The sequence below is a fragment of the Flavobacterium sp. 2 genome, from assembly GCF_049949195.1.
Lineage (GTDB): Bacteria > Bacteroidota > Bacteroidia > Flavobacteriales > Flavobacteriaceae > Flavobacterium.
In genome coordinates, this window is the sequence record NZ_CP188206.1 from 865072 (window position 1) to 922742 (window position 57671).

The 57671-nt window shown below is 33.0% G+C and carries 42 protein-coding genes (2 of these 42 only partly in view); 27 read left to right on the top strand and 15 right to left on the bottom strand.

Annotated elements, in window-relative coordinates:
- On the bottom strand, positions 1-19 hold the 5' portion of the coding sequence (galA, locus tag ACNFIH_RS03570) for a beta-galactosidase GalA (RefSeq protein ID WP_426485527.1). 2807 nt of this gene lie to the left of the window's left edge; the window shows 19 of its 2826 coding nt (coding positions 1-19); the start codon lies at positions 17-19; its stop codon lies off the left edge, out of view.
- 210 nt (positions 20-229) lie between these two features.
- On the opposite strand from galA, the gene ACNFIH_RS03575 reads away from it, so the two are divergent.
- Complete coding sequence (locus tag ACNFIH_RS03575) at positions 230-613, top strand: hypothetical protein (RefSeq protein ID WP_426485528.1); 384 nt, start codon at positions 230-232, stop codon at positions 611-613.
- 254 nt (positions 614-867) lie between these two features.
- On the opposite strand, the gene ACNFIH_RS03580 is transcribed toward ACNFIH_RS03575, so the two are convergent.
- Positions 868-1359 carry a TlpA family protein disulfide reductase gene (locus ACNFIH_RS03580; protein WP_035644705.1) on the bottom strand — a complete coding sequence of 164 codons (492 nt, stop codon included), beginning with the start codon at positions 1357-1359 and terminating at the stop codon, positions 868-870.
- A gap of 115 nt (positions 1360-1474) precedes the next feature.
- A complete protein-coding gene (locus ACNFIH_RS03585) occupies positions 1475-2158 on the bottom strand; it encodes a S24 family peptidase (protein ID WP_426485529.1) in 684 nt (227 codons plus the stop codon).
- A 310-nt stretch (positions 2159-2468) separates the two neighbouring features.
- Here ACNFIH_RS03585 and ACNFIH_RS03590 point away from each other — a divergent pair, with 310 nt between their 5' ends.
- The 25 genes from ACNFIH_RS03590 (at position 2469) to ACNFIH_RS03710 (ending at position 39415) form a co-directional block, all read left to right on the top strand.
- Positions 2469-2606: a hypothetical protein gene (locus ACNFIH_RS03590; RefSeq protein WP_162847919.1), complete on the top strand. Its 138-nt coding sequence runs from the start codon at positions 2469-2471 to the stop codon at positions 2604-2606.
- On the top strand, positions 2599-2877 hold the full coding sequence (locus ACNFIH_RS03595; RefSeq protein WP_035644714.1) for a hypothetical protein: 279 nt from the start codon (positions 2599-2601) through the stop codon (positions 2875-2877). Before ACNFIH_RS03590 ends, ACNFIH_RS03595 begins: the two co-directional genes overlap by 8 nt.
- An 11-nt stretch (positions 2878-2888) precedes the next feature.
- Positions 2889-3602, top strand: coding sequence for a DUF3164 family protein (locus ACNFIH_RS03600; RefSeq protein WP_051951333.1), 714 nt, complete (start codon positions 2889-2891; stop codon positions 3600-3602).
- 119 nt (positions 3603-3721) lie between these two features.
- Entirely contained in the window at positions 3722-3922 is a 201-nt protein-coding gene (locus tag ACNFIH_RS03605) for a hypothetical protein (protein WP_035644716.1), read from the top strand.
- A 415-nt stretch (positions 3923-4337) separates the two neighbouring features.
- A complete protein-coding gene (locus ACNFIH_RS03610) occupies positions 4338-4583 on the top strand; it encodes a hypothetical protein (protein ID WP_035644718.1) in 246 nt (81 codons plus the stop codon).
- Between the two features lie 320 nt (positions 4584-4903).
- Positions 4904-5191 (top strand): hypothetical protein, encoded by a 288-nt coding sequence (locus tag ACNFIH_RS03615; RefSeq protein WP_426485530.1) that lies wholly within the window; start codon positions 4904-4906, stop codon positions 5189-5191.
- The gene (locus tag ACNFIH_RS03620; protein ID WP_426485531.1) at positions 5188-5640 is read left to right on the top strand and encodes a CHAP domain-containing protein; all 453 of its coding nucleotides are present in this window, start codon (positions 5188-5190) and stop codon (positions 5638-5640) included. Before ACNFIH_RS03615 ends, ACNFIH_RS03620 begins: the two co-directional genes overlap by 4 nt.
- Positions 5641-5667: 27 nt before the next feature.
- On the top strand, positions 5668-6168 hold the full coding sequence (locus ACNFIH_RS03625) for a hypothetical protein (RefSeq protein ID WP_426485532.1): 501 nt from the start codon (positions 5668-5670) through the stop codon (positions 6166-6168).
- 26 nt (positions 6169-6194) lie between these two features.
- The gene (locus ACNFIH_RS03630) at positions 6195-8381 is read left to right on the top strand and encodes a hypothetical protein (protein WP_426485533.1); all 2187 of its coding nucleotides are present in this window, start codon (positions 6195-6197) and stop codon (positions 8379-8381) included.
- Positions 8382-8383: 2 nt separating this feature from the next.
- The gene (locus ACNFIH_RS03635; RefSeq protein WP_426485534.1) at positions 8384-11512 is read left to right on the top strand and encodes a hypothetical protein; all 3129 of its coding nucleotides are present in this window, start codon (positions 8384-8386) and stop codon (positions 11510-11512) included.
- A gap of 4 nt (positions 11513-11516) precedes the next feature.
- Entirely contained in the window at positions 11517-12164 is a 648-nt protein-coding gene (locus tag ACNFIH_RS03640; protein WP_426485535.1) for a hypothetical protein, read from the top strand.
- Positions 12165-12584: 420 nt separating this feature from the next.
- A complete protein-coding gene (locus tag ACNFIH_RS03645; RefSeq protein WP_426485536.1) occupies positions 12585-13133 on the top strand; it encodes an REP-associated tyrosine transposase in 549 nt (182 codons plus the stop codon).
- A gap of 78 nt (positions 13134-13211) precedes the next feature.
- Positions 13212-13688, top strand: a complete 477-nt coding sequence (locus ACNFIH_RS03650) for a hypothetical protein (RefSeq protein ID WP_426485537.1) — start codon at positions 13212-13214, stop codon at positions 13686-13688.
- Between the two features lie 475 nt (positions 13689-14163).
- Entirely contained in the window at positions 14164-16170 is a 2007-nt protein-coding gene (locus ACNFIH_RS03655; RefSeq protein WP_426485538.1) for a hypothetical protein, read from the top strand.
- Between the two features lie 240 nt (positions 16171-16410).
- Positions 16411-17457 carry a hypothetical protein gene (locus ACNFIH_RS03660; protein WP_426485539.1) on the top strand — a complete coding sequence of 349 codons (1047 nt, stop codon included), beginning with the start codon at positions 16411-16413 and terminating at the stop codon, positions 17455-17457.
- A 461-nt stretch (positions 17458-17918) separates the two neighbouring features.
- Positions 17919-25349, top strand: a complete 7431-nt coding sequence (locus tag ACNFIH_RS03665; RefSeq protein ID WP_426485540.1) for a hypothetical protein — start codon at positions 17919-17921, stop codon at positions 25347-25349.
- Positions 25350-25364: 15 nt separating this feature from the next.
- Positions 25365-31211 carry a hypothetical protein gene (locus tag ACNFIH_RS03670; protein ID WP_426485541.1) on the top strand — a complete coding sequence of 1949 codons (5847 nt, stop codon included), beginning with the start codon at positions 25365-25367 and terminating at the stop codon, positions 31209-31211.
- A gap of 88 nt (positions 31212-31299) precedes the next feature.
- A complete protein-coding gene (locus tag ACNFIH_RS03675; RefSeq protein WP_426485542.1) occupies positions 31300-32457 on the top strand; it encodes a gp53-like domain-containing protein in 1158 nt (385 codons plus the stop codon).
- Between the two features lie 23 nt (positions 32458-32480).
- Positions 32481-32849, top strand: a complete 369-nt coding sequence (locus ACNFIH_RS03680; protein WP_426485543.1) for a tail fiber assembly protein — start codon at positions 32481-32483, stop codon at positions 32847-32849.
- A 65-nt stretch (positions 32850-32914) separates the two neighbouring features.
- Complete coding sequence (locus ACNFIH_RS03685) at positions 32915-34006, top strand: DUF5977 domain-containing protein (protein WP_426485544.1); 1092 nt, start codon at positions 32915-32917, stop codon at positions 34004-34006.
- Positions 34007-34047: 41 nt separating this feature from the next.
- On the top strand, positions 34048-34650 hold the full coding sequence (locus ACNFIH_RS03690) for a hypothetical protein (protein ID WP_426485545.1): 603 nt from the start codon (positions 34048-34050) through the stop codon (positions 34648-34650).
- Complete coding sequence (locus ACNFIH_RS03695; protein ID WP_426485546.1) at positions 34650-36086, top strand: LamG domain-containing protein; 1437 nt, start codon at positions 34650-34652, stop codon at positions 36084-36086. The genes ACNFIH_RS03690 and ACNFIH_RS03695 overlap by 1 nt, the downstream gene beginning before the upstream one ends.
- Before the next feature lie 57 nt (positions 36087-36143).
- The gene (locus ACNFIH_RS03700) at positions 36144-37745 is read left to right on the top strand and encodes a hypothetical protein (protein ID WP_426485547.1); all 1602 of its coding nucleotides are present in this window, start codon (positions 36144-36146) and stop codon (positions 37743-37745) included.
- Positions 37746-37998: 253 nt separating this feature from the next.
- A complete protein-coding gene (locus tag ACNFIH_RS03705) occupies positions 37999-38301 on the top strand; it encodes an ArsR/SmtB family transcription factor (protein ID WP_035644774.1) in 303 nt (100 codons plus the stop codon).
- Between the two features lie 7 nt (positions 38302-38308).
- Positions 38309-39415, top strand: a complete 1107-nt coding sequence (locus ACNFIH_RS03710) for an NADH:flavin oxidoreductase (protein WP_426485548.1) — start codon at positions 38309-38311, stop codon at positions 39413-39415.
- 228 nt (positions 39416-39643) lie between these two features.
- Here ACNFIH_RS03710 and ACNFIH_RS03715 read toward each other — a convergent pair whose 3' ends face one another.
- The 6 genes from ACNFIH_RS03715 to ACNFIH_RS03740 all read right to left on the bottom strand — a co-directional run bounded on the left by ACNFIH_RS03715 (position 39644) and on the right by ACNFIH_RS03740 (position 49334).
- Entirely contained in the window at positions 39644-40780 is a 1137-nt protein-coding gene (locus tag ACNFIH_RS03715) for an acyltransferase family protein (RefSeq protein WP_426485549.1), read from the bottom strand.
- 59 nt (positions 40781-40839) lie between these two features.
- A complete protein-coding gene (locus tag ACNFIH_RS03720; protein WP_426485550.1) occupies positions 40840-41487 on the bottom strand; it encodes a DUF1349 domain-containing protein in 648 nt (215 codons plus the stop codon).
- A 196-nt stretch (positions 41488-41683) separates the two neighbouring features.
- Positions 41684-43900 carry a glycoside hydrolase family 3 C-terminal domain-containing protein gene (locus tag ACNFIH_RS03725; RefSeq protein ID WP_426485551.1) on the bottom strand — a complete coding sequence of 739 codons (2217 nt, stop codon included), beginning with the start codon at positions 43898-43900 and terminating at the stop codon, positions 41684-41686.
- 208 nt (positions 43901-44108) lie between these two features.
- Positions 44109-45749 carry a DUF6377 domain-containing protein gene (locus tag ACNFIH_RS03730; RefSeq protein ID WP_426485552.1) on the bottom strand — a complete coding sequence of 547 codons (1641 nt, stop codon included), beginning with the start codon at positions 45747-45749 and terminating at the stop codon, positions 44109-44111.
- A gap of 124 nt (positions 45750-45873) precedes the next feature.
- Entirely contained in the window at positions 45874-48138 is a 2265-nt protein-coding gene (locus ACNFIH_RS03735; RefSeq protein ID WP_426485553.1) for an acyl-CoA dehydrogenase, read from the bottom strand.
- A gap of 278 nt (positions 48139-48416) precedes the next feature.
- The gene (locus ACNFIH_RS03740; RefSeq protein WP_426485554.1) at positions 48417-49334 is read right to left on the bottom strand and encodes an EamA family transporter; all 918 of its coding nucleotides are present in this window, start codon (positions 49332-49334) and stop codon (positions 48417-48419) included.
- A 98-nt stretch (positions 49335-49432) separates the two neighbouring features.
- Between ACNFIH_RS03740 and ACNFIH_RS03745 the strand changes: the two genes are divergently transcribed.
- Positions 49433-50854, top strand: coding sequence for a PLP-dependent aminotransferase family protein (locus tag ACNFIH_RS03745; protein WP_426485555.1), 1422 nt, complete (start codon positions 49433-49435; stop codon positions 50852-50854).
- Positions 50855-51076: 222 nt separating this feature from the next.
- Here ACNFIH_RS03745 and ACNFIH_RS03750 read toward each other — a convergent pair whose 3' ends face one another.
- From ACNFIH_RS03750 to aspA, 6 genes are all read right to left on the bottom strand, one after another.
- Positions 51077-52024, bottom strand: a complete 948-nt coding sequence (locus ACNFIH_RS03750) for a bestrophin family protein (protein WP_035644804.1) — start codon at positions 52022-52024, stop codon at positions 51077-51079.
- 138 nt (positions 52025-52162) lie between these two features.
- Entirely contained in the window at positions 52163-52885 is a 723-nt protein-coding gene (locus ACNFIH_RS03755) for a hypothetical protein (RefSeq protein ID WP_035644808.1), read from the bottom strand.
- A 77-nt stretch (positions 52886-52962) separates the two neighbouring features.
- A complete protein-coding gene (locus ACNFIH_RS03760; protein ID WP_426485556.1) occupies positions 52963-54366 on the bottom strand; it encodes a HAMP domain-containing sensor histidine kinase in 1404 nt (467 codons plus the stop codon).
- A gap of 1 nt (position 54367) precedes the next feature.
- On the bottom strand, positions 54368-55042 hold the full coding sequence (locus tag ACNFIH_RS03765) for a response regulator transcription factor (protein WP_426485557.1): 675 nt from the start codon (positions 55040-55042) through the stop codon (positions 54368-54370).
- Positions 55043-55298: 256 nt separating this feature from the next.
- The gene (locus ACNFIH_RS03770) at positions 55299-56570 is read right to left on the bottom strand and encodes a BamA/TamA family outer membrane protein (protein ID WP_426485558.1); all 1272 of its coding nucleotides are present in this window, start codon (positions 56568-56570) and stop codon (positions 55299-55301) included.
- A gap of 150 nt (positions 56571-56720) precedes the next feature.
- Positions 56721-57671: the 3' portion of an aspartate ammonia-lyase gene (gene aspA, locus ACNFIH_RS03775; protein WP_426485559.1), read on the bottom strand. 459 nt of this gene lie beyond the right edge of the window; the window shows 951 of its 1410 coding nt (coding positions 460-1410); the start codon falls outside the window, past its right edge; it ends in the stop codon at positions 56721-56723.

A 57671-nucleotide genomic window follows, 5' to 3' on the forward strand; every position in this document is an offset into this window, starting at 1 on the left:
TAAGACAAGAATTTCTCATGAAAATAGTTTGAGGATAGTTAGAAAATATAAAATTAGGCTTTTGAAGGTACTTAATTCAATAGTATTTTATCAAAATCATAAAGAATTATCCTGTTAGACCCCATAAAAAATGGCTACTAAAATTTAGAATCATTCTATTGGCTATACATTCTGAAATAATTTTCTTTTGGTGTAATTTTATACTAAAATAAAAAAAACAAAGATTACTATGAGTGTTATTAAAGATGAAAAAAAGCTTCTGAGCGTCATAAAACGTATCGATGAAAAGATCGATAGGAATAATGACCAAAAGATTCTTGCCTTTTTTGAATCTCTTGGATTAACTGAAAGAGAAGATGTTCCTAAGAATTTTCTGGACTGGGAAACGATTCTGATTGTCGTACCCGACCGCCACATTTCGCATGAACTGAAATATTATAAATTCTCTATATCAAGGCTCTTTTTTGTAACCAATCCGTATGCCGATAAAATTCATATTTATGATTTTGAGGAATGGAAAAATGTTACGCGAAACAAATCACAGTTTCAAATTAGAGAAATGATGAAAACGAGTTTTGGAGGCGTCAAAAAGGCAAATACAGAAAACGAATAATTAAAAAAGTCCCTAATGAGGGACTTTTTTTTTGTTTCAGGTTTCAGGTTTAAAGTTTCAAGTTGATATGCTTTGTGCATAATTTAACCGCAAAGAGCGCAATCCCGATAATTATCGGGAACGCAATGAACGCAAATTTTACCATATTTTAGGCACAACTTGAAACCTGAAACCTGAAACTTGAAACCTGAAACCTGAAACCTGAAACTTGAAACCTGAAACTTGAAACCTGAAACTTGAAACTTGAAACAAAATTATTTAGTCAATAAACCGTTAACCATATCCTCTAAAGCTTTTCCGTGAATGTTTTTAGCTAAAATAATTCCGTTTTTATCAATTAAAAAATTCAACGGTACAGATTGAAGCATATAAGCACTTACAACTGGTGAACTCCAGTATTTTAAGTCGCTTACGTTTGTCCAAGGCAATTTACCTTTTGCAATTGCGCCTGTCCATAATGGCTTTTTTGTGTCCATAGAAACACCATAAATAAATAATTTCTCTGGATAAGCGTTATGCAGTTTTAATAAGGCTGGTTGCTCTTTGATGCAAGGTCCGCACCAAGAAGCCCAAAAATCAACTAAAACTAAAGCCCCTCTAAATGAGGAAAGCGAAACGACATTTCCTTTTGTATCTGGAAGTTCAATTTCTGGAGCAATATCGCCAACATCAACACCTACAACCTGTGCTTTTGAACTGGTTATTACACAACATAAGAATCCTAGAACTAGTAAAGTTTTTTTCATAATTGATTAAGTTTATTTGTTTTTTTTGGGGCTGTTTGTCTGTAACAAATATAAATTTCTTTCATGAAACTTACCGCATTTCACAAAGTACTTTATATTTTTATTTTAATCATTCTTACATCATCGTATTAATACGAATACTTGCTTTTATAAGCGCCAAGGCAGAAATCTTAGAGACATGAATATCTTTTGGTTGGTGATGTGAATTCTGACTTACCAATTTCACATATTCCTGACCTTGATCCGATTTCTGAACATATTTTACTGTAATATACTCTTCCCAATCGTTCAGTTTTACGCTTAGAAGATACATTTCGCCAAAAAAGATATTTTCAAATTCTGTTTCTTTATACAAAATAATATCTCCAGATTTTAATAGCGGATACATACTATCTCCTGTTACAGAAATTGCTCCATCACATTTTGGAAGATTCGGAATTTTTATCGTGTCCAGAATTCTTTGTGGCTCACCACTACTAAACAACTCTCTTAAACCTGCAACTGCTTCCAAATCATACAACGGGATTTCCTGAGTAGCATGCAGTGAATCGGCAGTTTTTCTATCATTATTCATAATTACAATACTGGTATTTTCTTCCTTAATCATTGGCCCATTTCCTGTTAATAGCCACTCTGAATTTAGATCTGGATAGTAGTGTAATATTTTACACGCTTTGTCCGTTCCCATATTACTACTATTATCTAAAAACTTATTAGAAAAACCCAAATCATTACAAAACTTATACTTAGTAATCCCTTTATAATCAAGATATTCACGCACTCTTTCAGTTGACCCCATAAAAAGATGTATTATTTTACGTTAAAAATTTGTTTTAATGTATTATTTTACATTATATTTGCAAAGTAAAGAAAAATAAAATTGAAAAACAAGGGGTTAAGCCATAAAATATTGGATAAAGATAAAATCAAACAATTTTAAAACCATTACAATTAACTGATTACCAAATAACAAACTGATTAAAAGCATAAAATGAAAAATACTACCCTAAAACACAAAAAAGATGGTAAATACTACGAATCCAAAAAACAATATTTATAAAAGACATAAAAAACGGGAAATACCACTAAACCTTTTAATGTAAATCGAAATGAAAAAAAATCAAATCAAAGAAAAAATTCAGGAATTAGAGAATTGGCTGATTGAAAATCCAAACAGTTCCGAAAGAAGTTTAATCGAATCTGATATCAAAAAATTAAAAAATCAATTAGAAAAAAATCATGAGTAACACACAAATCGAAGAACGTATTGCAACATTATATCTGGCCCTTCAATATTGTTCTGAAAAAAGAAAAACTTTTACTGCCGGAGAAAGAATCTGCATTAACCAAGAACGTTTTCAGTGGATGCACATTCTGGATGATGAAACTGCTTCTCCCCGCCCCGTTTCTACAAGTATTGAAAACAAATTGAAAGAAGTTACGAAACTCGCGTTTCAAAATAATTTTAAACCGTATTACGGAGATCCATTTAAAGAAGAAATTTTATTAATCGCTTAAAAAACAACATTATGAATACTTCAACAGCAAACAATTTCAAAGCTATGGACTTATCTCAATTTTCTGCTCAACAATTAAAAGAAGCTTTAAATAAAATTGAAAGCAAAAAATTGGAAGAAAGAGATGCTTACAAAAAATTAGTAGCCGAAACGATTCCGAAAGCGCTTTCGAGACTACACGAAACATCTGAAATGATGAGAAATGCCAAAACTGAAACTTTTCAGTTATTTGAAACCATTTTGGATTTAAAAAATCAAGTTTATGGTTTTAAAGAAAAACAAATGTCGCATACATTTTCAAATGACAAGGAAGAAATTACAATTGGATATCGTATTAATGAAGGCTGGGACGATACCGTAACAATTGGAATTGAAAAAGTACAAAATTACATTTCATCACTTTCTACAAGCAAGGAGACGGCTTCGTTAGTTAAAATTGTTTTCAATCTCTTAAAAAAGGATGCAAAAGGAAATTTAAAAGGTTCCAGAGTTTTAGAACTTCAAAAACTGACAAAAGAATTCAACAATGAAGAATTTACAGATGGTGTTGAAATTATTGCATCTTCGTTTAAACCTGTACGTTCGAGCTGGTTTATTGAGGCGTGTAGAATTGATGAAAATGGCGTAAGAACCAATATTCCGTTGTCGATATCTTCTGTTGATTTTTTACAAGGATATGCTTTTAATTTCTTTAACCAACAAAACAAACAAAATCATGCAGCTTAGTACCATTCATTTATCGTTGCTTTTAGCTTTTCTATTGATTGCAACTAACTTGAAACCAATATTTTTATTTAGAGAATGGTTTTATTTCAAATTAAAAACAACTTTTAAACAATACCTAAATGAGCGTAAAAATAAAGCCAATTACAGATCATGAAAGCTACAAAGTAAACGAACATATTATCTTTAAAGACGGACTCGGAAACTGGAATTGCAGCAATGATTTATCTAAGAAAGAACGGCTTGCTTTTAATCAGTACGAAAGTATTGTCATTAAAAATCCGAGATTCAAAAAACATACAACAGCCACTTATAAAGGCTAAAAAGACCTTCTAACTTGTAGCCTAGAAGAAATACAAGTAAAAAAAATGGTTCCTGCTTCTTCTTCTTTCTGAAGAGAACCAGGAACCGGCAAAACGGGCGATTTCTGCCCTAATAAAATAACAGCCAAAACGCATTCTTTCTATTGGAATCCAAACCTTAAAAGGTTTTGAAAACAGGATTGTCATGCGGAGTTTGCTGACCTAAATTGTTAAATAAAATCTTTAACAATTACAACCTCAGAACGAGGTTCAATATAAAAATGGCATTAAGGAGTAAAACCTTTTATTTAAAATGATTAAATGGTTTTGGCTGTCTTAAATAGTATGTCATTACAGGATTTTATCCCTGAATAAATCTTCTTAAAACTTCGTTCTTCTTTTAAAACTTTTTCTATCACTCAAAATATTATCTCTCATGCCTATATCTTCAAACAGAAGTCTCGGAATTCAAAAAAATAAATTAATGCGTTACAAACTCATTAAAGAACTGTATCAAAAACACAAAACGGAAGACATTCCGACTACTGTTGTGTGGCGTAAATACGTCTATCCGGTTTACCCGATTTCCAGAACTACTTTGTATGAAATTCTCTGTACACCTATCACTTCTGAACTAAAAAAAATCGAAGAACTTATGAGCAATCAGCAAAGGCCTTCTTAATTCATATAAAAGAAAAAATCATTCTTTTTAAATCTTCAAAAACATCCTTTTTGTGATGCAAAGATGAAGCATTTACTTCATCCAAAACGACTTCTGTTCGCTTTCCTTACAACTCTGTAAAGCCCTAGAATACAAATGTTCGCAGACCTTGCATTCATTTTTTTCAGGGCTTTTTTCACCCAATCTTTGCAATCTCAAAAGGAAACAACCACACCTTAAAACCGGAAAAAAAATCTGGTTTTGCTTCCTTCAAAAAACAACATTCAGGTTGTCTTTTCAAAAACAATTTTAAACCTAACATTCAATTTCAAACACATTCAATGGAGCAGTTTTTATACCCCACTCTCACCGCATTCTTTGCCGCTTTTATTACCTGGCTTTTCTCAATGCGAAAATCACTGGCAGAAGATCGCGCAGCCGAACTTGACAATGCCGTAAGCGCTGTAAAATATTACCGTGATCTTCTGGACGACATTACAGCACGACTTACAGCAGCTACAGAAACGATCAAAAAAATGGAAATACAGCATAAAGAACTCATGCTGATCAACCAGCAATTGGTTGACGAACTACAAAAATTCAAACAATTAAACGGAAAAAGCTCATGACACTAGCGCAAAAAACGATCGAAATCGCAACGGCACAAATTGGTGTCGAAGAAATGCCAAGAAACAGCAACTCAGGTCCTGAAGTTGAAATTTATTTAAGAAGCGTCGGACTTGGAAAAGGATATGCCTGGTGCATGGCTTTTGTTTACTGGTGCACGCAGAATGCTTCACAGCAAATGAATGCTAAAAATCCTTTAAAGAAAACCGGCGGTGTTTTGGACCAATACAATTCAAGACCTCTTTTGGTAAAAAAAACACCTCAACCTGGAGACGTCTTCATTCTAGACTTTAATAACGGTACAGGTCACGCCGGATTTGTGGAGAAAATTGCTGGAAACACGATTTATACTATTGAAGGGAATACCAATGATTCTGGCGGACGCGAAGGCTATAAAGTAGCCAGAAGAAAACGTGATATAAAAAGCGTGAAAAGCTTTTTACGACTGTAAAACAAAAACTTATAAACCAATTTAATTATGACTAAAAAACTAAAATGTCTTGTTTTTTCTCTTTTCATTATTCTGATCATGATTTCATGCCGAAGTCCGAAACCGGTACAAAATGAAAACAAAACCCAGACTATTACCATTACCGAAACATTACACGATACCATCTTTAAAATCGCAAAAGACAGCAGTTCCTACCATGCGTTATTAGAATGCCTTAACGGAAAAGTAATCCTTAAAAATGTTATTCAGGCCGAACCAGGGCGTACATTAAAAAGCCCAAAGGTTCGACTTGATAACAATAAACTCCAAGTCGACTGCAACCTAAAAGAACAGGAACTCTACGCGCATTGGAAATCGAAACAGATTAAAGATGTCCAAGAGAAAACTATTACGATTACCAAGTTTGTCAACTATCTCACTTTTTGGCAAAAAGTGCAGATTTGGCTCGGAAGATTGCTACTTCTTGTGCTACTTTTTTTGATTGGAAGATTCGTTTACAAAATCTATAAACCGCTCTGGTTTAAATAAAAACTTTTATTAATAATACTTAAAATATGTCTGCAAAATCCCATTTTTTTATAGAGTCGGGAGGTTTTCCCGCGCAGTTGTCAGTCCAAGGTTTTGGGCCTCAATCTGAAACTGTTTTCAACCTGACTTCCAGATTTTCTTTAGGCGCTCCCAAAAAGGCCTATTCTATTTGCAAAGGAGTTGTTTTGGTTCAGCCTCAAACCGGTAATCCGGATAAAGTGAATCTAATTCTTCGTCCTTACAATCAGCCGTTTCCTGGATTGAATATCAAATATTTTGTTTACAGAGGTTTACAGAAAAGTGATTTTTTCACCAATGATGAATATCCTTTAGTTATCCCAAAAAGTAGTGCAACTTCTGATTTTATTAACAAGATAAACGACGATTTTAAAGCATTCTATGAAGGGCAAAAACAAGCTGATGGAACTCCTGTTGATATTCCTTTTAAAGCCGAATTTATAGCTTATGAAAAACCTGTAACCAATCCCGATCCAAATGATCTTGCTCTATTATTATCAACTCCGTTATCTGATTTCTTTTTTAAAGAATCGAAGTTTGAAACGAAAGATAATACTGAAGAAGAACAGCATCCTTTCGAACTTCCTCTAATTGATATTGGAGAATTATTAGGAAATTTTGCTCAAGGCGAATGCGGAATTGATGTCGTTCTAAATTACGGCGATTACAAACATGATTTTGACAATACTGAGTTTGCTTTTGATTTAGAATATGCCCGCAAACCTTTTGCTGAAATTAATGTAAATGGTGAAACTGATTTCATTAAGAAATTGCAGCGTGAGCAAAGTACCCAATTTATTGATATTGCGGCTTTTTATGGCTTGCATGTTGAAAATGGAGTTGTTACAGCAACTGCTTCCGGTGTGAAAACTGAGAAAAAAGGAACTGCAATTTTCAGTGATCTTCTAACTAATTTTTGGACCAAAAACAATTGGTACATCTACATTCAAAGTGACCGTAGCCGCAGTTATGACTTTTACGGAAACTATAAAATTGGTGAAGGCGCTGAAAACCTAAAAACTGGATTGTTGAAAGATACGGCAACAAATGAAGTTCCTATGACAGCTGTAACGTATGGCACTTCTGGATGGCCAGTTTTAATTAATACACAAAACCAAGCTAATACTGTTGTCACAAATAACTTGTACTTACAATTCCCAACAGACAACAATAACAACACCGCTTTTTACGGACAGCTTGCCAAAGTTGCCAATGCCCAAAAAGACAATTTTATTAATGCCGATGGTTTGCGATTACCTCTTGATGAAGAAGGAAATTACAGTACGTTGACCTCAACAGTGCAATTGACAACTCCAGCTGTGGCGGGCGAAAATATTGCTGCATTGAGTCTTTTGATTTACCAAGGAAAAGTCAATATGTACACGGCTGGAACAACATTCGATGAAAACGGGGATTTGGTTATTGTATCCAGACAAGCTAACTTTTTTGACAATGTTTTTAATTTAATAAAAGCCAGCCCATTATTGAATTTAGGCAGTGATAACAGTTACTCCAGAATGACTTCTGAAAAATTGAACCTTATCAATGAGTTTTACGATAAAAAACAGCAAGGAATTTCAATTGTACAAATGCTTTCAGTAAACGATATTATTGAAACCGGAATTGAAGAAACACCAACTGTTGCCCGTGTTACTTACCTAACAGAAGCTGTTGATGTTATGAACAATGCTGTTTCTGCCACCGGAAGCACAACGTCAACAACTAATACATCTGCTTCAGCAAGTGGCGTAGTTGGCAATAGCAAAACATACCAATTACCTGATCCTTACTATTACAATTTAAAGATGTTTACGGACAGTACTGAAACTATTACTGGATTGGAACTTAAAACTTTGGATGGCTCTACTCCTAATAAAATTATTTTGGGATTGACTAAAGAGGAAAATGATTCTATTAAGGCTTTGATCACAAATGAAACAAAAAATCCTCGTTTGTTTTTGATTGATCTATTTGAAGATGAAAATGAATTAATTTCTCCTGAAAATATTACATACCAGAAGTATAAAGTTGCGATTGTAGCAGAAAACATAGATGGCAAAACAAAATTATTTGAGCCAGAAAATGATGTTTTTGCTTATTCACTTGATCGCAATTACCATTTTAGTAAGAGTTATAGTGATTATGTTAAAGAATATAGAAGTGCAAATTCTTTAGAAATTAAATTAATTGAATAAATATGCAAGACAAAGCCGTAGTTTTATTAAAAGAAAATAGGATCGTGAAAATCAAAAATTTCACAGATCCGAAATTTTCAATGGATGGAAGAGTTATTGGTTTTTTATCAAATAATGGTGAAAACTATATTTATTGTGAAGAAATTAAATTAACTGATTTAGGATTAGATAACATAAAAGCTCTTTCTGAAGGTTATTACAATGAAAATTTATATTTAAATTTTAAAAATGAAAATTCTCAAGCCAATTTTTCAGCTTTAGTTATTTCATATTTTGATAGAAATTTTATTAATGCAACTGAAAATGACAAGATTCAAGTAAAAAAATTCAATTTTATTGCTCCATATAATGATGTTAAAAACCTTAAAACAAGAAATATATACGAATTAAATTATCGAAAAAATGAAAATTATTTTCAAGCCAATGGAGATTTGATCGAGCCTGAAAATTCGAATGATATAGTACCTGAAAATCTAAACTTATCTGAACACGCAAGAAAATTTTATTTTGCAAACATATATAATGCAATAGATACTAATGATACGTCACTCCAATTCAAAAAAGCTAAAATTATTGCAAGAATATCTATTAACATACACAATATATTAAACTTAATTTTTCCACTATTCAATGATGTTTCATTTGAAGAACTAAAAAATTCACAAATTAATTTTTGGGAAGGTAAAATTTTTACAATTTCAGAAGAAAATGTATTAAATGATTATTTGGAAAGGATTAGATCTTTTTACAAAATTGCATATGATAATAAATATAAATTACTGACTACAAACAAAGAAGAAAAACTTTTTATTCTTGCAATTGGTTTGTCAGAAAAGGCGCTTTCAATTTTTACACCAAAAAATAAAATAGAGTTATTAAGTAAAATTTACATTAAAAAATTAAAAAAAACAGATGAACAAGAAATCTATGAAAATTTAGTCCTCAAAATAATATCATCATTTAATGATACTGATAACCAATCTATAAATTTATTCTTAGAACAATTAACAACAGAAATTCCTGATTCAAACGAAAACAAAGTTTTATATCAATGCTTGTATGAAAGCATGAGTACTAGTTTTATAATAACTGAAGGAATTATATCTATTATAAATAAAGTGTTTGATACAGATTTCAAACCAACAAAAACAAAACAACAATTTGTACAAATAATTTATACTTTATGGTATTTGAGTAAATATAATCCATATGAGTTAGATGGTTCATACAAACAAAATACGATAGCATTAAGGTCATCATCAGATCTCGCAAGAATAACTAGTAATGTTAATACGAATAATTATACCTATAATTATACTAACTACATAGCTTTTGATCCTAAATATAAAACCTTCACATATGATGGAACTACTTTTAATGCTATAATAGATTTCAAACTAACACGTCCAGATGCTGCCCCTATAGTAATACCATATAGTACTCAAAAGTTTCTAAATATATTTTGGGATGACTTTACCTTTAAATTTAAAAAATCGAAAATAGAAGTTTATCAGCAATTAAAACCTGTTGTTACAACTTTAGATACTGTTACTCCTGATCCAGACGATTACATTACACTTCATAATCTTCAAGTTATCGATCAATTGTATGGGACATATGACATTTATCAACCAGTAACATTATTAAACACAAACATAGAATCTCGTTCTGCTCTTTCTTTTGAAAATGGAGAAAACATTAATCTAAATGGACAAAAAATAAATTCTTTAATTCCAATATTTGTGCTAGCTTTTTTAGATCAAGATTCTTCTAGAAGTAATACAGAAATTATGGTAGGTTACATCGTCGACGTCGTAACCACATTTGCTGGATTTGGTAATTTGACTAAATTAAAACATTTAAAATGGGCTTCTACTGGTTTATCAGGTGCTGAAGTTGCATTTTATAGTATTGATGGTATAAGAATTATAGTTGGAGGGGTCGAATTTTCTTCCGGTGTTTTAAGCTTTTTAGGAAACTTTATAGAATGCGATGAAAATGATAAGTTTTGTAACGGAGTCAAAATCTTTTTAAATTTATTACAATTAGCTTGTTTAACTGTTAATGCTGGAGATGGCATAACGTCCTTAGCAGCTAAAAGACAAGCTAGAAAATTAGCTGAAATTGCAAACAGTAATGGATCTAACCCAAACACTATTGATAACTTATCACAGGCTTTAGGAGGTACTGATGCTGCAAAAGAAACAGCCCATACTATTTTACAATTTGCAGATTCAGCATCTCAATTTCAAAGTTTAAATGCTATAGTTGATAGAGTAAGAGATTTATTAATTAATGCAAAGACTGGGCTTTTCAAAAAAGCTGAAGATTTAACAGGCAAGCTACAGTTTACTAAAAATCATTACAGTGTTGCAGATATGCTAGAAATAGTTGCGCATTTAAACACAAAAGCTGAAGTTTTTGGACCAGCATTTGAAAAGCTATCTTCTCACTTTTTATTTATTGGTTCAAAGACAGGCAAACTGATAAGCAAAGATAAAATGATAAGACATATTACATTTTTTTATGATGAAGTACTTAAAAGAGGATATCCTTCAGGTTTTAATAGAACAGACAAAATATTTCAAGTCTTTTGCGAAAAAACTCGAGCATATTTTAATCGTGAATTTCAATTTTGGGATGAAGACATTTTAGGGAGTGCAATTTATACACTAAAAAATGATCCAAAGTATATTCAACTTATAGATAAATACTGGATAAACTATAATTTCTCAAATAGAGTTGAGTTAATTGTACAAGGATCAGTTTTAAGAAAATATAAAAGTGGTGAAATATTAGAGCATCTAAATCCTAATGATTTTCCACTTGACAATCCAGGAGATTTTGAATTTGCATTGAGATTAAAACCAGATGATTTCGTAATTTTTACACATATAGCTCAAGCGTATGCGAAAGCCAGAAAAAATAGTTCTTTCAATTTTACAAAAGTGTCACAAAAGGGTTTTATAAAGTTAGATGGAATTAAGGATCTTTTAGGAGAAGATTTTATTAATGAATTACGTAAATCTATAGTTAATGATATTAACTTTGACGCACATGAAATTGATTTCGCAATAATAAAGGAAGGTGGACCTTATGATTTAGAACCTTTTTTAAATTTTAAATACTAAGATTATGAGTACAGTTATAAAATACACAAATGATAGTGGCAATTATATTACAGATCAACAAGTTTCTTTCTTACAATTCTACAATAAAGAATTTTTCATTAATGGTAATGAACTAAAATTAGTTGAAAAGTATGGTCCCCAAGGAAGGTCAAATAAAAACGTTGTTTTAAAAGGAGGCGAATATTATTTATCTCCAGATGAAGATTTACAACTAATAATAAATCAATACTCAACTACAGCTCCTTATTGGACATTTTGTTACAATAAACAAACAAACAATTATGGTGATGTTTATTGGGAATATCTTTTATACAAAAATGGAGAACTTGATGTTAAAGGACTACAGGTTTTTAACAATGAAAAATTATTGATTGCTTCATGTACAATTGATGTAGAAACAAATCAATTGAAAAATAGAAGAAAGTTTTTTTATGGAGATCTGAATTTTTATAAAAGGAATGAATATGAATCTCATTTTTTGAGTGTATCATATAATGAAAACAATGATGTAAGTGATATTTATATATATGATGATGATTACCAAAGTGTAAATGAATTTTTATCTTCAACTAATTCTATTCATTTCGATTGGTTAGGCAATACCTATTTCCATAGTTTTGAACCTATTTTGCCAACTACAATAATTGCATAATTTATAAGCTTTAATAGATAAGAAGCCCGCTCTACGAAGTGTTCGAAATTGCTGTGCGAAGTCTCCTCCGCTGGCGCGAGCATCCCCCTCGCTGGCGCGAGCGTCTCGCTCGTGAACGCAAAGTTCTCTTGTCCTGCTTAGATTTACAAAAAAATAAAACAACTCAAAGATTTTTTGTCTTTGAGTTGTTTTAAAACCTAAAATTTCCCCGCTGGCGCGAGCGTCTCGCTCGCGAACATAAAGTTTTTCTTATATTAGATCAAAAATAATAAATGAGCAGAAAATACAAATTTGGAGATAAAACTGGAGCTTACTTTATAAGTTTTGCTACAGTATACTGGATAGATGTTTTTACCCTGCTGGCGCGAGCGTTCCGCTCGTGAACGCAAAGTATTTCTTACATTAGCTCAAAAATAATAAATGAGCAGAAAATACAAATTTGGAGATAAAACTGGAGCATATTTTATAAGTTTTGTTACGGTTTACTGGATAGATGTTTTTACTAGAGAAGAGTATTTTGGGGGCATTGTAGAATCATTAGATTACTGCAGAAAGAACAAAGGAATGGAGATTTATGGCTACTGCATAATGCCGAGCCATATTCATTTAATTTTCAGATCTGAAAATGGAGACCTTTCTGGTCTGATAAGAGATTTCAAAGGTTTTACCTCTAGGAAAATGCTCAAAGCAATTGAAGAAAATCCACAAGAAAGCAGAAAAGAATGGATGGTGTGGATGTTTGAAAGAGCCGGAAAGAAAAACAGTAATGTAAAATTCAGACAATTTTGTCAACAAAACAACAAACCTATTGAAATCTGGTCTTTAAAAGTTTTTGAGCAAAAGTTAAACTATATTCATAATAACCCTCTTGAAACTGGTTTTGTAACTAATCCTGTAGATTGGAAATACAGCTCTGCTAGAAATTATGGAGATAACGATCAAACTGTTTTAGAAATTGATATTAATTGACTTTCCTGTGTGTGCACGAGCGAGACGCTCGCGCCAGCAGGGGAGAAATAGAAACAGCAATAGAAAATCTATAAATTTATGAATATACAATATTTAAAGAAATTACAAACGAATCCTTCATTGGAACTTAATAATTCTGGTTACTTTAGTTATATTAAAGGGATTTCAGAAATAGAAATTAAATCTTTAGAACAATTTTACAATAATGGAAATCCATTTCCTAAAGTTTTAAAAGAATTATTATTTCTCGCTGGAATTAATTGTTTTGTTTGTGATTATGGAATAAATAAAACACAGCAAGAATTACAAGAATGGGTTAGAGAAGATATGCTAGAAAACGAAAGAACAATTTCGAGACCATTTTATGCTTTTGATGTTTATGGAGGAAGTCAATTTTTGTTTATTTATTTAGATGAAGGTGATAATCCCGTAATTTACGAAGCCCACCCTTATAGCAATAATGATAACTGGATTAATCGTTTAAATAATTTAACAATAAAAAGTCTAGTCGATAATGGTATTGAACGAGTTAAAAGTGGTAAAAATCCTTTTTAAATACCCTACTGGTACAAGCGTCTTATTTGTGAACATAAAGTTAAACAACAACTCAAAGAAAAAAATCTTTGAGTTGTTTTAAAACCTAAAATTTCTTTCAAGAGAAAGGCATTCAACAAAACTCAAAAATCTTATCAACAAAACCCGATCACGCAGATTTATTTCAGCAACGATAGCGCGGATTTGCAATCCTTGTCCGCAAAGTGATTCCTTCAAAAACCCATACTAAAAAGTAAAATTTTTCCCTGTCTTGTCTTGGAATAGGTTTACAAAAACATAAAAAACAACTCAAAGACAAAAAATCTTTGAGTTGTTTTAAAACCTAAAATTCCTCTCAAGAGAAAGCCTTCAACAAAACTCAAAAATCTTATCAAAAAATCCAATTTGGAAAGTTAGACTTATAGCTTTCCCTACTCTCCTATTGTTTTTTTTAAAACTACGCTTCTTCCTTTTAAACCCAACAATCAATTAAAAAATGAGTACAGACCACAACAGAATAAAAGTGGCTGATTTAGAAAAAAATCAGCAAGACAAAATTCTAGTCACTGATGCAAATGGTGAATTAGAATTTCAAGATATAAAAAATATCAAATCAGAAAATTACAACGCTCTGGATTATACAGACGAAGGAAAAGCATTAGATGCCAGACAAGGAAAGGTTTTAAAAGATCTGATTGATACTAAAAGCGAAGACAAATCAAACAAAACAGATGATATTGAAGCCAATAAAGCATCTTCTGTAAAATATACATCGGCTAAAAGTGTGGTCGATTGGTTTAAAAGTTTTTTGTTTCCAAATGTATCTTCAAAAACGACAACATTAATCGATACCGATTTAATTTTAACTGGAGACAGTGAAGATTCATTTAAAACAAAAACTGGAACTTTTGCTCAATTAAAAGCAAATTTAAAATCATACTTTGATACTATTTACCAATCGGTTTTAGTTTCCGGATCAAATATTAAAACAGTAAATGGAACTTCTTTATTGGGCAGCGGAAATATAGCAACGCCTGACATGAATACGACAACTGCTCAAACAGTTTCGGGAGTTAAAACTTTCTTGAACTTAATGCTAGGTTTACGAAATGCTGCAAATACTTTTACCTCATTTATTACAAACGCTGCAACGGCTTCACGAACCTGGACTTTTCCTGATAAAAGCGGAACTGTTGCAATGACTTCGGATATTACTAGCGTAATAAATGCTGGAACAACTAATCGAATTCCAAAATATGTTGGTTCTACTGTTGTTGGAAATAGTAGGATTTTGGATGATGGAAGTTTTGTTGGCATTGGAGTATCTAATGCTCCTACAAAAGATTTAACACTTGGAAATCAAAGCACTAAAACATTGGGCATTGAGGATTCTGATTCATATACATCAGGTCGTGATTTTTCAGTTTCAGCTGGAAGAACAATAAACTTCCAGTTAACTTCAAATTTTATTGACTTAAACCAAACCTCAAGAGTATACCGAAAAGGTTATGCTGCTCCAAATGGCGATTATTTTATTCCCTCCAATATGACGATATATAAACAAACCGGTGGGACAGGAAATCTTATTGTACATGCAACTTTATCATACACTATAAATTCAATTGCCATTAGTGCAACAAATGATCTTTATGTTTCAACCACTAATGGGCTTTACAAACAAATTAATTCAACAGGAACATTTAATTTAGAAGCTGGTGTTACCAATCGGGCGTATTATGCAATGTCATTTCATCCAAGCGGACATTTGTATGCTGTATGTGCTTGCGGAGATACGGTTGGAAGCTCTTCAGAATACATATACAAAAGAATAAATAATAGTGGAAATTTTATTTCTGAGATTACTTCAGCAGGCAGATACAATGATGTAGCTTGCGCACCGAATGGTGATGTATATGTTTCTTTTTGGTCCGTTGGTCTACTAAAACAAACAGATGGGAGTGGCGCTTGGAGTACTGTTTATTCTACAAATAGTTTAGGTTCTGTTTGTGTCTTAGAAAATGGGACTATATATGCTTGCAATGTCTATCAAGGTATCGCTCCAAAATTTGCTATTTCTATTAATAATGGTTTTTCATTTAATACATCAACAGTCGATCTACCTTTTGGAACGAGTCTTTATTGTTACTTAAGTACAAACAAAAATAATGTTTATACCTACAAATGGTCAGGGTCAAGTGTGTTTTTTCAAAATAATGATGCTTTAGGTTTTGCAAACTTAGATGGAGGTGCATTCAAAATAAAATCAGGAACTGGAAAAGGAACTGGAAAAAGTCGTGTTGAATTTTACACAGGTCAAAAAACAGTTTCAGGAACCGACATGCAAGTTGAAACAATCCGAGTATATCTTGATGAAAATGGGTCTTTTGTATACCTCACACCTCCAAGTTATTCAAACGATGCAGACGCAGATGCAGACGCAAATCTTCCTTCAAAAGCTTTTTATAAAATAACAGGGAATCGAACACTCTTCCAAAAACCTTAAATATATAAAATCATAAATTTTCAAAATCAATTATTGGCTTTTCTAAAGTCAGACTTACCTCTTACCCTTCATTCTACAAAACTGTAAAATGAAAATCCTATTGTGACGCCACTAACACAATTTTTAAACAATAATTTTTTAGGTCATTTTTAATATCAACCTAAAATAATTACGGTTACCCCTTAAAATAACTGAATACAAGCCTGTAAATTTTATAAACCCGTAAATAATTAATTAAAAATGAGTACAAATTACAACAGAATTAAAGTGGCTGACTTAGAAACAAATGAGCCAAACAAAATTTTAAAAACCAATGCAAATGGTGAATTAGAGTTTAGCAATGTAATTGATAATAAACAACTAAAGCTTGCATCGGATTCCGAAACTCAAATCAATTATACAGTTGCTGAAGATGAAAAAGTTATCAGCCGTTTAAAATTATTTAATTGGTGGGAATGGCTTAAAGCACAAAGTCAAACTATTTCAGGAACTTGGAATTTTACTAATAAAGTCACATTGGCAGCTGGAAACACAGCAACACCATCACTGATTATACCAAATGGTACTTTAACTAATTTTCCTCAAAATGGAAGCATTGAACGTGATTCAAATGGTCAACTTTGGGAAACCCATAATGATGTTCGAGCAAGATTAGCAACTACTTCTGAGGTAATTCTAATTCCTTTTAAAGCATCTAATAATATTCAAACTAATATAACCGGAACCTTGTCGGCAACCGCACAATCAATTTCAAGCAGCACTATAGTTGGAAGTATTAAAAATTCTTCAGTATCAAGATTAAATCTTTCTAATGAAATTTATTTTTACTCCAATAATCCTTCTTTAGGAAATATTGACCCAATAGAAGCAAAAAGTGAAATTTATTTAAAAATTAACAATGGCCTTTTTTCATCGCATTTCAGTGGAATCTCGCCTACGAATCAGATTAAAATAATAGAATTTTCAGGATTAAATAATAACGGACTAAAAAATTATCAAAGCCCCTTTTTAACTGATATACAAAATTCTGACATTATGTTGGCTCAGTGGTCAAAAATACAGTTTACGACACAAAACATAAAGGATGGTGTTACAACAAACGGAGAAGCAACCTATTACTTACGTGATGCTTCCAACAGTAGAACGTTTGGAGTTTCTGAAGCTTCTTTCAGTTTTGTTATTGTTAATACAGTTACTTACGCAGATCCTACAAATAGTCAAGGAAAAAATATTTCAAAAATAATCCGTACAAATAACTACGCTATTTATCTAGAAACGATCAGATAAAAATATTGTCTTTAGAATATTTGAAAATTTAAGTCAAAAAGAAACTATAAACTAGGTTCTTTTTGACTTAATAAATCGTCTTAAAAACAGCATACACCGTACCTGAAACTCAATAATTAATTTCTCTAATTCTCTTATCGCTTTTTCTTCAAAACCTAGACCACTTCATCCATTCTCTTTACAACTTTGTAAAGTCCCAGAACATCAATGTTAAACTGCTAAGCAGCTCTTTTTTAAGCTCCAATTTTAGACACATCTTTACACTGTCAAAAGAAAAAAAAGAGGCTTTAAGCCTCTTAAAACTTAAGTCTTTTGAAAAAATTACAAAGTAAATCAATTGCTAAAACTGCTTAGAAAAATCCCTAAAATATGCATTTACACCTCAAAAATTGATTAGACCTAACTACAATTTAATCATTCCGATTACGAACAAAAATTAAAGTCAAAAACAAAATTAGAATATGCCAACTAATCCAATTCCTGCGGTTCCAATTCCTACCGCCAGATATTACCCTCGATTGTCTGAGGTGATTACTGTAGATGATTTGCCTGAATTTTTATCGTTTGTCGAAAATGGCCTGAACTCCATTTTTAATAAAATTCACTATAAAAACCTGCAATATTCAAAAGGATATCGAGGCGATTCGGCTTTTTACAGCCTTGATATCGTAACAAGTAGTCCTCTTGCTCTTGAGCTACCATTTGATCTCAAACTTGTCCTAAATCCAGATTTAAAAGACGGTGATCAGTCAATTTCTTCATTTCCTATTACTCTAGAATATCAATGGGAAATTTTAGCATTCCTAAAAACATTCAGTTCCAGCAGTTTTTCTTTTTCTGCAAAAGATTTTTATTCTGTGGGGTTACAGGTTTTTCGTATCAGCGAAGAACAGGTAATTGCCCACATGATGAATATTTTTGTGGAAGCCGAAGAAGGTAAAACAAAATACGAACAGCTTTTAGCCGATATCAATGCTTTTGAAGAAACTATTACTAATGACCCTCTTTATCAAAAATTAGAATTTCCTGAAGGTATCGAGCAGTCAATTCAAAGTCTGATTGATGTTATTAAAACTAGTCCTCTTATTACAAAATCGATTCCGTTATTGTTATTTGGAGTTTATATAGCTAGAGAAGGTTATAGTTTAAACGAAATCAAACAAAAACTACAGGATTTCTACAATATTGTAGCTCCAGACGGAATTGAAGCTCACATCAAGAGAATCATTACTCCAAAAGCCAAAGCCACTTTAGAGTTAAGCGCTGGTATCGAATTTCCGCACAGCATTCTAAAACCTGTTAATCCAAATGGTTCTGCTTTTCCTAATCAAGCAACTAAGTCGACTTTCGTATTTGCCAAAGCGCAATTATACGCCGACACAGAAGCCGGAATTGGATATCAGGCAGAATTAGGCGGTTCATTGACACCTCCAAATGCGATGATTGGTAATACAGGGTTAATGCTTGAATTAGACACTTTAAAAGTCGATTTAAGCAAGAAAACCAATATCCCAGAAGCAGATTCAGACGGGCGTCCGAATGATTTCGTTGGTGTTTATGCTCGCGCCGCTTCTGTTACATTGCCATCAAAATGGTTTCATGAGCCAAAAGAAGGAGAAGAAGAAACAAATAACAAGCCTACGCTAAAAATCGGTGCCTCCAATTTATTAGTGGGTTCAGGCGGGCTTTCTGGAAATATTTATTTAGAAACCGTTCCTGAACCAAAAAATGGCTCGTTTAATTATTTTAATGACAAATTCGATTTCTACTACCCAATTACAATGTTTGAAAAAGACGAAGTAAATGGTGTAGTAAATGAAAAAGAAATTGCAGATTATCCTGCTTTACTTGTCTTTTTACAAAAATTATATACGGCCAAGTTGCCTTATACATTTAAATTCCCTTTAGCATTAAAAACAAAAGCTGATTTAAATTCTTCAACGGTATATGCTGCTACAGATTACTCTTTCGAAAATGCTTTAGATTATCAGACCTTTTTATCTGAGCTGGAAGAAAACATGCTTTGGAAAACTATTGGTTCTGATAAAAAAGGTTTCAAAGTCGGTTTCAATAAATTTGATATTACTTTCAAACAAAATAAAGTTGTCAATTCTAACATTAAAGGTGCTTTAGAAATTTCTAAACTCAAAGGAGAGGATCAAAAACCTTTAAAAGTTGGCATTGAAGGACATTTATATGACGATGGCGATTTCAACCTTACAGCTTCTTTCAATAAAGACAATAAACCAAAAGCCAATTTATTCAATCTGGTAAATCTTGATTTTCACACTTTAGAGCTTGGGAAACAAGATGAAGATTATTATTTAGGAACCTCTTGTTATGTTTCTTTTCAAGATTCTTTAATGGGAAATCTATTAAAAGGAAAAGGTTTCGAAGTTGAAAAACTACGTGTTTACAGTGATGGAAATATTGAAGTTGAAGGAGGATCAATTCCTATTCCAGTCAGCCTTTCTGTCAATTTGGGTCCGGTTCAAATGGCGGTTACGAATATCAATTTTGGTTCAACCCAATTTAACGGTCGTAAATATAATTTCTGGGGATTTGATGGCGCAATCAGTGTCAACCCGCTTGGCGTAGATGCCCGTGGGGAAGGTATAAAATACTATTATCCTGTTGATGGAGATTCTTCTGGTTCTTTCATCAGAATCCAGACTATTGAAGTCGATTTAATTATTCCAGGAACTGCAACCGAGGCTTCGGCTATGGCAATCATTCATGGTATGATTTCGCTTCCAAGACCTGGTGTTGATGAAGAATTTACGGGAGAGGTTTCATTAAAACTTCCGAAAGCAAAAATTTCTGGAAGCGTTGGAATGCGTTTTATGCCTAAATATCCAGCTTTCTTGATTGATGCGAGTATTGAGTTACCTGTTCCTATTCCGCTTGGATTTCTGGCTATTAATGCCTTTAGAGGTTTATTAGGATTTAGATATGTTGCCACAAAACAAGCTGTCGGACTAACAAAAGACGATTCTTGGTATGAGTATTATAAACATCCAAAACCGGGTATCAACATTAAAAAATTCAGTGGCCCGCCAGATTCAATGCAGTATAATACTCCATTTTCAATTGGAGCTGGAGCCACTTTTGGAACTGTTGCTGATGGCGGACATGTATTGTCATTAAGAGCCATGCTTTTATTGTCTCTCCCTACTCTATTTTATATTGAAGCAGGACTGAATGTTATTTCTGGAAGATTAGGCCTTATTGAAGATGATCCAAGTAATCCGCCATTTTTTGCTATGGTTGCTTTCGGGGATGATTCTTTAGAATTAGCGGCTGGAGCAAATTTCAGTATTCCTAAAGATGGTGGTCAGATATTTAGACTCACTGCATTATTAGAAGCTGGTTTTTTCTTTAAAAATCAGAAACCTTGGTATGTTAATTTCGGAACAAAAGACAAACCAATTACAGCAGAGGTTTTAACCTTATTTACCGCAAAAGCTTTCATTATGCTTTCTGCTCAGGGAATTGAAGCTGGAGCTCGATTAGATTTTAAACTCGATAAAAGTTTTGGACCAGCCAAAGTCAAATTATGGGCTTATCTGGAGATGGGCGGAAAAATATCGTTCAAACGTCCTCAAATGGGTGGTTATATTACTGCCGGTGGAGGAATTCAGATTAAACTTTGGATTATTAATGTTGAAATTGCTTTAGATACCATATTCTCTGTAGAATCATTTAAACCTTTCTTGATTTATGCCAAATTAGAACTGAGCGTTCGTGTAAGAATTGCCATGATTAGAGTACGTAAAAACTTTACCGTTGAACTGCAATGGGATCTCAACCGAGTTATTGATCGTACGCCATACAGTCCGCTTCCAAAAGGAACTTTTGGAGATGGTGAAGATGACAGAACATTAGAGAATGTCAAAGGAGTTCATATGTTAACCAATCAGGCATTTGCTTTGGATTATTTCAAATCTGCTGGAGAAAAAAATTATGAAGGAAACAAGCTTTTCCAAGACGGTACTCCAAGACCAGAGTTTATTACCTCAGTAATACCTTTAGATACTTACATCGATATTAAAATGGCAAAAGGATTAATACCTAATGCTGAATTATTTGAAAAAGTGGGTGGATATACTGGTGAAGCTAAAAACTACACCGATATGATGCCTCCGGAAGGAACATCGAAAGCTGGTAGAAAACTGCGTCAGGTTAAACATGAATATGGAATCAAATCAATCAATTTGAAATCTTGGAATGGTACCGATTGGATAGATTATAATCCTTTTGAGGCAGTTGTAAAAGACGATGAAAGAAATGAGGAATTGAAGAAATTACCTTGGGCACATTGGCAAAAAGCAATTGACCAATATGATTCTATTCGAGTATTGGCAACAAATCCATTTTCTTTTTTAAGTGCTGCAGAACCTGGATGGCATGTTCCTGAACAATTAGGAATTACGTCTACAAAATTGTTCTGTGCTGCCACAGAAACCGAAAAACAGCACATGGATTTCCTTAACAAACAAATTGGAACGCGCTATTATGTACCAATGCAGCACGAAGCCGACAAAATTAATGGCTTGTTTTTCAAACTTATTGGAGAACTTCCTTTAATTGTAGGTAACAATGTTTTTGAAGGCGGAGATTTTATGAGCATTACTGCTGATGAAAATCCTTTAGGCTATAATCGATCATTGTCTTTTAGAAATGACAACGAATTAGAAATTATTTTCCCTGAATCAGCAATTGATCCAGAATTAAGGCTTACAACTCAGGCAAAAGAAGTTAAAATTACTGCTTATACAGCGACTTTTGAAGATGATGATAAATTAGTGTCATACGTGCCTGTAAGCTTTAGCAAAACTAAGATGGGAGTATTTTCTGAAGAACAAAATTATACTAAAGCAGAGCTTTTAAATCCTATAACCTTATACACAGAAGAGATTGATAGTCAGAAGAAAAAAATCGATAAAATTGTAATTAGTCCAGTTTCGGCAAAAGCAAAACGCATTAAAGAAATCAGAAACGAAATTGCAGCATTATTTGACGATACTTATGGTGATTTAACAGGAGAAACTGAAATTACATTGACAGATCCTGTAAAGATTGCTAAATACAATTCGTTAATGACTGAATTGGCAAACCTGAAATTAGATGCAGGAAATGAAAATGCTAACTCTGGAGGCAATCCAAATGCATTGACTTTTACACATTATTATGGCTATAACGGAAATGCTTTATATGACTTTGATAAAGTAATCAAATTCAATGATTCATATGTGATAACATTCCATCCAAAAGAGGATGCTAAAACTACTATTCTGTTACAAGTCAATTCTGATGGCACTATTATTAGAGAGCGTTTGATTAATGGAATTGTAACTTCTCTGCAGGTTGTAAATGGAAATTTACTGGTAACCCAAGCTCTGAATCCAGAACAATGTAAAGGAATCGGAGAAGCAACAATCGATCTTGATTTTATTGTAGGATGCCTCTCTCCTATTGCTGCAACGGTGATTGTTGAAATGGATGAAGAATTAAATCCGATTTTAGGAACGCAATATTTGAATACCTATTCTTTAGGTTTCAACAAAATATTGCCTTTAGCAAATAATGACCTGCTTTGGATTAACAATACATCATCAAATGAAACTCAAATCAGCTGGATTAAAGGAAGCGACCGAAGTGTGGTTTATCGTTCTAAAGTTAACGGAGAAGTAATTAAAGTTCTTCAGCATAATGAGAATGAATTTAGTTTGATTACTAAGGATAAAAAAGTTATCCGTTTAAGTGTCAACAATGTATCAAAAGTAATTTCTGCGACAGATACAAAAGTAATTTCTACAACTGAAGTAATTGAAATTGTCGATGCGATAATTGCGAATAATAAAACATTGCTTTCGGTTAAATTATCAAATGGCAAATTTGCATTGGCACAAATTGATGGAAACACTATTTCATTAGTAAAAAATGACAGCATTTTTGATTCGGCAATTTATTTATCAAATCAAACATTAAATGATCATTCTATTGTGGCTTACAATACGCATTATTTGTTTGTATTGAATGAGACTTTAACCCAAGCAAGATTAATTAAAAGAGAAACAAATGTTGCTGATGCTTCAATCATTCAGATTCAAAATGAACCGTCTGTAAATGAAATTCTGATGCTTTCTAGGAAACCAAAAGAAAAAGGAGTTTATTTTTCATTGTTTAGCGATGCGTTTGATAACTGTTCTTTACATCCTGCCGAACAAGTTTCTGTAACTTCTTCGACTGCTACTTTAGCAAACGGAAGTGTTAATTATTCTGCACTGGATTTAATTAGTGGACTAGATTTCAAAAGAAGCATTAAAAATTCGAACATAATTACAACTGATGCTGTTATTTGTTCAAGTCTGGAAAATGCTGAAGATCCAGAACTTGATTACACGACTTACATTCAGAGTGTAGATTGGTTTAGCAAAGAAGAGTATTATCATAATCAAACGATTTTGGATATTCCTGCTGTACAAGAACAGTTTCAAGCGATGAAAAATGCGGTCGAAACAACAGTACAGCCAATCTGGAGACCAAATACAACGTATTGTTTAGATTTTACTTTAACAGATACTGTTGATGATAATAAAAAGAATCCTGTAGAATTTAAATATTATTATGGATTTAAAACGCTTGGGCCAATTGGACATTTCCCAGTTAAGGATCCTGAAAAAGATGCGCCAGTGAAAAACGAATTGACAGCATTGTCTAAATCTCCGCTGACTTCATTGAGAAATTATCTGGATTATAACCGTTCTTATCCAAATGCTGACGGAAGTTTATTACAGTCTAAACCTTCATTTTATGGCAATGAGCAATGTGATATTTCTTTATTCTTTACGAGTACGTATACTTCTCACATGTTTAAAAATTGGGCAGAATACGAAAGTGAAAGACCTGAAATTGAAGGAAAACTTAATCTTTTCATCAAAGATCCGTTGACTGATCTTCTTATTAAATACCCAATAGAACCATTGGAAGAAGGTCAACCAGAAGTGGTTTATCCAAAGCCAATAGAAAGTGATGAAGATTGGACTGATGATAATGATCCTAGAATTCCATTGGGTGTTAGAATGTTAAACAATTTTATTGAAGATCCTTCTACAATGCGATGCATTCTAGATTTAGGACAACCTTTAAAACCAAAATCATTAAAATACAAAACAACTTTAACCAATTTAAAACCTTCAAAACTTTATACGGTTCTGGTAAATAACTTTTTTGATGGTGCCCAAATAGGAATTTCAAGCGAAAGCAAAAATATCCTGGTACATCAATTTGGATTCCAGACTTCGCGCTACAAAAATTTTGAAGAACAAGTTCAGAGTTATTTTGTGAATGAAGAAAAAACTAAAGAAGCTTTATATGATGTGAATGTTAATCTGGATCAGGAACGTATAGATGCTCTGCATTATTTAATCGCTCCTAAAACTGATAATGCTACAAATGCGTTAAGCGATTCAATGGCAACAAAATATCAGCATTTGTTTGATCGTGCGACTGAAGGAATCTTAAAACTGTCTCCTCTTGATCCGGCTCAGGGTACTGAGGTAAATAAAATTATTGATACGAATACTGGAGCAACAATAGCGCTTTTAGTTCGAAACCCAGAGCCTTTTAATATTCCTAAAATGCCTTTAGAAGAAATTCAGGATACGATTACTGTTTTAGATGAACTAGGAAATCCAATATCTGGATACAGCGTAATGCATTCAAAAGATTACTCGCAAGCTTTAATTATGCATAACAGCAAAATCATTTCTGGAATAGAAAACTTGAAAATCAGGTTTAAATACAAAATGTGGAATAATGACGGAAATGGTCCTTTAACAAACATTATTGATACGCAGATACTGCCATTACAAAATACAAATCTTTAAAAAAATAAGAAAAAAATGAGTTCTATAAATCTTCAGGAAAGCCAGCTCTCGGGCTGTGCAACTTATGTAGCAATTGTAGTCGACGAATCTGGTTCGATCAATGGAAACGAAGCACAGCAAATCCGCGACGGGCTAACTTCATTTATCAATTCTCAGGCACAAAGTAATATTACACTTTCGTTAATCGGAATGTCTAACAGCGATACCGCTGTTAGACCCGATAACGTTATTCAGAAGAAAATTTCAAGTAATAGTCAGAATTTTATTGATTGGATTAATTTATATGGTCTTGGAAATCAAAGCATACAATCAGATTATTGGGCTTCTGGTTTAAATGTTGCCAAAAATTTATCTGTTACTCCAGATATCGTTTTTGTGGTTACTGACGGTCTGCAAGTCAATAATTCAGAGTATTTAAAAAATCTGTTTACTGAGTTAAATCTAACTTCGAAAGTTTTTGTGTACGGAGTAACTAGTTCGTTTGATACTATTGAAGAATTGACAACGCCACTGACAAACTTTTTAGAAAGAACACCAGTTTTAAAAAATGATCAAACTTCTGTCTTAGATTCAGATTATATCAGAGTTCCCGATTTCAGTAATTTAGGAATTGAATTAAACAGACTTGCAACCAATTTATCCGATTTACAAATTGGCTGTTTTCCTAACGTAAGCATTATTGACGATAATTTAGTTTATCCTTCTTTAAAAAAAGGTCTAAGAATTAGCACACAATGCGGAACTTTAGTTCTAAAAAACAAAAGCCGAGTTCCGCTGACTTTAAGTGCCGGAACAAAAATCCATAAAGAAAAAAATCTAAACGGGCTTATTTTTAAGCTTTACAATTCGGTTACAATTCCAGGAAAAGATGAAGTTGAAGTTCCAATTCGAATTGAAGGGAAACCTTTGAGTTTTGGCCATTTTTCAACGCTTGTTGATCTGAGCGATGTCTTTAATCCTTTAGGAGTAAGCATTAATTTTAATGTTGGAAGAGAATCATCAACCATTGAGATTACTCCAGGAAAAACAAATCTACAGTCAACCTATTTACAAGTTGTTACGGCTGGTTCAAGAGGAATTGACAGTACAAAAGGAATTCATCTTCGATGGATGCTGAATGGCAAGTTAGGAGAAAACCATCTCCCAAAAGGCGAATTGTACGACGGAGAAAATTCTAATTCTAGTTTTAATAAACCTGATGATTTTGTAAAAGTCTACAGAGCACCTTATACAAAAATCGCTCAAACTGTAAACTTAACTGACAACCCAAATGTTGTTGACAACAAAAAAGCACTTTGGATTTATAAAACAGAAAATTCGCAAAGATCGGTTTATGTTAATTTTAAAGATGACAAAAAATATAAATCAATTAAACTCAGCATCGATCCATTAACAAATCCTGTAGCTTTTATGCAAGCTTATGGAAATGGTTTAATAGAAATTGAAACCAAAACCGATTTATTCTTTGCAGCCGAATTAGATTTTTCATCTTCAAATACTTCAAAAAGTGTAAAACTAGAAACTTTATCAGTTGCTGAAAACAAAATCACAGCTTCTAAAAATGTTAGCAGTCGTAAAACATATGATTCTGCACAATTAAACAACAAGATTCGTGTAGTTGCTGAAAATGGAAGAAGTATTCGATTTAAAGCTAATAATTGCTCATTAAATTCTATTCAATTTGAGTTTTATTCTGATTTCATTACTCATGCTAATGTTAACGGAGACTGGATTTTAAAAGGAAAATATGGCCTTGGCACAGATGATTTTAAAGTTTTCGAACAGCTTGAACCAAAGTTAAACGCTGTTCACGGAAAATGGTTAAAATTCAATGATGGTGAATATGTAAACACTAAAAATTACAAAGCAAAATGGAACAGACCAACTGTTGAAAATGATATTACTGATGAAAACATCAAAGATATTGTACTGGAATATATTGATTTAAGTAAATCAGGCAATCCAAAAGCAGAAAAAGATATTCATTTTGGTGATCGCATACCTATCAATGAGCCAAAAGAAGGAGAAGTACAACAATATGCTGAAAATTTAACCAAAATATCTTATCTGGATATTTTGAATATTGCTGCAAACGATTATCACGTTGCGCGTATGTTAGGTTTAGGCTGTTTAGATCTTGATGAGAAAGTTTATGATGGAGAATATGTTTATTTAACAGAATATACCACTTTTGGAAGTTTAGAAGAAGGTATTGAAGGAAAAGAAATGCAACATCTTTCAATGAGTATTCCAACTTCTATCAATACTGAACGTATGCCTCTTCCTATCCAATTAAGTAAAATTGTTCCTGGATTAAATGTTGATTCGGATGAAAATCCAAATAACAGAATTACAGATTCTGAAGGCTACAGTTTTGATGGAAAAAAACGATTTGTGAGTTTGTTTATGGATGATATCATGGATTATGATATTGTAAATCCTAATTTAAAAAACGACTTTTTTAAATCTTCTTTAGAATATGAAGGAAGCAACTTTACTTTCCCTGTTTATTTGGGAATCGACCATAAAATTGATTCCGAAAAAATATGGAAAAGTCCAGAATTATCACATGATCTTGAATACAAAAGTGTCAATCAAAATTTAAAAGAATCAGAATTTGAAACCGTTCCAATTAATATTCCTGAGCCTGGAAAATCCGTTCTAAATGCCATTCAGGAAGAAACTGGAGAAAACACCTATATCTATCAAGGATACGGAATTAACATTTTTTCAAGAGCAACATCTGGGCGCCAAATCAGTATTAAATCTGACATTAAACCTGCGAATAATCTAATGCCTCCGAGCAATATGAATGCTCTTTTGGTTACTGAAGAAAATCCGTTAATGTTTACTTCTCAATCAGAACAACAACTATTAGGCAAGATTACCGGAACGGACAAAACATTGGTCAGAATCATGTTTGATTATTATTCTGCTCAGGAATTGTTAAGCTATCCTGTTCCAAGAGAAATCACCGTCACAGATGCAGAAACCAATAAAGAATCTATTTTTCCTGATGCCGAAGAAATATTTGCAGATCATTTTAAACTGTATTATAAAGACGGACTTCCTGAAGTCGAATATGGTGAAATTGAAAGTATTGTAAACAATAGCACCAATAACCTTACTTCAATTGTAAAAATAAGAGAGTATAGAATTATCAGCAGTGGCCAGCAAGTTAAACTCGGATTAGATAATTCCAATAAAACCAGATTTGAAAGAGGAGTTTTAACGATTGGAGATCAAAATTATATCATTCAAAATATTGAAGTAAAATTCAAGAAGGATGAAAATTCTAATGATGTTTTTGATTACGCTCTTATCGAAGTATTGAAAAAGGAAGTTACTGACAAACTTCATGCTGATGGAGATGCAACAATAGATTCTGAACAGATTCAAGATATTAAACTTCCTGAAAGCAGATTGTGTACGCTGGTGCAAAACATGCAAACAGCTGCTAACTGGCACCAACCTCAAATTGATTTCACAGTTCAGTATCCTGAGAGTTTAAACAAAATTCACAGAGAAGTTATTGAACATGTAAGTCCAAACGGAAGGGATTTACAGTTAGAAAAAACAAGAGGAGTTTGGAATGATGTAGTAGTTGAAAGAGTTTTTGAAAATTCGTATGAAATGAATGAAAATGGAACGTACAAAGTAGATGACGAAGGCAATCCAATTCCATTATTATCTGAGAAGAAACATTTAGGATTATATAAAATCATTTTCAAAAACTTCAATTTACCTCAGCATTCTCAATTTCAATCGGAAAAAGAAAACTCTGTAGAATGGTCGAATGGTATTGTGAGATTGTTTACAAAAGACGCTTTTGAAGAAGGAAATCCTGTACCTAAAAAATCAAGAAAAGAGTTCAAGGTTTATAAAACAGAAAATATTGGTACGACTGGAGATTTAGTCTTGTATATTGATGATCCAGATTTTAAACTTGGTAATTATGTTACACAAACCATGGTTGAGGGCTATGATGAAATTTTAGGTGCAAAAAATGGTCTTCACACAGAAAACGGGGTGTCAGATTATGAGAATGATTATGTATCCCAATCTGCAAACTATTATCCAAGTTACAAGGTTTATTTGTACGCAGACGCTGTTTCGGGAATTACTCAAGAAAATATTCTGCCAAGAGAGAATGAAAATACGCATTATTCAGTTTTCGGAATCAGTACTCATTCAAAACCAGATGTTTGTTACAAATCAAAAATTAGTATTCCTTGTCCGATGTACGCTGTCAAAGTTGAGAAAACGGAGAAACCTGAAGAAATTATTGGTGGTAGTTTGTATGCAACTCGTCCAGATTTTTACAATCGTTCGACTTTTACTTTCACAACTAAATATGATGATAGTAGAAAACCTTATGGATTATTGCATTACAGAGCCAATGACGAAGATTTGCTTAACGTTTTATACAAACCGACAACTGTAACTACAATCCGAGAAGAATTGAACAAACTGGGCGGAAATGATGAAATTGATTTCAACAACAGATGGGCAGACTTTTTGAATTTTAATGAACTTGTAACAAGAGGTCAATATGACGTTTTTCCAAAAAATGAATCTGAAGAAAATTATCAGTTTCCATTACCTGACAACGAAGAATTTATAAAACTAATTAATGATTTTATCAAATGGCATAACAGCACTTTAGATATAAATGCAAAAAAAGCAGACGAAATTATTTCAATAGAATCACTTAATCAGGTTCTTATTTCTGAAGATGAAGGAGTTCAGGAGCCAATGTTAGCGGTTTATTTTATTGAACAAGCCATTTATAATGCCTTTGTTCCGTTAACGGAAGTTCCTGTAATTTATGAGCACATCAAAGGTAATGACTATGTTCCTGTTAATAAAAAACAGACTATTAAAGATAAAAACGGAAATGCTTTAAAACCAACTGACACTGATTTTGACATTGCTCCAATGATGAAAGTTGTAAATGAAAGCCAAAACAGAGTACAATTTACCGATTTTAATCTGGATGGAAACTCACAAAACATCTATTTCTACGCTGTTCGTGAAATGGACATTAAAATGAATTTTGGAGAATTCAGTAATCTTTTAGGACCAGTAAAATTAGTGGCTTCTACTCCACCAAAAACTCCAGAAATTAAGCGAATTATGCCAATTCTTGAAAACCAGGTGTTAGGAATAAAACCTGCCGTTCAGATTGAGTTAAATGCATATCAGCCAGAATATAAAATCAGAAAAATCAATGTTTATCGTGCTACAACAATGTTGGAAGCTCAGTCAATAAGAACAATGAAACTGGCTAAAGAAATTGTAATTAATGAAGATACTTTATCTGCTGATTTTGACAATGTCTGGACCGTTTACGATGATTTTCAAGATTTAGAAGAAGTTCCATTTGGTGATGGTCTTTTTTACAGAATTACGGTTTCCAAACAAATTGAATATGCAGATCCTGAATCAACAATAGAAAATTCAGTTATAAATATTGATTATGCTCCGTCACAGCCGTCAAAAATTACAGCAACTGTTATTGTTGATAGTGTTTCGCCAGAATCTCCAGCTTTGGAAGCTTCTGGAACTGTCTCGGGAACAAATGGAGAAATCTTAAAACCTGTAGTTTTCAATTGGAATAAAACAGTTTATAATGGTAAATATCATTTATACAAAATGAACAGTCAAGGAAATTGGGATAAGATTCATGAAATTTCAACAAATCTTGAAAATATTGCCTTACCGCTTCAGCAGACAAAATTAAATACTGATGAATTGATTATCAAAAATGAAGATGGTGACAGAATTTACCATCATTTTAAAGTAATCTCAGAAAACACATCAGGCATGCTCAGCAGTGACGAAAAAATCCTAACTCTTTAAAATTAATAAATACCAATGAATCAAATCATTGGTATTTATTTCAGGTCTCATTAAAACATTTAAAAGCAAAGAAATAAAACTAAATAAAATGGCAATACTAAGAAACGACTTTCACAACAAATTCAAAGATGGAGATATTCCATCACACCTTGACTTCGTAGAAATTTTTGACAATTTCGTTCATAAAGAAGACGACAAAGCCAATTTTCAAATGGTCGAAACAGGAACAGATAATCAACATTACATCACTCCTGCACTTTTAAAAGCAGCTTTTCAGAATGCAGGAATCATTGCTGGTAATTGTTACGTTCCATATAAAGAATTTCAGGATAACTTTTCAGGATCATCTATTCAATTAGAACAAGCTCCTATTGCAGACAGCGTTAAAGTCTATAAAAATGGGCAATTATTAAAAGAAATTAACGATTATAATTTAAACTACGACAGTGGCGTACTTACATTTTCGGATCCAATAACCGGGCGAAATATTGAAATAAATTACTGGTCTAAAAATCTTGATACTGAATCTGAAGGAGCTGGCTCAGATCCGATTCTAGGAAGTTTATCTATTCCTTACAAAGAAAATTTTGACGAAGATACTTTTACTAACGATAAAATCACTTTAAAAGAAATTCCGGTAAAAGACAGTATCAGAATTTACAAAAACGGCCAGCTACTTAGAGAAGGCACAGGCAAAGATTATGCTGTAGATTACAACAATGGAATTATTACATTCTCATCAGTAATTGAAGATCGTAATATCGAAGTTGATTATTGGTACAAAAGCACTGTCACTTTATCTGATTTGGAACTGAATACCAAATACGTCGATTTAACAACAGCGCAAACAATTGGAGGAAATAAAACTTTTACTGAAACTGTTGAAGGTAAAAGCTTTATTAAAACTGGCGGAACTTCAAGTCAATTTTTAATGGCAGACGGCTCCGTATCAACTTCTCCAGGTTCTGATTATGATGCAGGACATTCTATTGGTACAATCCCTCTCACTGGAGGCTATCAAAAATTTAGCAACGGATTAATATTACAGTGGGCTTATTTAATGAATAATGCCAACACCTATAGCTTCCCTTTAACGTGGCCAAACGGCGCTTTGAGTGTTATGGTATCTACTTTAAGAACGAGCTCTGGAAGCAGAGGGTATAATCACGTTGCCAATATTACAAAAAATAGTTACTACGCTCTTATTGATGGTAGCGAAGGGTATATGTTCTCAATTGGATATTAACTATAAACTAAAAAATAAAAATTATGTATAAAGGAACTTATAACGAAAACGGAGATTACACAGGCTTTTATGTTGAAGAAATTCATGAAAATATTCCAAAACCTAATATCGAATTAACCGAAGAAGAATGGCAACAGGCATTATCTAAAAATTATAAAGTAATTGAAGGCAAACATACATTTTCTCCTTTTGTTCAAAATAAAGAAGAGCTTTTAGAAAATTTAAGAGCCAAAAGAAATTCATTATTAACGGAAAGCGATTGGACGCAAGTACAAGACACACCTCTTTCTGAAGATAAAAAGGCAGCTTGGAAAAATTACAGACAAAAACTAAGAGATTTAACTGATCTAGAAGATGTAGCAACGGTTGTTTGGCCAGTAAAACCTATTTAATAAATATTCATTTATAGATTTTAAATGAATATTCAATCAAATAACTATTCTTTATTAAAATAAATATGGAAAAAAATACAACATACAAACCTTTTGCTTTTATAGATAATTATGTACCTACTGAAGGGGAAACTATTTATTATAATATAGAGCAAACTTTAACCAAAACTAAGAATGATTGTACTATAGGAATCCCTAGTTCAGTAACCCTAACCGCTGAAGCCAATAAATTTGTATCAAATTCAAGTATTGAAAAGGCAAATGAACAGGCAGAAGCCTGGCTAAAAACTAATACTCAAGCTTATGCCAATAATATAGGCGTATGTATGATTGATAACACTCCACCAAGCAGTTTTGTACTAAGTGCATCAGTTACTTCAAATACGGTAGTCTTGTCATGGACTGCGTCTACAGATAACATTGGAGTTATTGGTTATGATATTTTTATTGATGATACTTTTTTGGCATCCACTTCAAATGATGTTTTGCAGTATATAGTTGACGAACTTTCATCTTCTACAATCTACAGTTTTTATGTAAAGGCAAAAGATACAGCTGGTAATTCGAGCAATAGTAATTTATTAGCAGTAAAGACACTACCTGTTATTTTAAATTTACCAGTAACAAAGTCGGTAATTTTTGAAAATAGAAATACCAACTGGGATAACTGTCGAAACGCTACGACAGCTCAAACGTATTATCAAAGCAATAATCTTTTGGGAGCAGCAAAAGATACGCAAGAATATATCCTTAATAGATATAGAGCTACGATTGATACTTTATCTCTTGAATCAAAGCCAAAATCAGCTAAATTGAAATTTAGATTTGCTTCAAATGCTATAGGAAATGCACTAACCTTTCATCTATTTGCAACAAATAATGTTGTTCCCTATTCTCAAAATTTTCAGCTTGAAGATTGGAATGATTGGGACATGAGTACTTTTATTGGAAGCACTACTTTTCCAACCAACTCAACTGAATACGGGGAAATAGAATTACAACCTGCTCATTTAGATTTACTAAACAATCGAGAAGGTTTTAATTTTTTCCTAATCTCAAATGGAGATAAAGAAAATAATGCTCCTACCAGCAATAGCAGACCTACACTTTCTATGACTCCTGATACTGGAGAAATCTATTTAGAATGCGAGTTATAGATTAAAAAATAAACAACCATCTTTTAAATACCACAAAACAAATGAGCACTAATCATAATAGAATTAAAGTCTCCGATTTAGAAACAAATGAGCGAGACAAAATTTTAAGTACTAATTCACTTGGCGAATTAGAATTTATGAATTTAAATGATCTAAAAACTGAAAATTATAATGCATTAGATTGTATTGAAGAAGGAAAAGCTCTGGATGCGAGACAAGGAAAAGTTTTAAAGGATTATATTGATAACTTTAAAAATGGTCTTAAGTCTTATTTTGATAGTTTATATCAATCGATTTTAGTTTCTGGAACAAATATCAAAACTATTTGTGGCATTCCATTGCTTGGAAGCGGAAGCATCGATGCTGATATTTTAGAACAAGTTATTATCAATTCAAGCACAAGCATTCAAGAATCTTGGAAAGGCAGGACTGTTTTAATACAAACTAGCTGCACTATTACAGTACCTGCATCACTAAGTGATTCATTTGCTTTTCAAGGCATTACAATGCCTGGAGTCACAATTACATGGCAAATAATCGCCCCAAAAACTTGGCTTTTTGGTTCTCCAAATGCTACCCTAGAAAAAAGTACTTTCTCTTTTATTCAAAAAGGTACTACTAACAGCATTATTCTTCTACAATAATGGGAATTAGAAGCTATAATTATGGAAAATTAAAAAATAATTCTCCTAATACATTCATAGGAGGAATTGCTCCTCAAGTAAGCACAGCATCAGCTTTAGCGACCAAATTAGGCATCGCAGTAAGTAATATTAAATCCTTTCAAATAAATTCAAATGGATTAGATATCAGCTGCAGAATCAATATAAATTATAATTTAGGAAATGGGTTTAGCAACAACGGCTCATATATAACATACTTCCTTGACTTTGATGGAAGAGTTACTTCTCTTACAAATTCGTTTTATTCATGCTTTTCGCTAAAATATGTATATCTTCCAAAAGTTACTTCAATTGGAGAATTCTGCTTCTATCATGAAAACCAAAGAACTGATTATGAAACGATGTATCCTATAAAGGCATTATATCTACCTTCATTAATTTATTTAGGCAAAAATGTTACTAACAATGAAGGCGTTTTCAAAAGTACCACTCGTCCCACAAATTTGTATACTAATGACTATCTAAGAACTGTAAATGCAGGTAATCCAGATAATGACATTGTAAGTGGAGCAGCTATAGGAGTAACTACAACATATATTTTAGATTTCACAAAACCTAATTCTATAACTAATTTATCTGCAGGAGACATTTATAATTCTGCAATACAATTAAACTTCGCAATACCATTAAGTGTGAATACTCTTAGTGATTATGAAGTTTGGGTTAATGGCGCATATTATACTCATATACCAGGGAGTGGATCATACATTTATGGGCTGACGGCGAATACCAATTATAATATTGAAATCTACTCTACTGATATTTATTATAATAGGTCTTATGTAAGTAATGCCTTGTCAGTTTCGACAAACAGTACTTCTACTATTTCTACAAATGGTCTTATATCATATTACCGATTCAATGAGTCTTCGGGAAATATTTTATTTGATAATTATGGTACAAACAATGGTATATATTCAGGTTGTACTCTAGGAGTGGCAGGTATAAAAGGAGGCACTAGTGCGTTTCTTAACGGAACGACTGACTATATTGACCTCGGAAACCCTTCTGCTTTTCAATTGAATACTGGAGCTATTGTCTTTTGGGTAAAATCCACAAATGTCTTGAACAATCCTCGAACACTAATATCAAAAAATGGGGCATATACGATAAAATTGGTATATGGTAATATAGGCACGCAACAAACTGCAACTGGATACTGGAACTTAATAGCAATTAATTTTGCACCTGGAACAAACAATTCAAGAATATATGTAAATGAATATGTAGCTTCTGTTTTCACAAATACAGTTTCTACACAGGCAAATAAGCTTATAATTGCAAGTTCTTCTACTGGATATAATGGTTCTATTGATGAAATGGCAATCTACAATAGAAATTTAACACCTCAAGAAATTAAACTAATTTTCAACAATAAAAAGGGGTCGGAATTATAATTATATGAAAAAAATTAAATAGTGAATCTATTCAAATATTTACTCAAAATATAAAAAATGAGCACAAACTACAACAGAATAAAAGTGGCTGATTTGGAAACAAATGAGTCAAATAAAATTTTAACCACAGACGATAGTGGGAAATTAGAATTTACCAACATTAACGCTATAAAAGTCGACAGTTACAATGCCCTTGACTATACTGATGCGGGTAAAGCATTAGATGCAAGACAAGGTAAGATCTTAAAAGACTTTATCAACGATATTAATGCTTTGCTAATTTCAGATAATGTCAACTTAAATACAATCCAAAAATTAGTCGATGCAATTGAAGATGTAAAAGCTTCCTTAGATACAATTTTGGTTAATAACCTAAGTTCCGGCGGAACTACAAAGGCTTTAACTGCTGAAATGGGTAAAACATTGCAAAATACCAAAGTTGATAAAGCTCCTGGCGAAAGATTAATTAATGCTGAAGAAATTGCCAAACTCTCGGGAGTATCAAATGTTATTACTACAGTAAAAACAATAGTATCAACTGCGCTAGCAACTCAAAACGTTGCAGGATTTGTAAATTATATTAATGCCTTAAATCCAGTGCTTGCAGTTGGACCTAACGAAATTGTAAAGTATACAACCAGCGATACAGGACGAACATTCGAATTAAACTTAAGAGGTCGTTCTTTTGGTGTTGGACAACCAGCTATTACAACTTCAAATGTTATTGAAGTAACTGATTTCTTAAATAAAGACATCAAATTGAGTAATTATCTGTCTACACGTAACGATGGACAATCACCAACTAACAGAGTATTAGGAACAGATGCAAATGGTAATTTAAAAATGTATAGTATTACTGCTTTCCCTGCCCCTTTCTTAGAATCTCTAGTAGCCGATAACACATTACCATTAAATACTGGAAATGTTATTCTGAAAGGTGCTTTTTTCACTCCAACAATGACAGTTACAATTACAGGGCAAACAGTAAATTATATAACATTTATTACTGATAACGAAGTCCATGTTAATGTAACCACTGGCTCTGCTGAAGGCAATTTTGATGTCATTTTGAATAATGGATTGACTTCAACATTCATCGGTAAAATGTTAGTTGTTTTAGGAACTATATATACTCCTAGCGAAACAGATTGGATTAATAAATCATTCATTGACGTAAGTGAGAAAGGTAGTGCAAAAGTAGTTACTTTTAATTCTCAAGCTTCTGCAACATGGCCACAAGAATTTGATCATACACGTAACTTTTCATTCAGAGTCTCTTTTAAACCTTCACCATTAGGAGAAATACCTGCTAATGCATATTTACCCGTATTACGACTTGTAGATGCAACAACTGGTACTATTATTACATCTATGGGAGTTCTACGTGGTAACGGAAACAATATTCACGCATATACTATTGGATGGGGATCTCTAGCAGCGGTAGATTATCCTGGAACTAATGTAGGAAATGTATCGACTAATCCTGCTCTATTACCAGATCATTATCTTGAAATAAGACAGTATAATGGAGTACTCTACACCTATTTCGACAATGCTTTAAAACAGACAGCTCCAGCAGTTTTGACTAATAAAATAAAATTGGTAGCAAGACCAAAACTTTTTGATTTATGCAATATTAAATATATAGAATTACCTTAAAAATTTGCAATTTGTAATAAAAAACATCTAAAAGTGCTCGATAATCGAGCACTTTTTACTTTTTCAATAATTCTTTTTAAAAATAAAAGTCCATTATTTTCTCAAAACTTATCCTAAAAAACTCACTTTATTTTTACCAAATCTGATAGATTTTTTTATAAATCTCTGATATTTTCCCCATCACCAATCACAAAATTTTCCTAAATATTTTTCACTTAATTGATATATCGGGAAAAGTCGATATATTTGCATCATGGAAAATATAGAACTTTTTAAAGCACTTTCAAACAAGTCCAGATTGCAAATGCTGGAATGGCTGAAAGAACCTGAAATAAACTTTCCCAGTCAATTGGAACATGGCGGATTTGAACACGGCGTTTGCGTAGGACAAATTCAGGCTAAAGCCGGTTTGACACAATCTACAGTATCTGAATACTTGTCTATTCTTCAGCGCGCTGGTTTTATCGAAGCCAAACGTGTTGGGCAATGGACTTATTATAAACGCAACGAAGGTGCCTTTGAAGCACTCAGTAAATTAATTCAATCTAATTTGTAAAATTACTATGAGTACAAACAACCTGTTTTCGGAATTTAACTTAAAATCGTTAAACCTGAAAAACCGAATCGTAATGGCGCCAATGACGCGCTCTTTTTCTCCAAACGGAGTTCCAACTGACGAAGTAGCAGCTTATTACCAAAAAAGAGCTGAAGGCGAAGTTGGTTTAATTTTATCTGAAGGAACTGTAATCGACAGACCTTCATCATCAAACGATGCAAATGTTCCTCATTTTTATGGAGAATCTTCTTTAAATGGCTGGAAAAAAGTTATTGACGAAGTTCATGCTGCTGGCGGAAAAATGGGCCCGCAAATCTGGCATATGGGAATTATGGATAATCATCATTCTGGATGGGTTCCTCCTGTTCCTTTTGAAGGTCCGTCTGGATTAAACCGTCCTGATTTCAGAAATGGAGTTACGATGTCAGAAAAAGATATTGAAAATACAATTTTGGCTTTTGGTAAAGCTGCTGCCGATGCAAAAAGACTTGGTTTTGATACTATCGAAATTCACGGCGCTCACGGCTATTTGATTGACCAATTCTTTAGAGCAGAAACCAATTTACGCGAAGATATTTATGGCGGAAAAACTTTGCCAGAACGTAATCGTTTTGCAATTGAAGTCGTAAAAGAAGTTAGAAAACAAGTTGGAAATGATTTCGCTGTGATTATGCGTTTTTCTCAATTTAAACCTTCTGATTATAACTATAAACTAGCTAAAAATCCACAAGAATTAGAAGCTTGGCTTACTCCTCTTGTTGATGCCGGAGTTGATATTGTTCACGCTTCACAACGCAGATTCTGGGAACCTGAATTTGAAGGTTCTGATTTGAATTTTGCCGGATGGGCTAAAAAAGTCACAGGAGCTCCAACAATTACGGTTGGTTCTGTTGGTCTTTCAAGCGATTTCTTTGGAGCTTTTGCTGGTGAAAGTTCTGAGCCAACTTCTTTAGAAGAATTAAACAGACGTTTCGACAGAGGCGATTTTGATTTGGTTGCCGTTGGAAGACCTCTTTTATCAGATCCAAATTGGGTTGCTAAAATTAAAGCTGGAAAAACTGAGGAATTAAAAGGTTTCAGTAAAGAAGCTCTGGGAGCTTTGGTTTTAGAATAATTTTTAAGGTTCTGAGGTTCTAAGAAGCTGAGGTTCTAAGTTTTCTATTCTCTATTTTTATACAGATTTTTAGAATAACTTTAAATACAAAAGGGATAAACAATTATGTTTATCCCTCTTTTTTTGAATATCTATAACTAACAAAATTAGAAATTCAATATTTTAATCAAGCTCAAAAGAAACAGAGTTACAAAGAATCAAAGTTTTTTTCTTTTGTAACTTAGAACCTTAGCTTCTTAGAACCTCAGAACCTTTTTTCTGAAATTTCTTCTGAAGCCAATTTCTAACTGGTTCATCGTATAATTTTAAACATACAAAAGCTAAAACAATACTTGCTACCAGAAGTGCAATTCCAGGAAGTAATCCGTCTTCAAGCGAAACTTTATTGTTCACGACCCAAGCCGTATACCAGTAAATAAGCGGATAATGTGTGATATAAATTGGATATGAAATATCACCTAAAAGTTTGCATATTTTAGCCGAAAAAGCACTTTTAATTTGTCCGCCAGCACCGATAGCAACGATAAGTGGAAATACCAAAATAATACAGAAAGATTCATATAAACCGTTAATCCATAAAGAGTTTTCGTCTCCAAATCTTGGCAAAGCCAAAACGATAATGATCAAAATACTGCAAATCCAAAAAGCACCTTTCAGATGAATTAGTTTTCCTAAACGGCAAAGCAACATACCTGCAAAAAACGGATATAATAATCGAGTAAAACCAATGTTCATTTGCTCCAAATTTAAAGACCACCCTCCTATCACGTCGCCTTTTGGTCCAAAAACCAGATAATTAATTAGCAGTCCGGCAAATATCACTACAAAAACTGATAATACTTTTTTCGAAAATTTGCGAAAAATTAGGGCGTACAAGATGTTTGCAATATATTCGAAAAAAAGTGACCATGCCGGACCATCTAAAGGATGCATTTCGCCCCAGCCTCTGATTTCTAATGAAGGCGGAATAGGCAGCAACGTAAATCCGATTACCATTGTTACAATTACTTTCCACACTTCCATATTTGCAATCATTGGAAATAATATATCTGAAGCCTGAAAATAATAAAATATGGCACCTATAATCATTCCCATAACTACCATGGGCTGTAAACGAATTAATCGACGTTTGTAAAATTCCCATTTTGTCATTTTTCCCCAACGGTCATCATACGCGTAAGCGACAACAAATCCGGATAAAAGGAAAAAGAAATCAACGGCTAAATAACCGTGATTGATAATTTGTTTAAAACGGTTACCGCCTGCGAAAGTTTCAAAAATATGAAAAGCTACAACTAATATTGCAGCAACTCCGCGCAGACCGTCCAAGATTTCGTAATGTTTTTTTGGTTTTATATCGGTCATATTAATGGTGAATTATAAATTGTTAATGGTGAATTTAATTGATAATTTAGAATTCACAATTATTGATGGTTTTTCAGCCATTCTAATCTTCTCTGATCTGGAAGATGTTTTACGGTGAAATTTTCGAATTTAGCTTCAAAACCATTTCCATCTGGAGAAGCTGCCATTAACCCAACCATAACTGGTGTGTTATCCTGTAACGGCGCATTTCTGGTCATGATATAATTTTTATCATCATAAGAGAAAAATACTTCTACAGCGTCTAGTCTTCTTACCACTTTAATCCATACAAACGGCGGCGCTTTTTCAAGCGTTGTTACACTCCAATCGCTTTTGTCGTGCGTTACAACTGTACTGATATTAAATTTTCCATCAACAAATTCAACTCCAGTCTTAATGTAATTTTTCTCATCTACACGAATCATTAATCCCATTTGATCAAAACGAGCGATGTAATTTCCCGTAATTTTTACTTTGGCCTCAAACTCTCCACCATAAGTTGCGTAGTAAAATGGCGCATCATCAACTGTGAATCCGTAATGCGAAATTCGCCAATAATCGCTATTTGGCGTTACATTCATTATTAGCGCGTTATTTTTAATTTCCCATTTTTCAGGTTCATTAAACCATTGCATTTTATTTAAACTTTGTGCCGAGATTTTACACGCAAAAAATAAAATCAAAACGGCAAGTATATTTTTTTTCATGTCATTTATTTTTTAAACCATTAAGATATAAAGAAAATTAAGTTGGACTTAATGATCTTGATCTTAGCTGACATTAAGAAAATAAAGCTTCACTTTATGAACCTTAATGTCTTAATGGTAAAATTTAAATCAAAAGCAAAGCTGCAAATTTTTACACTTGCAGCTTTACAAACCAACCAATTTAGAAATAATGAAATTATTGAAGTGAGAAGCCCACTTTAGATTTTATATCGGCTGAAGATGCACCAATTAAAGCTTCAAAAGCTCCAGGTTCAGCAACCCAGTCGTGTTTTTTATCATCAAAGAAACTTAAAGCTGTTTTATCAACTGTAAAAGTTACTGTTTTTTCTTCTCCAGCTTTAAGCGAAACTTTCTCAAAACCTTTTAATTCTTTTACAGGGCGAGGTAAAGAAGATTTTAAATCGCTGATATAAAGCTGTACAGTTTCAGATCCTTCACGACTTCCTGTATTTTTTACAGTAACTGAGAATGTTATTTTATCACCTGCACTCATTTGTTTTTTATCCGCAGTAACTTTTCCATAAGCAAAAGTCGTATAGCTTAATCCGTGACCAAAAGGGAATAATGGTTTGATTTTTTGTTTGTCTGCCCAACGGTATCCAACAAAAATTCCTTCGTTGTAAACCACTTCATCTCCACCTGGAAACTGACCTAAAGCGTGTGCTCCATTATCAGTTAATTTTACTGGGAAAGTGAAAGTCAATTTTCCTGACGGATTCACATCTCCAACCAAAACATTTGCCAAAGCATTTCCTGCTTCAGTTCCTAAAAACCATCCTTGAACAATTCCTGGTACTTCTTTTACCCACGGCATTGACACAGCATTTCCAGAAATATTAATGAAAACAATGTTTTTATTTACTTTCGCTAATTGGCTGATTAATTCATTCTGGCCATAAGAAAGTTCTAATCCTTTACGATCGTGTCCTTCATCATCTTGATTTGGACTTTTATTCAAACCTCCAATGAAAAGAACAATATCAGCATCTTTCGCTACTTTTAAAGCTTCAGCCGTCAATTCAGCAGGCGAACGTTTTTCTTCTAAACTAACTTTAGCCACAACTCCGTTATAGTTGCTTGTTGGATCTCCAACATAACCACGAGCGTAAACGATTTCAGCCTGATTGCCAATTTTTTTCTTTAATCCTTCAAGAGGTGTAATTTCGTATCTTGCTTTCAAAGAAGAACTTCCTCCTCCTACTGTCATCATTTTGATTGCATTTTCTCCAATAACAGCAATTTTCTTAGTTTTAGAAAGATTGATTGGCAAAATATTGTTGTTGTTTTGCAATAATACAATTCCTTCTTCAGCGATTTTACGACCTGCATCAGCATGTTCTTGTGTTCCGAAAGATCCGAAAGGACGATTTTTATCCATTGTTGTCAAGAAAGCCAAACGCAGAATACGACGTACTTTTTCATCTAATTCTTTAGTTCCAACTTCACCTTTCTTGATCATTTCAGAATAAGGTTTTGCTAAATAATAATTATCATAAGCATTGCTTGTTCCCCAAGAAAGTCCGTTTGTCCAAGAACCAAATTCCATATCCAAACCATTGTAAATAGCTTGTTTAGTATCATGAACACCACCCCAATCTGAAACTACAACTCCTTTGAATCCCCATTCTTTACGAAGAATATCGTTTAACAAAAACTCATTGTGGCAACATTGCTGTCCTTTGTATTTGTTGTAAGATCCCATAATAGCCCACGCGTCTCCATCTTGTACAGCTGCTTTAAAAGCTGGAAGATAGATTTCGTATAAAGCACGGTCGTCAACTACAACGTTAACAGTATTTCTGTTTGTTTCCTGATTGTTTAATGCGAAGTGCTTCACACAAGCCGCAACGCCATTTGACTGAACTCCTTTAATATAAGGAACAACCATTTTTGAAGTTAAAAACGGATCTTCTCCCATGTATTCGAAGTTTCTTCCGTTTAATGGACTTCTGTAAATGTTTACTCCAGGTCCTAATAGTACGTTTTTATTACGGTAACGTGCTTCCTCTCCGATAGATTTACCATATAAAGAAGCCAATTCTTTGTTCCAAGTTGCAGAAAGTGCCGTAAGTGCCGGGAAAGCAATACAAGAATCGTTTGTCCAACCAGCCTGATCCCATTCGTCCCATTTTACTTCGGTACGAATTCCGTGTGGTCCATCGGTCATCCAGTTTTCTGGAATTCCAAGACGTTTTACACCTGGCGAACTAAATTTTGACTGCGCATGAATCATGGCAATTTTCTCGTCAGTTGTCATTCTTTTAAGCGCATCTTCTACACGCTCATCAATTGGCTTTTTATCATCAAGATAAACCGGAACTTTATTTTGTGCATTCAATCCGAATGAACTCAATAAAACTAAAACAACGATTGTTTTAACGTTTTTAAACATAACTATTATTTATTTAAGCATTCAATTTTAATTAAAGATACTCTAGTAGTCATTTGTACCTTTTAATAATATTGTAAAACTAAAACGTTATCGTACATGTTACATTTTTAAACGCAAAAAAGTAGTGAATTAAAAAATCAAACATTTGATTATCAATTAAATAACAAAAAAAATATAGCAAAAAAAGTAGTGCTTTTAAAATATTTTCTTATGATTTCAAGGCCATTGAACCAATTTTTGCCACCATTTCTTCAAAATCATTTCGAGAAACTGCAGCTTTATTTCGAGCTCTGGTTCGGTAGTTGTAAATTGTGCTTAAAGAGTAACGAAGAAATGCTGCTATCTTGACACTATCTATAATTCCAAGTCGGATCAAAGCAAAAATTCTTAATTCAGTATTTAGCAATTCGCCTTGTTTTAATACAATTTGTTCTTCAGGAATTAAAAGTGTATTAAAATCCTTTACAAATGTTGGATAAAGATTCAAAAAGATAATATCGAAGTTTTTGTAAAGTTCTTCAAGTTCGTTATCAACCAAAGTCGTTGATTTTAATATTTTATAAATTTCATCAAACTGTTTTGCCGTCGCTTTTTTATTCAAAATAATGCGATAGTTTTCCAGCTTATTGATATAAGTAGAACAAAGACTGAAAAAGTGCGCTATATATTCTTCTTTAACATGATTAGATTCAGACAATTGCGAATTTGTCTCCTTAAGTTGCTCGTTTGTTTGAGTAATATCTTTGTTTAATTCGGCTAATTTTTGACTGGTTTCATAAAGTTCTCCACGAATTCTCGAAACCTTTTTCATTTGCTTGTAAACGTAAATTATCGCAACAATCAAGAACACAGACAATAAGCTGATACACATCAAATAAAATTGTAATTCTGTTTTTCGTTTTGCTTCTTTCTCCAAATAAACGGTATTGATAATTGAATAAACCTCTGACATTAAAAGCGTTCTAAATTGAACATTGCAATAAAGCGCGTCTTCAATTGCCGATTGTGTAAGCTTATAAGCCATATCGACATCGCCAATTTCATAAAAAACTGACGCTAATTCCTGCAGAGAAGCATTGTCTTTATTCGCATTTTTTAAATCTGCCGTTGCAGAAAGTGCATAGTATTTTTTTCGAAGTTCCAGATTGTGAGTTGCTTCATTAATTTTTCCTAAGAGATAGGTGATAATAGCATATTGCGGATTATCTTCGGTTGTAGTTTTGAGTAGGTTTTCAAGCTGTTTTTGCGTGTTGATATATTTCTTATGAAAAAGATCCTGCGTAAGTTTCGTGATTTTGTAATCTAAAGTATTAGGTTTTAAAACCAATAAAAGCGAATCACGATATTTTCCAATTTGCTGGCGGTATTCGTCATTATAACTATTTGCAGCATAGTGTTCGAAAAATTCGCGATAGGCGATGTAATAATTTGGCAATAAGCTTAAAGCCAGTTTGTTTTTATTGATACTTTTTAAAATAGCTTCAGATTCGCGGTATTTTCCTGAAGAAGAATAAAGCGTAACCAATTCTAATTGTGCTAAATTGAGAAGATTTTTATCCTGAAGTTGTTCGCCAATTTTGATATTCTTTTTTACATACCGAATAGCCGAATCCGAATTGAATTTCTGATATTCTAAATACAACGTTTTATTGTAACTGTATTCCTGTTCTGGAGTTAAGCTCTCCGATTTTATTCTTTTGAAGTTTAAAATTCGTTCTTCTTTAAGCTCTACATAATGCTGTTTATTTTTTAAAGCATCATTTAATTTATCCAAAATAATGTCTTCGCTATCCAAAGCAAATATTGGAAAGCTAAGCAATAAAGCGCAAAACAGTAAAAGGTTTTTCAATTTGGTGGTGGTCGATAGTTTTTAGAAAAGCAAATATAATGAGATACTAAGGTTCTAAGATGCTAAGGTTCTAAGTTTTTTTTAGTTGCCACGAATTTGCTTTGCTTATTCGTGGCAGAAAACTTTATGATTTAACTGCAATTGGAGCTGAAAGACAACTTTCTGGAATATCAAAAGCATTTACCAAAGCCACAGCATCTGGGCGGATATCCCAGCATAACTGATTTACTATTTTACGGATCGCTTTTGTTTTAACTGCTTCCATATAACCGTCTTCAAGATACCAGGCTTTGTTTTTTTCGATCTGCGAAAGCGCAAATAACTGGTACAATTTGGTCAATATTTGTTTCGAATTTTCATCTGAAATTGTCTTCAAAGCTTCTTGGAACTGCTCTAAAACAATTCGTTCCAAATACGCCTGTGCCACATCTATCATTTGATGTTGTACGACATTAAAGGCATCATAAGCTTCTAATCCTCCGTCAACTAATTTTTTGATACGTTTTGCCGCCGATGCTAATATTGTTTTTTCCCTGTGTACAAAAGCTTGATGATGAAATTCGGCATCTAACAAATGTTCATCTTCCGTTCTTCGGGTTGCGATTGGATTTTTCTCTGACAATGCCGTTTTAGCATTTTCATAAACATAATTAATGATGCCAAGCGATCCCATTTCTCCAAACGATTTTCTGAATTCAGACAAACGGTTTTTAGCTACCAATTGCATTAAAACGGTATTATCTCCTTCAAAAGTCGTGTAAATTTCAGTATCATTTTTTAAAGCATCGATTCGGTTTTCAGATAAATATCCTTTTCCACCACAAGCTTCACGGCATTCTTGCAAAATCTCTCTTGTACTCCAGGTTGAATATGATTTTAATCCGGCTGCCAAGGCTTCTATTTCCTGCATTTCGGCTTCTGTTCTATTCAAAAATCTATTGGTAAGATATTGAAGTGCAAAATGAACCGCGTATGTTTTAGCCAAATTCGGCAATAATCTTCGCTGATGCATTCTGTAATTTAAAATCGGAACTTCTGATCCGCCTTCTGGACCAAATTGTCTTCTTTGATCGCTGTAGCGAATGGCAATGGTCAATCCTGATTTGGCTGCCGCCAAAGCTGAACGGGGAATTCCGATTCTTCCTCCTACCAAAGTTCCCAACATGGTGAAAAATCGACGGTTATCACTCGGAATTGGACTTTCGAATTCTCCTTTTTCATTAACAGAAGCAAAACGATCCAGCATATTATCCTTCGGAATTACGACATTATCAAAACTGATTGTTCCGTTATCAACGCCGTTTAGGCCCATTTTATGACCGCAATCTCCAATTGTAACTCCGTTTAAAACATTTCCATTTGAATCACGCAAAGGCACCACAAAAGCATTTACGCCATAATCGTGATCGTCGATAATTAATTTAGCAAAAACAGTTGCCATTTGGCCGTGAACAGCAGCGTTTCCGATATATTCTTTTTGGGCATTTTTATTCGGCGTATGAATTGTAAAAGTCTGATTGCTGTGATTATAAGTTGCTGTAGTTTCTAAACCTTTTACATTTGATCCGTGATGGGTTTCAGTCATGGCGAAACATCCGGGAAGTTTTAGAGAACCAATATCTTTTAAATATTTAGCATAATGTTTTTCGGTTCCAAGAGACTGAACACTCATTCCCCAAAGTCCAAATTGAACACCAAATTTTATCACCAAACTCAAATCGTGATAACTCAGCGTTTCCATAATTGCAAAATAATCTTCTACATTTCCTCCTCCGCCATATTCCTTCGGATAAGCCATATTTCCTAAGTTTTCTTCGGCTAAAATTTTACACCAATTGTAAACCGTTTGGCGGAAAACATTAATATCTGTAGAAGTTTCATAAGCAAATTCAGGTCGGGAAATAATTGATTTTACTCTTTTTATAATTGGAGCTTCTTTTCCGTCTAATAATTCGGTTATTTTATTAATATCAAAATTTTCAGATGTCTGCGAATTTGCTGTAAACGAATTTGCTTTTGTTTTGAAATTCTGCAATGCTTCTTCGCCTAAAATCCCAAGATCATTCTCCAATTTTGTAAAATCTGATTCTATTGGCGTTAAATCCAAATCATTGCCAGAAAGCGCTTTTGCAATATCAAAAACAGATTTTATAGAAGATTTATCCTGAATACTTTTTTCAATATCTAATTTCCATTGTGTGAGTTCATTTCGCGAAGGCGGATTTGAAACATCAACTTTTGAAAGAAGAAGTTCTTTTTCCTCTGAAGATAAAGCAGAAAGCGAATTGATGAATTCTTTTAAAGTTGAAAATTCTTTTTGAGTCAGTAAATCATCTGACCAAACAAGATAAAACAACGGAATAAAGGCTTGAAGTTTGGTATTTTTCATAAATTTTAGAATCGATTTGGAAATAGTTTTTATTTTTTTGCCACAGATTAAAAGGATTGAAAAGATTTTTTAACGCCGCTAATTCACAAATTAATTATAAAAAAATGTGAATTCATGGCTATTTTTCAGCATAAAGAAAATAATCCGTTTAATCTGTGAAATCTGTGGTCTATTTTTAAATAAAAAAACAGGAATGAAAAATAATCATTCCTGTTTTAAAACCCTGTTAAGATTCTCGTAATTTTGTGTTTTAAACCAATAAAAAATGCAAGATTACTTTATTGAGAATCTTTAGATGACAGGATATATTTTTGTTTTAGAGCAAAAATATGATGTGAATTAAAAACTAACACCGCTATAAAAATTATACTATAAGCTGCAATCTGCAAAGTGCTGATTTGTTCTTTAAATACAAAAGCAGCCAACATAAAAGCAATCATTGGATTTATATTTAGCAACATTCCCACAGTTGAAGACGGAAGCCCTGAAAGCGCATATAAATTCAAAAACAAAGGAATAATGGTAAACGCAATTGCGATCGTTTCAATGAAAAAATAAAATTTAAATTCAGTAGGAACTGGTCCGCTGTATGCTGGGTAAAAAGGCAATAAAACCAACGCTGCCAAAGTAATATGAAATGTTAGCACAATGAATTTATCAAAACCTTTATTAATTCGCTGACTTACTAAATAAGAAGCATACGTTAGTCCAATAATGATGCTGAAAAACATATCCATGATATCTGCATAAGACAGCAACAAACAACCTAAAATACTTAATCCAACGGCAAGCCATTGTGTTTTAGCTAGCTTTTCTTTCAATAAAAAATAAGCCAGTAAAGTTGTTAAAATCGGGCAAACTAAATAGGCCAAAGAAGTTGCTTTAACACTCACATGATTCATTACATAAATAAAAGTGAACCAGTTTGCCATTAAAAAGAAGCTTCCGCCGATGTTAAGCAAAATTGCTTTCTTCTTTTCTGAAGAAGAAAGCGCTCTGAAACTCCCCACGGTTTCTTTTATTTTGCTTCTTTTAAAAAGAAAAGCGATCAGTAGCATTAAAATACTGCAGCTGAAAACTCGAAAAAATAATATATCCAAAGACTGATAATCATGAATTGGTCTTAAAACCAAACTGAAAAATCCCCAGACAGTATAAGCGGTAATCGCAGCAGTATAATATTTTGATGTTTTCACGATTTCTATTTCTTCTTTTATGTTGAGGCAAATTTCTTAAAAATAAAACAGCAATACAGATACAGTTTTTGTAAATTGCAACGCAACAGTTTATTTTTATGAAAAATTCCAATTACTTGTATTTACAGTTTGCAGATGTTATTGAAAAGCAGATAAAGTCTGGTCTTTTAAACGTTGGCGACAAATTGCCGTCGATAAGGGAAGTTTGTGCCGAAACTGGCTATAGCATGAGTACAGTCAGTAAAGCTTATTATGAAGTCGAGAGCAGATCACTGATTGAATCACGTCCGCAATCTGGTTATTATGTGAGCAATGTTTCTGCCAGAGTTATTGCAGAACCTTCTGCAAGCAAGCCAATATTAAAAGTTGAAAATATCGATCGCGAAGATTTGCTTGATTTGGTTTATGGAGATATGAGAGTGAAAGATGTTACGATGCTTTCCCTTGGTTTTCCTTCAAATGAATTATTGCCAATTGCCAAACTGAACAAAGGAATGGTTCAGGCGATGCGTCAATTGCCAAACAGCGGGACAAGTTATGAGGAAATTCAGGGAAACAACAATTTGAGAAAAGAAATTGCGCGTTGGTCATTTACCTGGGGCGGTTCTTTGACTGAAGAGGATATTATTACAACTCCCGGCTGTATATCTGCCATTTCTGATTGTTTGTTAACGCTGACAAAACCCGGAGATACTATTATTACTGAAAGTCCGATTTATTTTGGTATTCTTCAATTGGCCAGATCTTTAGGTTTGTATGTAATGGAACTTCCAACCAATATGACAACCGGAATAGAACTGGAAGCCGTTAAAAAAACACTTAAATCCAATAAAGTAAAAGCATGTGTTTTAATGAGCAACTTCAGTAATCCGTCGGGAAGTATGATGCCAGCCGAACATAAAAAAGAAATTGTACGTTTAATGGATTTTTATAATGTCCCATTAATTGAAGATGATATTCACGGCGATTTGTACTTTGGCGCAAGCCGACCTACAAATTGCAAAACCTATGACGAAAGCGGTATTGTTTTATGTTGCAGTTCGGTTTCTAAAACATTGGCGCCGGGATATCGTGTTGGCTGGGTTTCGCCAGGAAAATTTAAAAAAGAAATATTGCGAACTAAATTGTATCACACCATTTCTGCAACTACGATTACGCATGAAGTTGTTGGTGATTTCCTTAAAAATGGCCGTTATGAGAATCATCTGAGAAAAATACGCCAGATTTTAAATCGAAACTGCAATAATTATATCAATACAGTTTTAGAATCCTTTCCGTCAGGAACAAAAGTCAGCCAGCCTCAAGGTGGATTTTTTCTTTGGGTTGAATTGGATAGAAAAATAGATACAGCGGCCTTTTATCATTTGGCTATGAAACACAATATTAGCATTGCACCAGGAAGAATTTTCTCTTTTCAGGATCAGTTTTCAAATTGTATGCGCTTGAGTTTTGGTCTTCCTTGGACAAATGAATTGCGAACTTCTATTCAGATATTGGGAAGATTAGCAAAACAATTATAAGACATCAATAGTCCGCGTCTAGTTTGTCATTCCGAGGAACGAGGAATCTCCGCGAGTAGCTCGACAAAGATTGGCGAATTTCTAGACGGAGTTTCTTGTGGAGATTCCTCGTTCCTCGGAATGACAAAACTGTGAGGTTACATCAAAAAAAAAATAAAAAACCAGACAGCGCCACTAATTAAAACGCTGCCTGGAACAAATTGAGAAACCAAGTCAATTATCTTATAAAACATAATAGGCATTTTTATCTGCCTTTTTAGGTACTTCATTTAAATCAAATTCTTTCAGAATATCAAATTCACTTTGGTATTCGTTCAGCATTTGCTTAATATTTTTTTCAATTGTATTTGCAATTGCAGTTACCGGAGTATCTGTAGGCCTGTTTTCAAACGGATCCTGCAAATGAATTGCCATTCTTTCTATCAAAAAGAACGCCGCGCCGATTGCTGTAATCAACGGAATTGCAAACCAGCTTAATACACTCGTTAATCCAAACGGCAATAACAGAATAAATAAACACAGAGTCAATCTGATGTACATGCTATAAGTAGTCGGAAAAATCGTATTTTTAATTCTTTCGCATTTTCCCATGTGATCACATAATCGCGATAAAGTATTGTCGATTTCAACTTGCTGGTATGTATTAAATCGCTTATCATTTTTAGCATTTCGCAAATCTCTTCCGTGCAACATTAAAATCGCATTCGGAATGTTTTGATGATTTTTGATGTATCTAATTTCTTCATCACTCATCAAACCTTCTAGCGGTTTTACGGCATCTTTATTTCGAAGCGCCTGCCCTAAACTATAACACCAAGCAATTTGTCTTTTTGCAAAATTTTCCTTGAATTCGCTTGCTTCAACAGAAAAATCAGGATCTTTATAAAATGTCAAAACCTGACGAATCAATGTTCTGGAATCATTTACAATTGCACCCCATACAATTCGGGCTTCCCACCATCTGTCATATGCCTGATTTGATTTAAAAGCCAACAATAATGATATAATTGTTCCAATCATTGTTGGAATTGCAATAGGAATATCTACGGGCAAATTGATAAAATAGTAATGAAAAATCTCGAATAAAATCGTGTACGCTAACACAAGTACAATTTCTACTTTAATTTTCCCGAGAACGTACTTCATTGGTATTCTTTTCTTTAATAACATATTTTCGGTTTTAAATTAATGTTTTCTTCTTTTTAGTGATTAGTAATTAGTCCTTAGTGATTAGTCTTTTAGTTGAATAAACAATCTTAAAAGTTATGTTTTATAGCTATTCACTAATTACTAAGAGCTAATCACTTTTTACGCCATCTCTTCGTACAATGAAAGAACTGGAAGTCCAAGTTTTTCATTGATGTTTTCTTTTTTCTTTTTTTTGAATTTGATTTTCTCGCCTTTTCGCGTTTCAACTAACAAATCGATTTCATATTTCGAAATTGCTTCAGATAAATACGGAGCAAGATTTTCGTAATCATCATCAATTTTAGAAGTCTGACTTACAATTTCATATGAGAAATTCTCATTTAAAAATTGCTGTACATCTTTAACATGCATATTGGCTCTGCCATTTTCAATATAAAGTGCTTTTGTGAAATCTTCTTTTAAGTTCTCATTTCCTAAATGCAGAATTGGACATTTTTGATTTCCAGCCAATTGAATCAAATATTGATGAATACGTTTTGTTTCCTGTTTATAAGAATTTGTCAAAATCACCAATTTAACTGAGAAATGCTCAATAACGCGTTTGAAAATTGGCGATGAAAGTCCGTATTGGTTGTGTACTTTTATTTTGCAGTTTGGCGTATGCTCTACTATATATCTGCAAGTTTCCAAAACTTCTTCCTGACTGATGGTAAGTCCAGTTTTCATTTCACGCAAATAAAATGAAGAAGAAAATGAATCCGGAGTTTCGGCAACCATTAATAAAATGATTTCACAAGCCGAATCTTTGCTTTGATTTACGGCAGATTTTACTGCGCAAATTGTATCATTTTTTAAAGTAGTGGGTATAAGGATATTTTTCATAAGTATAATCTTTTAGTTTATACTTACAAAATAACTCCCTGTAAATTAGAAGGGTATTAATCTTAAATTAGAATTTTCTAAGATTCAACATTAGAATTTTTAATGTTGTTTTTCTTGATTTTTGATTTATTGAAAATAATGGTAACGATTGTTCCTTTATTTTGTTCAGATTGCACTTGAATTTCGCCATCGTGCATGCGAATTATTTTAGATGCCAAAGGAAGTCCTAAACCATAACCAATATATTTAGTTGCAATTTTTCCTCTGAAAAAAGGCTCATATAAATGTGGAATATCTTCTGGAGGAATTCCGATTCCGATATCATTGATTGCAATTTTAATCGATTCCTTATTAGCCGAAAGCGTTACAAAAACTTCATTATTATCAGAATATTTTACACCGTTGGTAATAATATTGTTGATTGCCAATTCTAAAAGTGGTTTGTTGCACGGAATTAAAAGCAAATTAGAATCTTTTGGCGCAAAGTTAAGTTTGATGCTCACGCGGTTGTCTGGATAAATTTTATCCAAATCAGATTTTACATCCAATAAGAGTTCATCAATTCTTGCAATATCCAAAACCTGTTTTTTCCCATCGTAACCTGTTTGAGTCAGTTTCAGCAAACTTTCGGTCAAATTTCCTAATCTTGATGCTTGACTATAAATATTTTGCAGAGATTCAATATACTCAGAAACCTGACGCTCTTTTAAAAGCATAATTTCCGACTCGGCAATAATAGTCGTAATTGGGGTTTTTAATTCGTGTGAAGCATTATTTATGAAATTGGCCTGAATTTCAAACGAAGTTTCCAATCGATCTAACATATCATTAAAAGTATGTGTCAGATCTGAAATTTCATCTGAATTTTTGACTTCTGGCAATCTATTATGAAGATTTGACGCACTGATTCGGTTTACTTCTTTTGTAATTCTCGCTACAGGATCAATAACTCTTTTTGCTAAAAAACGACCTAAAAAGAAAGCCAAAAGCACAAATCCGATACCACCAAAAAGCAATATTTTTATAATATAAATACTCGTTGTTTTTCCTCTTCGATCTCTTGCACCAACAATAACAATGTATTTTTGATTGTCCTCAGTAAAAACCTGACCTAAATAATACTTGCTGTTGATTTCAAAATAATCTTTTCCGGTATTTAGAATATTGGTATAAAACTCGTTAGGTAAATTCAGTTTTGTATTGTAATCAAAACTATTGGCACTGTTTATTTTAAGAACATATTCTTCTTCTTCAATAAGTTCTTCCAGCCCATTTTTTTTTAGATTGCTGTAGTATTTTATTTTTTCGGGATCTTTTTGAAAATGAATCGAAGCTACTATTTTAGCACGGTCTTCCAACCTTTTTAAAAAGTGATAACGGTTATTTTCTCTAAATAAAACAAAAACAATGATGCATAACAATAACGTACTAAAGGTCGATAAAGCTACATAATTGAACGTAATTTTTTTTCTTATATCCATCTTATAGCTGTATAACATAACCTAAACCTTTCATAGTATGAATCAGTTTGATTTTATAAGGTTTATCAATTTTCTTTCGCAAATAATTGATATAAACGTCTACAACATTTGTGTTCATATCAAAATTAATATCCCAGACATTATCCAGAATTTGATCACGAGAAACAATTCTGCCGGCATTTCTGGCTAAATAATACAATAATTTAAACTCTTTAGCGGTCAAAACAATTGCTTCTCCATCTCTTTTTACAGATTTGGCTTTTCCGTCAATTTCTAAATCACCAATTATGATTTTATCGATTCTTTCTGTATCCTGATTTGCTCTTCTATGTAAAGCATTTACTCTAGCATCGAGTTCGCCAAATTTAAAAGGCTTTACAAGATAATCATCTGCACCTGCATTTAGTCCTGTAACAATGTTTTCAGAAGTTCCTAAGGCCGTCAAAAGCAAAATTGGTACAAAATTTTTGATGGCTCGTAGTCTTCTGCAAATTTCGATTCCGTTAATATCCGGAAGCATTACATCTAAAACTACAACGTCGAAATGGTAATTGTGAATCATTTCCATAGCTGTTTTGCCATCGAGTGCCACACTTACTTCGTTATTGTTTTCCGCAAATCCTTTTCGTAAAATCGACAAAAGATTTGGTTCGTCTTCGACTATTAGTAACTTCATCTAAATTTGGATATACAACAAAAATAGGGATTGACATTAAAAATGTAAATCAGAATAGTTAAAAATTATGATTTATTTATGAACAGGAACTTTATGCTTTTACTTGAACTGCTTTGGAAAATGGGACATAGATGACACAGATTTAAACCGATGGAAACGGATTCTTATATTGATACCAGTGAAAATCTGTCCAATCCGCGTCATCTGTGTGCTTTATAAAGTTATTGGCCGTCAAAGCTGACAGTCCAGAAAATTACTAGAAAGTTTCGCCTGCATTCAAATAAAAACCTTTTGAATTATTTCCCCAGGCCAAATCAGCAATAAGATTGGTTCTTGTTGCTTTGTCTATTAAAATACGAAGTCCGAAACCAAAAGCCGGCTGTACGTATTCAAAAAGCTTTGTATTGGTATCTGGATTGCTTGTTGTTACGAAGTTTGTAAAAACAGTACCGCTGAACATTTGATTACAGGTAATTGGAAATCTGAATTCGGTTGCCAGGTAAACCAAATTTGTTCCTCTAAATAATCCCTGTGTATAGCCCTCCCCACTTCGGCTGCGTTGATCCCAACCAATTGCTGGCAAATTCAAATACGGAACTTTTCCTTTAGTAACAAATTGTCCATATGTCCAAAGTGCCAAAATGTATCTTTTATCTTTTTGCGAAACCGGAATAAAGTTTCGGTACTCAGCATACAAAACATTACTTACTTCTTGATTATCAAACAAAACTGGATTAAAACGGTAATTAATATTGGCAAACCATCCGTGACTTGCATTTACTTGGTTATCTCTTGAATCATAAACCAAATTAAGACTCATTCCGTTCAAAAAATATTCTTTATCATTAAATCCGTATTGTTGGCTATAATTATAGTGATAAGTCAAATTTCCGTTGGCAACATCAAGATATTTATCAACAATACTGGAATACCAATCGATATTGATACCGCCACCAACATAAAAATTTGGTCGAACCTGAAAAGAAACGGATTGATGAAATTTGAAATAATTATAATCCATTGGTTCGGCAATAGAATCAATGCTGAAACCCGGTTCCTGATTTCGCCGAGGTGGAATAATATTGGTTCCTAAGCCATAGTTTGGCTGCGAAAATATATATAACCGATAATCGCCACTCAAGAATATCTTGTTGTTTTTCAGCAAAATATTGTTCTTTACATTGACAAGCCATTGCTTTTTTGTGGTATACGTTATTCCAACATTTGCAATAGAATATTTATCTGCTTTTTCTTTCCCTTTAAAAGTATATTGCGCCACCGCACCATAAAAAAATCCAGTTGCAGGCTGAGAACCAATTGCCGGAATTATTAGAAAAAAACTATTCTTTATGGGCTTTACAACATAAACAGAATCCTTTTTTTTGAAGATTTCTAATATTGTTTTAGGAGGACAAATCTTTGAACTGTCTATTTCGGTTTGAGCATTCAAATTAAATTGAATGAAAAAGAGCAACCATAAGATTTTAAATTTATTCTGAAAATAATTATTTTTTAAAAATTTTACCATGTGAAAGTTTTAATTTTTTGAAGCAATAATCAATTCACATGTAAATATATAGCTTATTTTCAACATATTAGAACAACATCTCAACAAAATTGAAATAAAAAAAAGCCGTCAGATAAATGACGGCTTGTGATGATATTTTTTATAACAAATCTATTTTGTGATAAATTTTGGATGGATCAAATTTTCTAGCGAATAGATTTCATCCCACTTTTCCTGTGTAATAAGCTTTCTTTCAAGAACAGCAATTTGATGTACACTTTTATTTGTTTTTAAAGCTTCTCCGGCAATACTAGCACTTTCTTCATAGCCAATAATTGGGTTTAATTGTGTTACAATTCCAATGCTGTTCATTACCATATTATAACAATGATCCACGTTTGCAGTAATTCCGTTTATACATTTATCGATTAAAGTCTGGATTGCATTTGAAAGATAGTCCAGCGAAGTAAACATTGCAAAAGCAATAACGGGTTCCATAACATTCAATTGTAATTGTCCCGCTTCTGCCGCCATAGTAACCGTTAAATCCTGACCAATAACATAAAAACAAGTCTGATTTACAACTTCTGGAATTACAGGATTTACCTTTCCTGGCATAATTGATGAACCTGGTTGACGCGCCGGAAGATTAATTTCATTTAAACCGGTTCTTGGCCCAGAACTCAACAATCTCAAGTCATTACAAATTTTCGAAATCTTAACGGCAGAACGTTTTAAAGTTCCCATAATTTGAACATAAGCGCCTGTATCAACTGTAGCTTCAATTAAATCAGGTGAAAGCGTTAACGGAATTCCGACTTCCTCAGCCAAATATTTTACACAAATTTCCGGATAACCTTCAGGAGCATTTACTTTTGTTCCAATGGCTGTTGCACCCATATTGATTTCCAAAAGTAATTCCTGAGCATTTTTCAAGCGCTGAATATCTTCGCCAATTGTTGTGGCATAAGCTTTAAATTCCTGTCCTAAAGTCATCGGAACAGCATCTTGTAACTGTGTTCTTCCCATTTTTAAAACTTCTTTGAACTCCTCGCCTTTTTTAGCAAAAGCGATTTCTAAACCTGCCAAAGTTTTAATAAAACTATCCATTTTCAAATACAA

Coding starts and splice junctions, on each gene's coding strand:
- ACNFIH_RS03575 (WP_426485528.1), top strand. CDS start 230: ATGAGTGTTATTAAAGATGAAAAAAAGCTTCTGAGCGTCATAAAACGT.
- ACNFIH_RS03580 (WP_035644705.1), bottom strand. CDS start 1,359: ATGAAAAAAACTTTACTAGTTCTAGGATTCTTATGTTGTGTAATAACC.
- ACNFIH_RS03585 (WP_426485529.1), bottom strand. CDS start 2,158: ATGGGGTCAACTGAAAGAGTGCGTGAATATCTTGATTATAAAGGGATT.
- ACNFIH_RS03590 (WP_162847919.1), top strand. CDS start 2,469: ATGAAAAAAAATCAAATCAAAGAAAAAATTCAGGAATTAGAGAATTGG.
- ACNFIH_RS03595 (WP_035644714.1), top strand. CDS start 2,599: ATGAGTAACACACAAATCGAAGAACGTATTGCAACATTATATCTGGCC.
- ACNFIH_RS03600 (WP_051951333.1), top strand. CDS start 2,889: ATGAATACTTCAACAGCAAACAATTTCAAAGCTATGGACTTATCTCAA.
- ACNFIH_RS03605 (WP_035644716.1), top strand. CDS start 3,722: ATGAGCGTAAAAATAAAGCCAATTACAGATCATGAAAGCTACAAAGTA.
- ACNFIH_RS03610 (WP_035644718.1), top strand. CDS start 4,338: ATGCCTATATCTTCAAACAGAAGTCTCGGAATTCAAAAAAATAAATTA.
- ACNFIH_RS03615 (WP_426485530.1), top strand. CDS start 4,904: ATGGAGCAGTTTTTATACCCCACTCTCACCGCATTCTTTGCCGCTTTT.
- ACNFIH_RS03620 (WP_426485531.1), top strand. CDS start 5,188: ATGACACTAGCGCAAAAAACGATCGAAATCGCAACGGCACAAATTGGT.
- ACNFIH_RS03625 (WP_426485532.1), top strand. CDS start 5,668: ATGACTAAAAAACTAAAATGTCTTGTTTTTTCTCTTTTCATTATTCTG.
- ACNFIH_RS03630 (WP_426485533.1), top strand. CDS start 6,195: ATGTCTGCAAAATCCCATTTTTTTATAGAGTCGGGAGGTTTTCCCGCG.
- ACNFIH_RS03635 (WP_426485534.1), top strand. CDS start 8,384: ATGCAAGACAAAGCCGTAGTTTTATTAAAAGAAAATAGGATCGTGAAA.
- ACNFIH_RS03640 (WP_426485535.1), top strand. CDS start 11,517: ATGAGTACAGTTATAAAATACACAAATGATAGTGGCAATTATATTACA.
- ACNFIH_RS03645 (WP_426485536.1), top strand. CDS start 12,585: ATGAGCAGAAAATACAAATTTGGAGATAAAACTGGAGCATATTTTATA.
- ACNFIH_RS03650 (WP_426485537.1), top strand. CDS start 13,212: ATGAATATACAATATTTAAAGAAATTACAAACGAATCCTTCATTGGAA.
- ACNFIH_RS03655 (WP_426485538.1), top strand. CDS start 14,164: ATGAGTACAGACCACAACAGAATAAAAGTGGCTGATTTAGAAAAAAAT.
- ACNFIH_RS03660 (WP_426485539.1), top strand. CDS start 16,411: ATGAGTACAAATTACAACAGAATTAAAGTGGCTGACTTAGAAACAAAT.
- ACNFIH_RS03665 (WP_426485540.1), top strand. CDS start 17,919: ATGCCAACTAATCCAATTCCTGCGGTTCCAATTCCTACCGCCAGATAT.
- ACNFIH_RS03670 (WP_426485541.1), top strand. CDS start 25,365: ATGAGTTCTATAAATCTTCAGGAAAGCCAGCTCTCGGGCTGTGCAACT.
- ACNFIH_RS03675 (WP_426485542.1), top strand. CDS start 31,300: ATGGCAATACTAAGAAACGACTTTCACAACAAATTCAAAGATGGAGAT.
- ACNFIH_RS03680 (WP_426485543.1), top strand. CDS start 32,481: ATGTATAAAGGAACTTATAACGAAAACGGAGATTACACAGGCTTTTAT.
- ACNFIH_RS03685 (WP_426485544.1), top strand. CDS start 32,915: ATGGAAAAAAATACAACATACAAACCTTTTGCTTTTATAGATAATTAT.
- ACNFIH_RS03690 (WP_426485545.1), top strand. CDS start 34,048: ATGAGCACTAATCATAATAGAATTAAAGTCTCCGATTTAGAAACAAAT.
- ACNFIH_RS03695 (WP_426485546.1), top strand. CDS start 34,650: ATGGGAATTAGAAGCTATAATTATGGAAAATTAAAAAATAATTCTCCT.
- ACNFIH_RS03700 (WP_426485547.1), top strand. CDS start 36,144: ATGAGCACAAACTACAACAGAATAAAAGTGGCTGATTTGGAAACAAAT.
- ACNFIH_RS03705 (WP_035644774.1), top strand. CDS start 37,999: ATGGAAAATATAGAACTTTTTAAAGCACTTTCAAACAAGTCCAGATTG.
- ACNFIH_RS03710 (WP_426485548.1), top strand. CDS start 38,309: ATGAGTACAAACAACCTGTTTTCGGAATTTAACTTAAAATCGTTAAAC.
- ACNFIH_RS03715 (WP_426485549.1), bottom strand. CDS start 40,780: ATGACCGATATAAAACCAAAAAAACATTACGAAATCTTGGACGGTCTG.
- ACNFIH_RS03720 (WP_426485550.1), bottom strand. CDS start 41,487: ATGAAAAAAAATATACTTGCCGTTTTGATTTTATTTTTTGCGTGTAAA.
- ACNFIH_RS03725 (WP_426485551.1), bottom strand. CDS start 43,900: ATGTTTAAAAACGTTAAAACAATCGTTGTTTTAGTTTTATTGAGTTCA.
- ACNFIH_RS03735 (WP_426485553.1), bottom strand. CDS start 48,138: ATGAAAAATACCAAACTTCAAGCCTTTATTCCGTTGTTTTATCTTGTT.
- ACNFIH_RS03745 (WP_426485555.1), top strand. CDS start 49,433: ATGAAAAATTCCAATTACTTGTATTTACAGTTTGCAGATGTTATTGAA.
- ACNFIH_RS03750 (WP_035644804.1), bottom strand. CDS start 52,024: ATGTTATTAAAGAAAAGAATACCAATGAAGTACGTTCTCGGGAAAATT.
- ACNFIH_RS03755 (WP_035644808.1), bottom strand. CDS start 52,885: ATGAAAAATATCCTTATACCCACTACTTTAAAAAATGATACAATTTGC.
- ACNFIH_RS03760 (WP_426485556.1), bottom strand. CDS start 54,366: ATGGATATAAGAAAAAAAATTACGTTCAATTATGTAGCTTTATCGACC.
- ACNFIH_RS03765 (WP_426485557.1), bottom strand. CDS start 55,042: ATGAAGTTACTAATAGTCGAAGACGAACCAAATCTTTTGTCGATTTTA.
- ACNFIH_RS03770 (WP_426485558.1), bottom strand. CDS start 56,570: ATGGTAAAATTTTTAAAAAATAATTATTTTCAGAATAAATTTAAAATC.